Genomic DNA, 57,671 nt, shown 5'->3' with positions numbered 1-57,671 from the left:
AACATCTGGTTTTATGATAAATCTCCTAACAGATTAAGAATCAGATTTTTTGAAGGGATTATTAAAAATTTCCTGGGCAAGAATGTTTCGTCGGATGATTTCGGGACAAAAAAATGTGAAGCGCTTGTAATAGAGACAGACGGCAGTATTGAAGCGGTTGATGCTTTAAAAGTCTGCGGAAATGGCTTTACTAAAGCCGGAGCCACACTTTTTACACATGATTTTGATGAAGCTTTACAAACGCCTTTGGCTAATTTGTATCACCTGAGTCATTTTAAACTTCCTCAAAAGTGTATGGCCTGTCCGGTAAGAGAGGTTTGCGGCGGCGGATATCTGCCTCATCGTTACGGAAATAACAAAGGATTTAATAACCCCTCAATCTATTGCGAAGACCTGCTCAAAATAATTACGCATATTCAAAACCACTTGTTTAATAATATGTCGGAAGAGTTTTTAAATCAGGCGAATGTAAGTCAGCTTGATTATCTGAAAATCAAGCGGAATTTTGCCGATTTCAATGAAGCCGAAAGCGAGGAAACACTTGAGTTAGAACACTTCTAAAGGGAAGAGCTATGGATATTACAACCCGTACGAAGCAGCCATATAATTATGCTGTACTTGACAATATTTTTCCACTGGAAAGGCTTTCTGAGTTACGTTCATTCCTGACCGGCTTTTCAGGCTGGTTTTTTCATAAACAGAGTTTTTTTGAAGTTTATGAGCTGAATCTGGATGAATATGAAAAATCTGACGGGGTTTTACTGAAAAGGACAGTTCCCGAAGAGGAAAACATTTCTTTTTCAATTCCCTCAGATTGTTCCTGGGTAAAAGACGATTCTGTTATAAATGAATTACGTTCTTTTCTGGAGCAGGAATTTCTGGTTCCCCTTGATTCCACATGCAGTATTTGTATAAATTGCCTTGTGGAAGGACAATCAATCGGTATGCATAATGATGCACCGAGGATTGGTTTTGCCACACATCGTTTTGTCGTAAATCTTAACCCTGATTATGTGGATAGTGACGGGGGACATTTCTATGTATTGAAAAAAGACGGTGAAAAACCTGAAATTGAGAAGATGATCCGTCCGATTATCAATACCGGATTTGCCTTTGAATCTAGTCCTGCCTCTTTTCATGCTGTTGGAAAAGTGAAAGAAGGCAGCCGTTTCAGTTTGATTTTTACCTATTGGCATGTAGGAAATAAAGTGATTTTAAAGCAAGAACTCGCAGAAAAAATAACTGTTTTAAAAGAAGAGGTTCTCAGAAATCCGACAGGTTTGCTTCCGCTTATTTTAGAAGAAAGCAAAAAGCTTCAACTTAAAGAAGCTCTTTATGAAAACGGAAATCTTTTTGATTATGCCCTTGAGCTTTACGCACTTTTGAAAAGCTGGGGTTGCAAGGAAAATCTTTGTTTTGCAGGTTTTGCCTTTGCCTGCTGGAATAAAATTAATGCTGAAAAGATCTCTGATATAAAGATCGGATTGGGTTCAGATACCTTGTTTATCGCTGAGTATTTCTACGGGCTTGCAGGAAATAATTCTCCCGATTTATCAGATCAGCCTTCTTCTATACAGATACTTTATTTTGCTCACATATTGGTGCGAAAAAGAATTACTTTCTTCTCTCACGAAAATTGGCTGACAGAAAAAGAGCAGCTGAGAGGAATTGAAGGAAACCTTCCCGACGAGGCCGGATATTTGTATAATTTAATTTATAAATGAGAGCATAATATGAAAAGTATTTATGAATTGTCTGTAAAAGATATTAAAGGTAAAACCGTAAGCCTTGAGGAATTTTCCGGTAAAAAACTCGTCATTTTGAACGTTGCCTCAAAATGCGCATTCACTTCTCAATATGCAGATTGGGAGGATTTTTACAGAAAAAACAATGATTCAGTGGTAGTTCTTGGTTTTCCTTCCAATGAGTTTGGTAACCAGGAACCTGGCTCGAATGATGAAATTGAGGAATTTTGCTCACTCAATTATGAAGTGACATTCCCTATGTTTTCAAAAATATCTGTAAAAGGCGGGGAAAAAGACCAATTGTATAAATGGCTTTCTGATGCTAGTCTTAACGGATGGAATAACCAGGAGCCTGTCTGGAATTTTTGCAAGTATCTGGTAAATGAAAACGGAGAGCTGATTAAATTTTTCGGCCCCGATGTAAAACCTGATAATCCTGAATTTGTAAGTACAGTTAACTTATCATTGGCATCATGAAGCTTCTGACAATCGTTTTTCTTTTAAGTAGTAATCTGTTTTACGGACAGACTTTAAAGAAGCCTAAACTGGTGGTTGGGATAGTGGTTGATCAAATGAGATATGATTACTTATACCGGTATCTGGATAAGTATTCAGACAAAGGTTTTAAAAAGCTTATAAATGAAGGGTTTAACTGTAAGAACACACAATACCATTATGCAGTTACCTTTACAGGCCCGGGCCATGCACACATATTTAACGGGTCTGTTCCGGCACTAAGCGGCATCATCGGAAATAACTGGTTTGACCGCAATAAAAACCAAAGTATCTATGTTTCCTCAGACCCTGATGTGGTAACAGTAGGAGAGGGGGGAGTGAAGTCCGGGCAGATGTCGCCAAGAAATATGCTGGTTACAAGTATCGGAGATCAGTTACGGCTTTCAAATCAATTTAAGTCGAAAGTAATCGGAATAGCGCTCAAAGACAGAGGGGCTATTTTCCCGGCAGGCCATACCGGAATGGCATACTGGTTTGATACCGCAACCGGAAACTGGATTACAAGCTCATATTATCTTCAGAACCTTCCTAAGTGGGTTCAGGAATTTAATGACAGGCATTTACCTGACGCCTACCTGAAAAATAAGTGGGAAACAATGCTCAGCGTAAATCAGTATGTTGAAAGTGAGGAAGATGATCAGCCATATGAGAATGCTGTTCTTGTGAAAAACAAAGTAACGTTTCCTTATGAACTTTCCGACTATTCAAAAATTATGTCGGCACCTGCCGGGAATACGCTTACGAAAGATTTTGCCCTTAGTGCCATCAGGAATGAAGAGCTTGGACAGCATGCATTTACAGACTTTTTATCAATAAGTTTCTCAGCGACAGACTATGTGGGTCATGCTTCCGGAACACATTCAGTAGAAATAGAAGATACCTATTTAAGATTGGATAAAGATATCGGAGAGATTATTTCTGTACTGGAGCAATCCCTGGGGAAAGAAAACATCCTGATTTTTTTGACAGCCGATCATGGTGTAGCAGATATTCCGGCTTTTTCGAAGAAAAATAAAATTAATGCCGGTGTCTATTGGGGAGGGGAAAGTATCAGTCTTACAGAGAAGGTAATAAAAAATCATTTTAATGCTTCAAAATGGATAAAGACAATGGAGAATCAGCAAATCTATTTTGATTTGGATTCTGTCTCTAAATATCCTGAGGCATTAGATAAAATTTTCCGGGGACTGAAAGACTCACTGAATACCAGAGAAGGGGTTTACACAACAATTAATTTAAAAGATTTTTCAGGGAATACCATACCTACAAATTTTGCTGAGATGATCAGAAATTCATATCATCCCGGCAGAAGCGGAGATGTTATGATTCTGCTGGAACCGGGTTGGCTGGAAGGATATACAAAGGGAACAACTCATGGAACGATGTATGCTTATGATACGCATGTTCCGCTTTTATGGTATGGATATAACATTAAAAAAAAGAATTTATATCGGAAAATCCTGATAGCAGATATTGCCCCTACCCTGGCTCAGATTTTAGATATTCTTGAACCAAGCGGAAATGTTGGTGTTCCGATTGTCGAGTTACTGAATAATTAAATATAGAAATACAATTACTTTTCACTAAAACATTTAAGACTATGTTACAGGAAGGAATAAAAATATATTTTGACTTTCAGGAGCCATTAGAGCATAGAATCTGGCTTAGCGGTGGAACGGAATCGGTAAAAGGAAGGTCGACAGCTGATTATCCTTACAGTGAATTAGCGATAAAACCGATGAAGCCCTGGAGAGCACCTTCAGAAAAGGAAATAAAGATGCTGGTGGCAAATGATGTTCCGAAAAATGAGGACTTTTCGTCAAATATTGCTGTAACTAAAATACCGGAAGAATTGATAAAACAATTGCAGGAACTCGGAGTATCAGATTTAAAATCAAAGGAGTCTGTCCTGAGTTTTTATAAAACACAGGCCTATGAAAAATCTTTTGAGCTGATTGATGAGTTTGTATGTAAGTATCAGTTTTCAGCAGAGAAAAAAGCATACTATAATTATTTCGTGGATCAGCCTGATCTCGATGTTGTTACATTGAATTACAACAAGGAAAGGGTCGGACTTCATATCGATAACAGAGATCAGCTTTCGGTTTATGACTCACAAAACGGGACCAGTATTTTCCTGTTGAACTTAAGTTCTGAAGATCGGTATTTCCTTTTTGTAAATCAGTCAGCCTCTAATATAATCGACTGGATTCAGGATAAAAAAGGAGAAAAATTACCAGGCAATTATACCGTAGAATATATCAATAAAGATTTTTCCGATTGCTTTCCTGAGTATAATGTCGTTAAACTGCGGATCAAACCATATGAAGCGTACATCGCTCCGGCGGAAAATATTATTCATGATGGCTCAACGGAAGGCTCGTCTTTACCCGGACTTAAATTTATGGCCGGAGGGTATTTCTGGTTACTGAATAACTAAACCCAAACGGTGGTAATACCGATCTGACTGTGAGAAATGTTTTATAACAAAACAACGAAGTCCGGAATGAGTGAAAGCTTCTCCTGAAACGTAAAATTCGAATTTGTATAAAACATTTCTCTTCATATTTCCTGTCTTGTTCCTGTAGGAACTTAAATTTCTGCAAAGAGGGTTAAATCGTGGATAATTTGAACCTCAAAGCCCTGTTTTCTGAATAATTGTATTTATTTTAGATGTATTAAACCATAAAATAAATACAATGCCATCTGACAAACTAACCGAAAAATTATCCCTTTTAATAATTCTTCTGCTCTTCAGCATTCCTGCTTTTACTCAGAAATTGTCCTTTACCGTTTCGATGGATAATCCCGACTCCCATCTTTTTCACGTAGAATTCAGATATGAGAGTGTTCCGGGGAAAAAACCTGTCGATTTTAAACTGCCTGTATGGAGTCCCGGATATTATCAAAAAATGAATTATCCGAAAAATATTGAAAACTTCATGGTTTTCGACAAAGGAGGAAAAGAGGTAAAATGGACTAAGAAAAATAACAATACCTGGTCTGTTGAAAATACCGGAAACGGATCTCTGATAATAACCTATGATGTACTCGCTGATCGTAAATTCGTGGCAAATAGTTACCTTGACAAGGATCGTGGTTATATCATTCCGACAAGTGTTTTCCTGCATCCTGCCGGGAAAATCAATTCTCAGGTTACTGTCACGATCAAACCTTATCCATCCTGGAAAAATGTGGCAACCGGACTAGATCTTACCGGGAAAGAGCCATTTACCTATACTGCTCCGGATTATGATGTGCTTTATGACAGCCCCATACTGATTGGAAATCTTGAAGAATTACCTTCTTTTTCTGTCAAAGGAATCCCTCATTATTTCATCGGATTCCGGCCAGGTGAATTCAATAAGGTACAGTTTGTCAATGATTTACAGAAAATTGTGGAACAGGCTTCTGGCCTGATCGGGGATATTCCTTATAAACATTATACTTTTATCGCAATCGGACCCGGACAAGGAGGAATTGAACATTTAAACTCAACGACTATCAGTTTTGACGGAGCATCTCTTAATACACCGGAAGGAAGAATCAGGGTTTTGAATTTCATTGCACATGAATATTTCCACCATTATAATGTAAAACGTATTCGCCCTATCGAATTAGGCCCTTTTAATTATGATAATGGAAATCGTACAAAAATGCTTTGGGTTTCCGAAGGGCTGACCGTTTATTATGAATACCTTATTTTAAAGAGAGCCGGTATAACTACCGATGAAGAGTTTCTGAATTCTTTTCATGCAAATATCATGGCTTTTGAAAACAAACCCGGCCGTCATTATCAGTCTCTTGCTCAGGCAAGCTATGAAACCTGGTCTGACGGGCCTTTCGGCAGAACCGGAGATGATGTAAATAAAACAATTTCGTACTACGATAAAGGTCCTGTTGTAGGGATGCTTCTGGATTTTAAGATCAGAAATGCTACACAAAACCAGAAATCTCTGGATGATGTGATGAGATCCTTATATCAGAAATATTATCAGAAAGAGAAAAGAGGTTTCACAGAAGCTGAATTCAGAAAAACGGCTGAAGGAATTGCCAAAACCCCGCTTTCAGATATTTTCGAATATATTTCAACCACAAAAGAGCTGGATTATAAAAAATATTTCAGATATGCCGGACTTGATGTTGATACTACAACTAAAGTTATTCAGGAATCATGGCTGGGACTTTCTGTTCGGGTGCGTAATGATTCCGCCTTTGTGGCAGAGGTTGACTGGGATTCTCCTGCCTGGAAATCAGGGTTGAGAAGACAGGATCAGATTTTGGAAATAAATGGACAAAAAGTGCCGATTTTGATTATTTCTGAAATAAGGGATTTACAAAAAACAGGCGGCATGGCGAAGGTTACGTTTATGCATGGTGGTGTAAGACAGGAAAAGGAAATTGTCCTGACAAAAAGATTTGGCCGGGATTTCAAAATCAGCCTGATTCCGGAAGCGACAACGCTTCAGAAGAAGATCTTTGCAGATTGGGCCAGAAAGAATAAATAATATCTGCCGGAAAAGAAGAAGGTCGCCTCTCAAAAGCGACCTTCTTCTTTTCCGGAAAATTACTTTTCTATGGATATATATTTTTGAGGCAGATTCCAGCCTTCTATTGAAATAACAGTTTTTTGATTGTCTGGTTTATATTCCAGAATAACACGTTTCTCAGTACCCGGAGAGACAGAAATATAATTGTCATCATAAAATGTCGGCAAGACTCTTTCCCTGGTTTGTTCATTTACCAGAGAAATTCTGTTGAAGAAAGCTACCGGATTATTTGAAGGATTTGTCAGTGTTACTTCTATTTTTCCCTCACTTTGTTTTCGTGCTGTAACCTTCAGGTTGTCAGCTTTCTGCATATTATTCAAGCCGGAATAATTGCCTTTGGCATCCGGATACCAATAGAAATTGTCACTGAGAACTTTCTTGTTTTCATCCAAAAGCTGGAGAGATAAGAAAACACCGCTATCTTTCCCCATGTCATCTATTGTCTTTTTTACAGAGAAGTATTTTTTAAATGAAGCAGGCTCGATATTTGAAAAAACCTGTGTAACGAGTTTTTCTTTTCCGGAAATATCATAAGTTTTGACAACAAGCATCAGATTTCTGTATGGCTTGAAGTCATTGTTCACAATCATGACCATCCCGTCCACCGGGTTGCACATAACGTGCAAAAGCTCGCTACCGGATTTCAGACCATATAAGCAGGCATTTGGATCAAGGTAATAATCATACATTTGTCCGCGCATAGCTGTCCAGGGATTCTGTGTTTTCCAGATAATTACTCCGGTGTACCATTCCCACATATGTGCGCTGAAACCTTCTATGAGTCCACGGTATTGATCATAATTAACCAGCTGAGCTTTTAAGGCAAAATCCTTTATGTCTTTAGAAGGCCCGTATGGTTCAATGTATTGATTGTATCCCACACCCGTATAAGTATGATACGTCCATACGGAGTCAGGCTTGTCGGAAGTACCGAATTTAGGAACATTTAAATTTTCTTTCGGAATAAACCTTTTCAGGGACTCATAATCGCCGATTCCCACTGAACCAACTTCAGAATTGAACGGAAAGGTCCGGTTTTCCCAGAAAGTACTGATTGGCTGAATGCCGTATGGTCCGTCTCCGTTTCCTCCCAGCGAATTATAAGACATGCTGTCTGAGTTAGAATATTCTACAAACCAACGTGTTCCGTCCAGTTTTGGCAGGATTGAATCTCGTAGCGGAACGAGAATATCTTCCGGAGGTGTAATTTCATTGCCGCCACACCAAATGGCAAGAGAAGGATGGTTTCTTACCATTTTAATCATATCTTCTGCTGATTTCAGGAATAAAGTATGATTATCAGGGTATTTTCTCCGGGTCCATTGATCTTCTTTTTTCTGAGGATCAACCCAACGTCCGTTACAGTCGCCGGAAATCCAGAAATCCTGAAAGACAAGCATCCCGTATTTGTCGCAGGCCTGATAGAATTCAGGTCTTTCTACCAAAGCTCCGCCCCAGATTCTGATCAGATTCAGGTTCATGTCCCGGTGAAAACGAACTTCTGCATCATAACGCTCTTCCGAAAAGCGAAGCATAGCATCTGAAATAATCCAGTTACCTCCTTTGATAAAAATTTTCTGCCCGTTTACATAAATCTGACGGCTTCCGGTTGTTGCATTCCAATCAGTCTGAATTTCTCTTACACCGAAAGTAACCGTTTCGCTATCACTCTGAATATTTCCTTTTTCAAGAAATTGCAATTGCGCCTTATATAAATATTGTTTCCCATAACCTGCCGGCCACCACAATTTTGGGTTTTTCAGCGTAAAATCATCCAATGTTATGGTTTTGGTTGTATGTGGTGCTAATGAAACTTTTTTCGAAACCTTATTTCCCTCAATTACATATTGCAGAAGACCTTCAACAGGCTTATTACCAGGGTTTTCAAGATCAGCTGTGACTTTGATAACGGCCGGTTGCTGATTTCCCTCCGGTGTTCTTCTACCCGGAACAAGCGTAATGATATGTGGGTCTTTCAGGTTAACAGACCGGGTTTTTTCAATATAAACTTTGTCCCAGATTCCTGTATTACGATCTCTGATAGGTCTGATCCAGTCCCAGCCGGCTGTGTACTGAATGGAGACATTTTTAGCAATCATGCCATCTCCGCCTTGTCCGCCATTGGCTTTACCAACCGGATCAGGAGGATGAACAATAACGGCAATACGATTATTCCCGTCTTTGGAGAGAAAAGGTGTAATATTAAAAGATTGTCTGAGAAACATTCCTTCATAAGCAGTGGTATTTATTTTTGAACCATTCAGGAAGATTTCGCAACTATAGTTTATTCCTCTGAATTTCAGCCAGACCTGATCGTCGTTTGCCGGGAAAGGTTCTTTAAATTCCTTTACAAACCAATACGTATAAAATTCCCTTCCGGTATCATAAATATCCGGAATTTTCTCATTGTTCAAACCGTAAAAAGGATCCGGAATTTCCTTGTTTGCCAACAGGGTTGTCAGCACAGTTCCCGGAACTACGGCAGGTTTCCAGCCAGCCAGAGAAAAGCCGGTTTTTGAAATCGTTTTGCCATCATCTTTTACTGTTTTAATCGGGGCACATTTCCAGCCTTCATTTAATTCATACTGGTTTTGGGCGAAAGTAACATGACCGGAAAATTGCAGCATAATTCCCGACATTAAAAAAAATAATATTGCGGGCAGTTTGATATTGAAGTCTTTTCGCATGATAAGTAGAGCAATTACAAAGAATGTAATTGCAGAAACATTAATAATTTTTTTTCGAAAAATAACGACCCGGCTTTTCGGTAAAAACGGAATTGAGCATTAACTACTTTTTTATGAGAGATTCTTAAGTAGTAATTACTAAAAAGTTCTTCCAAAGGCTTAAATCGTATCTTTTTTATTTGTTAAGCGAACAATTTAAGTCTATATCAGGACTTGCAATGACCTGTCTTATCATGCAGGAGACGTTTCCGAACCCCTTCTACAGTAATATTCCTTTTATATTTGCAGACACTGAAACTTTCCGTAAAGAAAAATATATAAAGCCTTTGTAAGTATATTTTTATAAATTAACACGAAGCATTCCGACATTATTTTACTATCTGTTCCTATATGATCTCTCAAAAAAAGAGTTTTTGTCTCCTTCTGATTTTTTGTTTATTCCTCCAGGAAATCATAGCAAAAGCGGAAGTTCCCTGTCAGCCGATAGCTTTGAAATGTGAACACCTTGTCAATCCCATAGGAGTGGATGCTGTGCAGCCACGATTATCATGGCAATTGAATGATTCCCGTTCCGGCGCAAAGCAAACGGCCTATCAGATTTTTGTGGGAACCGATTCGCTGAAATTGCTTAAAGGACAGGCGGATGTCTGGAACTCCGGAAAAGTATTATCTTCTTCTACGCTCGAAAGCTATAAAGGTTCAGACTTAAAAGCATTTACAAAATACTACTGGAAGGTTGAAGTCTGGGATAAAGACGGCATAAGGGCAAAAACATCGTTCATCACCGGTTTTGAAACTGGGATGAAAGGTATGAAAAACTGGAAAGGCTCCTGGATCAGCGATTCACATGATGTGACAACTAAACCGGCTCCTTATTTCAGAAAGACCTTTTCTGCTTCAAAAAAGATTCTTTCGGCCCGGGCATATATAGCAGTTGCAGGTTTGTATGAATTGTATCTGAACGGAAAGAAAATTGGCAATCACAGGCTCGATCCGATGTACACACGTTTCGACCGGAGGACGCTTTATGTCACACATGATGTGACTTCAGCCATGCAGGATGGCATAAATGCTGTGGGCGTTTTACTGGGAAATGGCTGGTATAATCATCAGTCTACGGCGGTCTGGTATTTTGATAAAGCACCCTGGAGGGGAAGACCTGCATTTTGTATGGATATCAGGATTGTTTATGAAGACGGTTCTGTAGAAACGATTAGCTCAGGCAAAGGTTGGAAAACATCATTGAGTCCGGTGGTATTTAACAGTATTTATACGGCAGAACATTATGATGCCCGCCTGGAACAACCAGGTTGGAATACTCCGAAATTCGAAGATTCTTCCTGGAAAGATGTTATTTTCCGCTCAGCTCCTTCAGAAAATATTGTAGCACAATTGTTACATCCGATCAGGGATGTGGAAGAAATTCCGGTTCAAAAGTTCAATAAAATCACGGAAAGCAATTATGTGTTTGATTTGGGAAGAAATATCTCCGGAGTCAGCAGAATTAAGGTTAAAGGACTTCCCGGAACAACTATTCGATTGAAACATGCTGAAAGGCTTATGGAAAACGGACATGTTGATTTGTCAAATATTGATGTTCATTACAGACCTACGGATGATTCAGACCCTTTTCAGACAGATATATTTATTCTCAAAGGAAATTCGGAAGAAACGTTTACGCCAAAGTTCAATTATAAAGGTTTTCAATATGTAGAAATTACAGCTGATCAACCTGTGGAATTATCTAAAGAAAGTCTGACAGGGATTTTTATGCATAGCGATGTTCCGGCAGCGGGAGAAATAAAATCCTCTAATCAGGTGGTAGATAAAATCTGGAAAGCGACAAATAATTCATACCTGTCAAATCTCTTCGGTTATCCGACTGACTGCCCTCAAAGGGAGAAGAATGGATGGACAGGAGATGCCCAGATTGCCATAGAAACAGGTTTATATAATTTTGACGGCATCACAATTTATGAGAAATGGCTTGCGGATCACCGTGACGAGCAACAGCCTAACGGGGTTCTTCCTTCTATTATCCCAACAGGAGGCTGGGGGTATGAATGGGGAAATGGTCCCGACTGGACCAGTACAATTGCCATAATTCCCTGGAATATTTACCTTTTTTACGGGGATAAGAAATTGCTGGCAGATTCCTATGATAATATAAAAAGGTATGTAGATCATATTACTGAAATCAGTCCTTCAGGACTGACAACCTGGGGTTTGGGCGATTGGGTTCCGGTTAAATCCAAATCTCCGGTGGAGCTGACATCCACAGCATATTATTATGCCGATGCAGGTATTCTGGCAAAAGCGGCAAAACTTCTTGGAAAAGAAGCAGATTTTGTAAAATATAATAAACTGGCACTTAAGATTAAAGATGCTTTTAACGCTAAATATTTTAATAAAGAAACAGGCTTATACGGAAATGGAATTCAGACAGAACTGAGTGTTGCGTTGTTCTGGGGACTTGTTCCGGATTTGTATAAAAATAAAGTAGCTGAGAATCTGGCCAAAAGAGTTGAGGCAGATAATAACCATCTTGATGTAGGATTGCTGGGAACCAAAGCTATTTTGAATGCTTTGAGTGAAAACGGATATGCTGATGCGGCGTATAAAGTTGCTTCTCAGGAAACATATCCGTCCTGGGGCTGGTGGATTGTGAACGGAGCGACAACATTGTATGAAAACTGGCCGATTGATGCCAAATCTGATATTTCCAGAAACCATATTATGTTCGGGGAAATAGGAGCATGGTTTTATAAATCTCTGGGAGGTATTAAGCCCGATCCTGATCAGCCCGGATTTAGAAATATTCTGCTTGAACCTCATTTTGTCCAAAATCTGAATCATTTTGAGGCATCTCATGATGGCCCTGAAGGAAAGATCGTTTCTTCCTGGACAAGAGAAAACAATGTAATTCAGTACAAGGTAGTTATTCCTCCGAACTCTACAGCAAAGCTTCGTCTTATACTTGAAAAAGGCCGGAATGTGTTTGAAAATCAGAAAACAATAAGTACAGAAAATACGCTTATGAAAATTCAGGGTACTGATAATCAGGTCTTTACCAAAACGTTATCTGCCGGGACGTATTTGTTTGAATTGAAGTTTTAAGATTAAATAAAGAGAAGCAGGGTAAAAATAAAATCCTGCTTCTCCATTCTCATATCCCCTCCTGAAAAGATTTTTCCCGTCTGTAATTCCAATTTGCCAATATAATTTTATAAATTTCCAATATGAATTTTATTATCATCTGTTAAGAGTGAGGGTTGGGAATCTGTAATTTAACCCCCGCTTACAGGTAATAATGATTCCCGGTACTCTGAAATTTGAGCTTTCTTGCGGAAAAACCTTTGGCCTTCCATGAAATAAATACCTGTAAATGAGGGAGTATTTTATCATATTTAAGGGATTTATCTTTCGAAAAGGATACCTTATACCTGAACTTTATGAGTCAATCAACAAATGAGCACGATGAAGAAAAGCTATGGCGAAATTTTCGTGATGGTGATGAGAAGGCTTTCTCTCTAATATATACCCGGTTTTTCCCTGTTTTATACCAATATAGCTATCATATCGTACGGGAAGAAAATATTGTAAAAGATTGTATTCAAAACCTCTTTGTTGAGCTTTGGCGAAGCCGGAGTAATCTGGCTGATACGGATTCTGTAAAGTATTATCTGCTGAAGGCCATCCGGCGGAAAGTGTACAGGGCGATTCAGAAAGAAAGCGTTTATGTGGAATTTATGGAAGGAAGAGATGAAAAGGATGTGTTTTTTTCTCCGGAATTAGAATTGATTATCAGTCAGACCGAAGCGCATCATCAGGAAATATTGAAACAGGCTATCAACCAGTTATCTAACCGGCAGAAAGAAGCGATCACCTTGTTATATATTGAGGGACTTTCTTATCCTCAAATCTCTGATATTATGTCACTTAAGGTTCGGAGTGTTTATAACCTGATTCATACTGCCCTCGAAAGTTTAAGAAAAGATTTAAATCAACCCGGAATCTGGTTTCTGCTGACAGCACTTCTGAGTGTTTAGAAAAGTCTGATTACCAGAAAGGTACATGCTGAAATACTTCAGCATGTACCTTTCTTTGTTTTTAGGATCAGACAGCAGCAAGGGTTGAAAAGGCCTTATTTTTATCGATAATCTGATAAACAGTTTCTACTGAGGTACTCGAACGAAAGCCATCTGCCGGAGTATTCACAACATAGTCGATCAATTGATCCAAGGTTGATGTGGCCACATGCATACGGGTATCTGATGAGGCATAATAGATAAAAACGTTGCCATTATCATCCGGAATCCAGCCATTTGCGAAAGTTACATTGGAAACATCACCAACCCTTTCAATGCCTTCCGGTGCGATAAAATAACCACCGGGTTTATAAATTACCCTGGTAAGATCATTCAGGTCAGTCATGAATACATACAAAACATAGCGTAATCCTGCTGCGGTATTTCTTACCCCATGTGCAAGATGCAGCCAGCCTAAATGTGTTTTGATAGGAGCGGGGCCTTGTCCGTTCTTGACTTCATAAACAGTATGATAACGTTTTTCGTCAACAATAAACTCTTTTTCAACTACTGCGTTTTCCATAGTGTCAGCAAAACCAAAGCCGATTCCGCCACCTGTTCCGGCCTCGATAAATCCATCCTGAGGACGAGTATAAAAAGCATATTTACCATTTACAAATTCCGGGTGAAGCACCACATTTCTTTGTTGCGGGGAAGGACTCTTTAAATCAGGAAGGCGTTCCCAGTTGATTAAATCCTTTGTTCTTGCAAGACCGCATTGTGCTACGGCAGAAGACTCATCGCCGGGTTTAGCATTCGGATCTTTTCTTTCCGTACAGAATAATCCATATACCCAGCCATCCTCATGTTTTACCAAACGCATGTCATAAACGTTGCCATCCGGCTCTTCAGTTTCAGGCATATTTACAGGATATTCCCAAAAACGAAAATTGTCAATCCCGTTCGGACTCTCTGCAATGGCAAAGAAAGATTTTCTGTCCAGACCTTCAACTCTTACAACCAGAATATATTTCCCCTGCCATTTTATAGCACCTGCATTGAAAGTCGCATTGATACCAAAGCGTTCCATCAGGAAAGGATTTGTTTCAGGATTGAAATCGTATCTCCATGAAAGCGGGGAATGCTGGGCGGTCAGAACCGGATTTTCATACCGGTCATACACGCCGTTTCCTAAAGTTTGTTTTTTGTTCTTTTGCGTTACTAAAGCCTCGTGATTGTCTTTTAATTGCTGCAAACGCTCTTCAAAAATTTTCATATGTACATATTTGATTATAAAAAAGTATTGAAGGACGGTCGTGTTCTTTGCAGAAATTTCCGGGCAATAAATCCTCAAAACTGGGAATGCAATGCATCAACCCTTGCAGATACTTTTTAAATATTTAAGAGATAGGAAGTTTTTTATACCATGTTTTCCAAAGGATCACTACACAAACAGCCAGCACCGCTGCAGTGATACCAATTTGAGCCGGCATCATCAGCACCACAAAAACGGGCAGAGCGGTTATAGAAGTCTGGGCGATTGTACCAATCAGCACGTTAAACATATCCGCTTTAAAGTCCTTATTAGCTTCAAAATCAGGGTTCTCAGCCAAGACCAATTGCTCAATAGGCTTCCAGAAACCCCAGGGACGAATATTCTGATAAAACTTTTTCAGCACGTCCACATCTGTAGGCGGGGTCATTAAAGAGCCGATTACAGAACCCAATCCCGATAAAAAAAGAATAACCGGAAAATAATACAATGGAAGTGCATGCGGGAAAATCGTCGGTAAAATCATGGAAGAAGTGATTCCCATAAGCATTCCCCAGAAAAATCCGTAACTGTTGAATCTCCACCAATGCCATTTCAAAACGTTTGCTGCAATATATCCGCCGTATAAAGCAGATACAATCCATTGTAAAATACTGTTGACATCTTTGGCAAAAAAGCCAAGCAATATGCTGATTACCACCACAGTGAGTCCTGTGAGATAATTCATGCTGCTGATTTGTTTGTTACTCGCATTAGGATTAATTGATTTCAGGTAAATGTCGTTTACCAGATAAGCCTGAGCTGCATTGAATGTTCCGGCAAAGGTTCCCATAAATGCGCCCATCAAACCAACTAAAATAAGACCCAGCAAACCAGAGGGAATAAATGTATTTAATACTGAAGGTAAAATACGCTCGAAATCCAGTCCGTTTGCGGTGCTGATATTGATGTCTTTGTAAAATAATAAAGCTAAAACCGCTATCCCGATAATCAACAAATACCTGGTAGGAAGTAAAACCACATTGACAATCATACTCATCAGAGCGGCCTCTCTCGGGGATTTGGTTGAGAGTATTTTTTGCATATCATAATTTGGGGCGGGGCCAGCCAGACTCGATAAAATACCTTTGGCTGTCATTAAAGCAAAGAAATAACCAAAAGGAGAAAACCCGTCATCGTGAATTTTTTCATTAACTCCTTCTACGTACCCTGACCAATCCATATTTAATTCTTTTCCGAAAAACAGATCTGACCAACCCTGAGGAACAGCTAAAACATGTGTTGACAGTGCATTCATGGCAATAATTGCTATTGCAATCGAAACAAAAACCATGATGATATAATGAATCAGATCAGCCCAGACGATACTTTTCATACCGCCCAGCAGAGAATAGAAAACCGTAAATAAAGTAAAAATAATACCATAAAGGTGTGCCACATATTCGGGAGCGACGTTGATTGGAGCGTAAGGTTTTACAATTTCCCAGGGAATAAAAATCTCAATGAATTTCCCCAGTCCTATAAAACCATAAGCCATAAAACCAAGGCAGCAGAGTAATGCAAAAGCAATAATAATTTTATGGGAAAGCTGTGCATCGGCTTTGGTTCCAAACCGGGTCAGCATCCATTCTGCTCCGGTAGAAACATTTGACCTTCTCAGCCAGACGGACAGATAAACCATCATGAATATCTGGTTAAATACTGGCCATAACCAGGGCAGCCAGATGCTTTTTACGCCATAAACAAACATAATTGCCACCATCCAGGCAGTACCTGAAATATCAAACATTCCGGAAGCATTTGAAACGCCAAGCATCCAGAATGGCATAGAGTTTCCTCCTAATAAATAATCATTTTTACTTCTTTTGGCCTGTTTTTGTAATACAATTCCTATGACCGAAACAAGTGCTAAATATGCAATAATGACAATGACGTCAAGCAGTTGAATTTTCATTAATCTTCAGGATAAAACATTCTAAAGTAAGGTGGACAAATTGTCATTTTCTAATAATTCCCGAGGGTTTTTCCAATGTTTTTAACAGCCGGAAAACCCTCGGGAATAACCTTAGATTGTATGATACAAATTTGATTGTTTTTTTAATTCAATGAATAATACTTTTTTATCAATTCATTATATAAATACTACTATTTTTTGATTTTCTGGCTTTTTCTACCCCAATCAAAAGATTTATATAACTATTAATTAAAAAGATTGACATAATCTCAGGGTAAAAAATAGTACTTTTTTGAATTAAGATAAATACTATTTTATCCTAAAAAGACAATGATTCTTTTATTCAAATTTAGAAGAAACTGTTATTCCTGTCCAGGAATCTGTTCTGAAAGGACTTGCCGGAAATCCTTCTGAGTTGAATAAATTTGCTTCTTCCGGAGCATCAGCCCAGCCATATCTGACCGCTGCAGGTTTGGGTACTTTCGGACTTGAAACGATTACTTTATTATTGACAATTTCTGCTTTGGCATAATAGAATACCTTATCTTCTCCGGCAATTTCAAAACCCTTCAGGTAATTGTATTTGTCTTTTGCCAGTAATCCTTTTGCCGTAAATCTGAAGGAAATTTCTGCTTTTCCATCTTCAAATTTTGCCGAGTCGAACATTGGAGAACTATATTCGATATTCTGACCGTAATTTTGCTTTAAAGCCTGAACAGCTAATCTGTGTGCTACATCCTGTTTATTGGTCGGGTGAATATCTGCCGGATTACCAACATCGGTAGTAACAGCCATTCCTGTGTTTGGTAAAGCTAAAGTCATCGTTTGTGCTTCTCTTAATTCAGCCCAGTTGCTTCCCTGATTACTGTTTTGATTTGCGCCAAAACTTGAAAGCTGTACAAAATAAAAGGAGAAATTATCATCCCATTTTTTACGCCAGTCGTTAATCAGCAAAGGGAAACTACTTCTGTATTGAAAAGCTCTTCCGGCATTGGCTTCACCCTGATACCATAATGTTCCGCGAATAGAAAAAGGTAATAACGGAGCGATCATAGCATTGTAAATTGTCGTACCGATATTATTACTGGAATGTACATATTCATGTTTTTCTGCGAAAGAAGGCATCAGTTTCCAATTCCCTGAAAGACTGATTTTTTGAGTACCCATGCTCACATTAAGATCTTCAGCTGAGCCTTGTAAACCCAGTCCATACCAGGGCAGACTGATCAGGCTTCCGAATTTGACAACAAGCTGATTTTTACCTTCTTTCCAGGTGTTTGCAGGAATAGTGATTTTTCTTACCCCTTTGATGATACCTGCAGAGACCAATTTCCCATTTATATAAATTTCATTAAAACTGTCATTTTCAGCCAGGCTTAATACACTTTGCAGGTTGACAAATTCAGATGGAATTTCTACCGATCTGGCCATATAACCTTTCCCGCGGAATGCCCAGATGCCTTTCCAGTCCCATTGTCCTAAAGGACTACCTCCATTCTGCCATTTTGAGAAATCATATCCTTCTTCCAGGTATTTCTTTTCGTCCTGTACATCAGGATTAATTTCCCCGTTTCCCAAAAGCTGTTTTCTCAGCTTTTTATCGTGATAAGCATCGGCTTCATTCCAATTTTTGGGAAAATTCTGAACATATGATTTCAACTCAGGATCACTGAGCATTCCTTCTTTACTGATCCATCCTTCTACCTGAGAGCCACCCCATGAAGAATGCAGAATACCTACGGGAATATTTAATTTCTGATAAAGTTCACGGGCGAAAAAGAAGCCAATGGCTGTAAATTCACCAACCGTTTCAGCACTGGCAATTTTCCATTCTCCGTTTTTAAGGTCAGTTTGTTCGTTAATAGTTACCTCATGTTCCACTTTGAAGTGGCGAATTTGAGGGAAATCAGCATGTTTCTTTTCAGTCTGGAAATTATTAGCCTGAGAAACCATCCATTCCATATTCGACTGGCCTGAACATAACCATACCTCTCCGATAAGTACATCATTTACAGAAAGACTCCCGGATTTAGCAGTTACAGCTATTTTATAGGGTCCTCCCGCTTCGAGTGGAGAGAATTTTACAAGCCATTTTCCACCCGCATCACTCAGGACTGTTTTTGTTTGTCCGGCAAGTGTAATACTTACCTTTTCGTTCGGATTGGCCCATCCCCAGACAGGAATAGGTTTTTGTCGCTGGAGCACTACGTGATCAGAGAAAAGACGAGCCAGTTTTAGTTGGGCAAAGCTCTCGCTTCCTGCAAGAAGTAAGATAATAAAAAGTAAACGTTGCATAATCGCTTGTTAAGTGTGTGATAGATTGTTGCCTAAATTAATCTAAAATACTTATGTTTTTGTCATGGATCCAGGCGATTTGTATGATATGTGCTTTCAAAAGAAATGGCTTATGCAGAACACAAGCCATTTTGAAAAATTAACCACTTTTAATCTAAATGTATTTAGGGAATATGAAATATGGCTATTATTGTATGTGTTAGTGCACTTTCGAAATACCGGTAATTCTCCTTTATTTTACCAGTAATAAATTGTCAATATAAAATGTTTCATTCTGAGTATCAGGGCCTTTTATTCTAAATCCAAGCTGATTGAATTTGTTGCCATTAGCCCATAATTTCAAAGTCGAAACAGGAATTTTGTAATAAGTCCAGACATTGGCAGGAACATTGATTTTATTGCTTTCATTGAAACTTCCAAAACCGTCAATTCCCTGATCGGAAGAAATGTAGAGAGAGTAATCGGCTGATGCTCCTTTTACCCAGAATGTCAGGAATTTATAATCCGCAGAATAAGTTACTCCTGTATTCCAGTTGGCAAAACCGAAAACATGCCAGTTCCCGCTTGCATAGGTTTTTCCGATAGATTTTTTACCGTATTTGTAAATCGTTGAAGAAATTACACCGGCATCACCCCATGAACCGTCAGCGAAACCATCGCCGTAACCATCTGTGAAAATCTGGAAAGCTTTGTCCACATTTACAAATTCCTGAGTAGTTTTCAGGAGTCCTGAAGAATTGACTATATCAAGGGAAGTTCTTCCGTCGGAAGTAACCGGCATTTTGATTACCAGTTGTTTTTTGCTTTTTGAAAGGACTGTTGCAGCAGTGGTTGTTCCGGACAATCTTACAGAGGAAACATCCGCCAGGTTATTTCCTGTTAACGTAATTTCATCACCTCCTGTAAAATCATTGGAAGTCACTGAAGAAACGGAAGGAAGAGCAATTACTTTGAATGGGATAGAAACAGATTTTCCGTCCACATTTGTGAAAGTAATTTTTTGCAAACCTCCGTTTGCTGTATCAGGTACGCGGAAAACGATTGCGTTTTCAGTATTAAACGAAGGATTCAGACCAGTAGGAACGTTTCCGTTTTCGAATACAATCGAGCGCATCTGGCCTAAGCCGGAACCTGTTAAGGTTAATACCGAACCTCCGGCTGCGGAATCGGGGGCAATTCTGTCTGCTTTGGGAGTGCCCGGTTTAATAGTGTCCCCGTCACTGCAGGCTGTCAGTAGTGCGAAGCCCGACATAAAAGTGAGTAAGACTATTTTTGAGAAAATGCTTTTCATCTGAAGATCTTTTTATGTTTTCTTATGCTGACAAGGGGGGCTGGCTGCTTATCAGTCAACCCCGCTGTGTGCTGATGTCTATTTATAATAAGGAATGGCTGGCTCGTTCAACTTAGGATTTGAGACTGTTTCCGCCTGAGGAATCGGTAAATAAAGCTGTGAAGCAGATGTGATTACAGGAGCATTATGGTTAATTGAGCCATCTCCGTTGTAGGTTCCTCTTTCCTGTGCCGCAATCATCTGTTTGGCTTTATCAAATCCTTGTCTCTGGATATCAAACCAATAGTCTCCTTCGAAAGCGAATTCAACTCTGCGTTCTTTCAGGATAACATCTTTTGTCAGACTGGTTACTTCTCCAAGTCCTGCTCTTTTATGAACCTTATTAAAGGCTGTCAGCGCAGATGCTTCTGAAGTGGAAGGATTCGTTCCTAAAGTTGCTTCGGCATAGATTAATAAAACATCTGCATAACGAAGAATATAAGTGCATATATCTGTAGAGGTACCATTGATATTTTCACCGTTTGAACCGGGTCCGACAATATATTTCAAAGCATTTGAACGGGTTGGCGTTTTGATTTTCAACGCATCATCATTACTGCTTGTCCAGGTTGTATCGTACATATAACCATTCGGGAAATTGACATTTTTCCAGTCAGAACGGGTAAAACCATGTTCCATTACAGATCCTTTGCGTCTTTTATCACCAAACTGATAAGATTTTAACACGTCGATAGAAGGAATAACTGCAGACCAGCCGGCACCGGTTGTTGGTTTCAGCAAAGGTCCAGGTCCTACATAAGCCTGAATCGGGTTACCGATTGAATATCCTCCGGAAGCAAGCCATTGTAAAGAAAACAAAGATTCTGCGTTATTATTAACTTTTGAACTGGTGAACATCTGGGCATAGTCGTCCATCAGGGTATATTTTCCCGAGGCAATTACTTCATTTGCTTTTGCTTTTGCATTAGCATAATCAGCCTGATACAAATAAACTTTGGCCATCATTCCTTTTGCGGAATATTTGGTTACACGACCAGGCTGATATGAATTTTCGGGTAAATTTTCTTCTGCATATTTCAAATCTTCCAAAGCAAAACGCAAAACATCTTTTTGAAGATACTTTGGCACTCTGTAATCCCCGGAGTTGGCAAGGGCAACAGGATCTGAAACAATTGGTACATCACCGAAAATTCTGGCGAGGTAAAAATACGCTACACCTCTCATGAATCTGGCTTCGGCAATACCCTGGGTAAGAAAAGCAGGATTACTCACCTGACTTTTCTTTTGTTCGAAAGTCTGGACAAGAACCGTTGCATTTCCGGCTACTTTATAGAATGCATACCATGAACGGGATACCTGCTCATCGGTACTTTGCACGGTGAAATTCAGGAAGGAGTTGTATTTAGGATCTCCGGTGTACATGTTACCGCTCAGCACTTCCCCGATGGCATGGAACGCTTTATCCTGATATTCATACCAGATTGTATTATATAAAAGTCCGGTTGCGCCGTTCACCTGTTCCGCTGTGGTATAATAGTTGTCAAGTGTAGGGCCATTCTGGGAGGGCCTGTCAAGGAAGCTTTCTTTGCAGGAAGTCATTAATCCTGCGCAGGCCATGAGTAAAAATATGATCTTCTTTTTCATAAGATGATAATTCAATATTGTTTAGTATTGTACCAGCTGTGCCAAATCTGCCTTTTCCGCTGCTTTTTTGCTGATACTCCTTTTTTCTTAATTAGCTGTTAAAACTCGAAATTACCTCCGATGGTGAACGTACGAGGGTTAGGATAGTGGCCATCATCTACGTTCATGTACTTAATACTGTTGTTGAACGAACCTAATTCCGGATCATACCCACTGTATTTTGTAAATGTATAAGCATTTTGTACCGAGAGATAAAGACGGGCATTGGTAAGTTTGGCCTTACTAATCAAGGATTTAGGCAGATTGTATCCTAAAGAGATATTTTGTATTCTCAGATATGAACCATCCTCTACGAAGCGGTCAGATACTCTGAAGTTGTTATTATGCCATTGATTGTAGCGTGGAAGAGATCCGTTCGGATTGCTTTCGGTATATCTGTCCAAAACGGCTGTTGATTGATTCCAGTAAGCATTCTGCATTCCTTCTGTCAGACGACGTGTGTAATTCAGAATCTGTCCGCCCTGGCTTCCGCTTAAGAAAACCGATAAGTCAAAACCTTTGTAATTGAATGTATTTGTGATACCATAAGTGAAATCAGGATTTGGATTACCGATTACAGTAACATCTTTTGAATCAATAACTCCATCGCCGTTAAGGTCTTTGTAACGTACATCACCTAACCAGGTTCCTGTAGGTTTTACATCAAGTCCCTGAGAAGCGCCTGATTTATTTAATTCTTCACGGGTTCTGAACAAACCATCTGTTACATATCCGTAAAATGTACCTACCGGCTGTCCGACCGCACTCCTGGTAACAAGTACCGCATCACCATATTCTTTGTATCCTCTGATCGAAGCACTCGGGTCATTGAGTTCATTCAGGATATTTTTGTAATGTGAGAAAATAAAATTGGTTTTCCAGGAGAAACCCTTACTCTGAATGTTATACGTGGTCAGACTGATATCAATACCCGTGTTGGTCATTTTTCCGGCATTGGTCCATGGAGAGTTGATATCATTCCAGGAAGTTCCTAAACCGGAAGATACCGGCAATTGCGTTTGCAAAAGCATATTGGTTGAGACTTTTTTGTAAACATCTAAAGTCAGGTCAACCTTACGGTTAAATAAGGTCGCATCAATACCACTGTTGTAAGTAACAACCGATTCCCAGGCAAGATTAGGGTTACCCACGTTCTGAGGAACACCACCTGCTCCATATGGAGCGGTACTGAACAAACGGATGTTAGTGGTATAAACGTTATTTCCGCCTACACCTGAGTTACCAACGGCACCGATTCCTGCTCTGAGTTTAAGAAAGTTTACCTTTTCCCAGTTTTTGGCAAAGTTTTCACCGGAGATTGTCCAGCCGGCAGAAACAGCCGGGAAGTAACCAATTCTTTTGTTTGGCCCGAAACTAGCCGATCCGTCTCTTCTCAATGAAGCACTTAATGAATACTTGCTGTTGTAAGAATAATTTACACGTGCAAAATATGACTCCATAGCCCAGGGATACTTTCCTCCTGAAATAGATTGTGTTGTACCTCCTTCTCCTGCATTTAAGGAAGGAAGGTTCAGAGTAAGATTCTGACGTGAAGCAGTTACCTGATCGTAATTAGATTCTGATACTTCATGACCAACTACTGCATTTACCCAGTGATTTCCGAAACCTTTGTTGAAAGTCAGGTAATTTTTTAAAGCCCAGTACAAACTTGTTCCGCGGTCTTCTACCAGTTTACTTGGAGAAAGGATAATCAATCCGCTTGCATCATTACGTACATAAGGTTGAAATGCTGTGTTTTGAGAAAGGTTGAAATCATAGTTTAACTCATTTCTCAAAGTCAGCCATTTGGTAAATTCAAGTTCAGCAAAAATATTCCCGAAAGCTTTGGTCTGAATTGCTCTTACATCTCTTAATTCTGCTAAAGCAACCGGGTTATTGGGATTTCCGAAAGTAGAACCACCGATGGATGTTACTGAAGAATAACTTCCGTCAAAACCTTTCACCGGAGAAGCCGGACTATTGTACAAACCCACACTGATTACGGCATCAGAGCCATCTGTAAGTGTAATTTTTTGATTAGCTCTTGAAACGTTCACACTGACTCCGGCTTTCAGCCAGCTTTTTACCTGATGGTCAACACTGGCTCTTAAAGCATATCTTTCAAACTGTGAACCAATTACGGTACCTTTCTGATCGAAATAATTCATCGAAAAGTAGTAAGTAGTTTTATCTTTACCTCCCGAGAAGGCTAACTGATGGTTTTGAATATATCCGGTCTGGAAGATCGCATCCTGCCAGTTAGTACCATTGCCCAGAACGGCCGGATTTTTGAATTCTCCCAACGTATCTAAAGTGCCAGCTCCGCTTGCTCTCACTTCAGGAACAAGGGAATTAAAATAACCGGCATACTGCTGAAGATTCAGAAGAGGTAACTTCTTAGGAATTCTTTGTACCCCGTAATATACATCATAACTCACTTTCCCTTCCCCGCTTTTTCCTTTTTTTGTCGTAATTAAAACTACTCCGTTGGCAGCTAACGCTCCGTAAATAGCCTGTGCAGAAGCATCTTTTAATATATCGATTGATGCAATATCATTAGGGTTCATCGCCGCCAGAGGACTTTGCACTGATTGTCCTGCCATACCGCCTAACTGATCCTGTGCAATACTGCTGCGACCACTTAATATCGGAACACCGTCGATTACATATAGAGGTTCGTTTCCGTTTACACTGGTAATACCACGAACTTTGACTGAAACACCACCCCCGGGCTGACCGCCATTGCTTGTTACAGTTACTCCGGCAACTTTACCCTGGAGAGCCTGATCTGCTCCCGGCACGGGTAAATTCTTAATATCTTTTTCACTTACAGAAGAAATTGAGGAAGTAATATCTGCTTTCCTGGCTGTACCATAACCAATTACTACAACTTCTGCCAGATCTTTCACGTCATTCTCTAAGGTAACATTGAGAACGGATTTGTTACCTATCGCCTGAACACTCGATACCATTCCGACGAATGAGAAAATAATAGACTTGCTGCCTTGCGGAATACTGATTTTGTAGTTCCCGTTTACGTCTGATGTAGTACCTGTTTTTGTATCTTTTACCAGAATTGATACGCCGGGAAGACCTGCTCCGGTGACATCGGTTACTTTACCAGTCATGGTTCGCTGCTGCGCCCGGGATACGGTTCCCCACAGCATTAAGGAGCATAGGAGAATGATTTTAGTTGTAAAATTCTTCATAAATTATCTTAAATGAAATTTTGTATTGATGGTACAAAATTGATTTATTCCAGAATAAAATGTATAGTACTATTTTAACTAATGATTGAACATTAACTACTATTTTTTATTTTATCGATATTTTATAGTACTATTTGGATTTAAAAATCAAATTATATAACCAAATGATGTTTTATTGTGATTTTAACTAATGGTACTTTTTCGACAAAATTTCACAAAAATTTGTACTTTTTTTAGCCATAAAATTGACAGTTTCAGGGAGTCTTTCAGAAAAAAGATTTTATCCTGAAAGAGAAAGGATTTAAATAGGCAGCAAGAATAAGCAGGGTAGAGGTGTTTATCCTGAACAAATGCTGTAATTTTAGAAGACAATTCTTTCATTTTTAAAAATCCGTATTATGACTAAGTTTTTAGTTTTCAATTGTCTGACCGCTTTACTTTTTATCCGGAGTGTCAGCTTTGCACAAACAGAATCTTTTGAGGAACAGGTAAAAAATCTGGCTAAAAACATTAAGGGAACAGTCGGAGTAACAGTAATGAAAGTGGAAGAGAAACAACATTTTTCCTGGAATGGAGATAAGCATTTCCCGATGCAGAGTGTTTTTAAATTTCCGATTGCCATGGCCGTTCTTCATGAGATAGACTCAGGTAATTGCAGTCTGGATAAAATGATCCATGTGGCGAAGGAAGATATGTATAAGACTTACAGTCCTTTAAGAGATAAATATCCTGAGGGGAATATAGATGTTTCCATTAGAGATTTACTTGTATATATGGTGTCTCTGAGTGATAATAATGCCTGTGATATTTTACTGGAAAAGGTGGTGAGTGTTTCAAAAACGGAGACATTTTTACGAAAACTGGGCATTAAAGGAATCCAGATAAAAGCGTCGGAAAAGGAAATGGGGAAAGACTGGAATGTACAATATACTAACTGGACTCAGCCCGTTGAAATGGGCAGATTGCTGGAGATTGTTTTCAGAGAAAAAGCATTGTCCAAATCGTCCAATACCTTTTTACTCAAAATAATGACAGAAACGCCTACCGGACTCAAAAGGATAAAGGGTTTATTGCCGGAAGGAACCTCGTTAGCTCATAAAACAGGAACATCTTCTACCAATTCTGAAGGTATAACCGCCGCTGTAAATGATGTAGGAATCGTTACACTCCCCAATGGAAAGCACCTGATAATCTGTATCTTTATCATGAATGCAAATGAGCGGGCTGAAGGAATAGAACCGACTATTGCTGCAATTGCAAAGGCTGCTTTCGATTGGGGCATGAAATAAATAAAGGCCACCGGAGCTTAAGGCAATACTTTTATCGCATCATACAGTAATTGAATATATTGTTCCCGGTCTATGTCATAGACTACCTCAGCATTGGGTTCTTTTTTGAGGACGTTATAAAAATCAACAACAGTAGTGCCGGTAGTAAGTTTTCCCTGCAATTCCACGTCAACATAACAAGGTTTTGACTTGAAAATCGAAGGGGCAATTAAGCAGGCAATTGAGCATGGGTCGTGGAGTGCTGCGCCGCCTTCCAGTTCCGGAAGTTCCTGGCGATAGAAAATGGAGAAGAAATCCATTAACTCTGCTACCACTTTCCCGGATTGATTACCTATGTTACGGAAAAGCTCGATATCTTCCTGAAAAACGAGCGCTTTATGTGTAACATCAAGCCCGCACATGGTAATCGGGACGCCTGAATTGAACACTATCGAGGCCGCTTCAGGATCAACATAAATATTAAATTCAGCCTTTGGTGTTATATTTCCTCTGAAAATTCCGCCACCCATTAATGAAATCCGTTCGATTTTATGTTTCAGATGAGGATATGCGAGCAGAAATGTTGCAATATTGGTGAGAGGGCCTGTCGGAACGATTGTTATTTTCTCTTCACTTTCTTCCAGAATTTTAGCGATCGCTTCTACGGCTGAAAGTTTTTCAGATATTTTATTAGGCTCCGGTAAAATAGGGCCGTCCATTCCCATTTCCCCATGTACATGATCTGCGATGATAAGATTTCTGAAAAGCGGTTTTTCACAACCTTTATAAACATCAACTTTTGCCCCGATTAATGTTACGATTTTTAAGGCATTTTTTAAGGTTTTTGACTGCGTCTGATTTCCGGCGGAAGTGGTAATGGCTTTCACATCAAATAAACCGCTTCCGAAAGCGAGCATAATCATTACAGCATCGTCATGTCCGGGATCACAATCAATAATAACGGGAATCTTTTTCATATATTTATAAGTACTTTGATCAGTTTTGAGATTTTGGTGAAGTTCAGCGACCGCTTTTAATCAATTGCTACTTCATTTTTGTAAGGGGCTGAAGATTGTGCTCCCATTCTGGTTACTGAAATACTGGCAGCCTTACAGGCAAATTTGCAGGCCTTAAGCCAATCGGTATTTTCCACCAGAGCAGTTAGTAATGCACCATTAAAAACATCTCCGGCAGCTGTAGTATCAACCGGAGTAACTTTATTGGCCGGAATAATTTCTGTATAATTTTCATTCATCAGAAAAACCCCTTTACTGCCCAGGGTAATAATTACATTCTGAACACCTTTTTCCCTGAAATAATTTCCGGCTTTGTGAAGACTTTCTTCATCTTCGGGCAAAATTCCGGTAATCAGGTGGGTTTCAGTTTCATTGGGAGTAATCAGATAAAGCCCATCCAGAAATTCATCTTCCAGTTTACTGGCAGGGGCAGGATTAAGGATTACCTTTTTTCCGGATTTTTTGCCTTTCTGGATAAGGTATTTTACGGTATCCAATGGTATTTCCAGTTGCAGGAGAATAATTTCTGCAGAATCAAAAACTTCGTTTTCAATATCAGCAGGTTGCAGATCCATATTCGCTCCGGAAGCAACAACAATGCTGTTTTCGCCATGACCATTTACCGTAATAAGAGCCACTCCTGAAGCGAAATCTTCTGTTTTTCTGATATGATTAATGTCTATTCCTTCCTTACTGAAACCTTCCAGCGCAGAATTTCCGAAAAGGTCTTTTCCTACCTTTGTGATAAAAACCACTTTTGCTCCCAGCCTGGCCGCAGCGACGGCCTGATTGGCACCTTTTCCACCAGGATTCATTAAAAATACACCGCCAAGAACGGTTTCTCCCGGAACCGGGAACTGCTCGGTTTTCACAACCATATCGGTATTAGAGCTACCGATTACCAAAACTGTTTTCTGACTCATCAGGAATTAATGACTGTTTAAGGGAAGGCCTTTGTTTACAAATTCTTTCCAGTTGATTTTTTCTTCAGCATGGCGTTTTTCAACCATTGTGATACAGTCTTCAACAGGACAAACCAATTTACAAAGATTACAGCCTACACACTCTTCTTCGATAATAGAATAATTGTTATAAGGAAATCCCTTACTAAGATTAATGGATTGATGCGAGGTGTCCTCACAAGCAATGTAACATAAACCGCAATGTACACATTTATCCGGATTGATGTTTGCGACAATGTGAAAATTGAGATCTAATTGTTCCCAATCGGTCATTTTTGGCACGGATTTACCAATGAAATCGGTAGTTCTGGCAAAGCCTTTTTCATCCATCCAGTTATTAAGACCGCTGCATAAATCTTCTATAATCCTGAAACCATATTTCATAACAGCAGTGCAGACTTGTACATTTGTTGCACCCAAAAGCATAAATTCCACGGCATCCTGCCAGGTGGAAACACCTCCGATGCCTGAAACAGGGACTTTATTGGTTATATTATCCTGACTGATTGTAGTCAGCATTTTTAATGCAATCGGTTTTACAGCCGGTCCGCAATAACCACCAAAAACAGATTGTCCTCCAACATTAGGATTGGGAATCAGCGTATCAAGATCAATCCCGGTTACAGATTGAATGGTATTTATCAGAGAGAGGGCATTTGTACCCCCTTCTACGGCTGCTTTTCCGGAAGGTACAACCGAATGGACATTGGGAGTAAGTTTGGTAATGACCGGAATCTCGGCGACTTCCATCACCCATTCTACAATCATCCTGGCAATTTCAGGATCTTGTCCGACGGCCGCTCCCATTCCTCTTTCCGTCATGCCGTGTGGACAACCGAAATTAAGTTCAATCCCATGCGCTCCGGTGTCCTGAACCTGTTTTACCATTTCATGCCATTTTTCTCTGGAATTATCAGCCATGAGAGAAACAACCATTGCCCGATCCGGAAATTCTTTTAAAACCTCTTTAATTTCCCGAAGGTTGATATCAAGCGGGCGATCAGAAATGAGTTCTATATTGTTAAAACCCATTACCCGCTGACCATTATAACCAACTGCAGAATAACGGGAAGAAACGTTTTTGACCTGAGAACCAAGGGTTTTCCAGACAACACCACCCCAGCCAGCTTCCAGTGCTCTGATTACATTGATTTTTTTATCAGTAGGAGGCGCTGAAGCCAGCCAATATGGATTGGGTGATTTTATACCTAAAAAGTCACTAGAAATATCTGCCATCTTTTTAAATTTTAGGCAATGCTGTTTTCTGATTTTTCAAAACAACAACATCATTATTAAATTCAGATTAAACAAATGATATTAACTACACGCCAGTAAATAACTCTATGTGCCCTATATGTCTATGTGGTTGCATAATCTATTCCTATGTGGTTACATAAAACGAGTCTATGTGTCCTATATGCCTATGCGGTTACATAAAATGGATCTATGTGCCCTATATGTCTATGTGGTTGCATAAAACGAGTCTATGTGTCCTATATGCCTATGTGGTTGCAATGAATCTATGCGTTTACACCAAGATAACGAAGAATAGCAGTGGCAGCATCTTTTCCATCCTGAACAGCATTTACGACCTCTTTCCCGCCATTTATACAATCACCCCCGGCAAAAACCGTGGAAAGATTTGTGGCTAAAGAATCGTCGGTAAGAATTTTACCATTTTTATGCAGAATATTGGAAGACTTAATTAATGATTCAAAGGGTGTTTGTCCTGCGGCCTTGATTACCATATCTACTTCCAGCTCAAAGGTTTCCCCAAGACTAACCGGACTTCTTCTTCCCGACTCATCAGGCTCTCCCAGTGTCATTTTATCACAGATTAAACCTGAAACTTTGCCATTTTGGCCTACGACTTGTTTGGGTGAAGCCAGGTATTCAAACTTACAGCCATCCAGTTTGGCAATGTTAAGTTCCTCCTGTGTACAGGGTTTTTCGTTTTCTGTTCTGCGGTAAACAATGGTAACCTCTTTAGCCCCAAGCCGTTTTGCCTGAGTAGCTGCGTCAATGGCTGTCATGCCAAGTCCGATAACGGCAACTTTGTCGCCGACTGCTACCTCGGCATAATCTTTTGTTCTGAGATTATAAATGAAAGAAATCGCATCTACCACGCCAACCAGATCTTCTCCTTCTATATCAAGTTGTCTGGCTACCCCAACTCCGATTCCAATGAAAACAGCATCAAAAGCTGATCGCAATTCAGTCAGGGAAATATCTTTACCAAGCGCCTGATTATATCTGATGTCAATGCCTCCGACAGAGGTAATAAAACTGACTTCATTCTCACAAAATTCTGGGGTAACTTTATAAGCGGCAATGCCATAAGTCATCAATCCGCCTCCTTTGGACTCTTTCTCAAACACTGTCACGTCGACGCCTTCAAGAGAAAGAGCATGTGCACATGCCAGACCAGCCGGCCCGGCGCCTACAACAGCTACTTTTTTGTTTACAGAGGTTTTTCGTTCAAATAAATGCCATTTGTGTTCGATTGCCGGTTCGGTGGCATATCGCTGGAGCCGGGCAATTGAAATAGGCTTTTCTTCCATCAGATTATACACACATGCCCCTTCGCATAATTTCTCAACCGGACAGACTTTTGAGCACCCGCCTCCGAAAATATTGGAAGAAAAGATAGTTTGCGCGGATCCTTTTAAATTCTGTGAAGCAATCTGTTTGATAAACCCGGGAATATTAATGCTGGTCGGACAGAGTTTTGTACAGGGGGCATCATAGCAAAACAAGCATCGGTTTGCTTCAATAACAGCTCCCTCTTTTGTCTCAAATCCGGGATGAATATCATCAAAGTTTGCCAGGTATTGTTCTGTATTTAATCGGTTGCCTGATATTGACATAAACGTGAGTGTTTATTTGCAATTGGTTTTATAAGACTTTTCCGCTTCAGCATTTTTGAAAAGTTTTCCTAAATAGAAATTTTCACAGGCCTCAGCTTTTTTGTTTTTCTTTAAATAAAGTAAACCTCTTTGGTGATAAGCGTGACCATTTTGATTACTAAGCTCAATGGCTTTGCTATAATCATCGATACCTTTATCATAGTTCTGAATTTTCTCAAAATAGCTGGCCCTTGTCTCATATAGACTTACAATCTGAGGATCAGTTTCAATGGATTTATCAAACATTTCAAATGCCTTCTTTGATTCTTTCTTTTCGTATAGGATTTTACCCTTTAAAGAGTAATAAATACCCCAGTCTGATGCGATCGTAATAGCAGAATCCAGGTATTTTTCCGATTGTGCATAATGCTTTTCATCATAGAGTAACTGAGCATAATTAAAGTAAGCCGGATTATAACTTTTATTTTTTTCAATTGCCTTCAAAAAATCGGCTTTGGCTTTTGAAAGATTTTCCTTATCCCAATAATAAAGCCCTCTTACGTTCAGATAAAGTCCATTGTCAGGAGCTAATTCAATAGCCCTATTCAAATAGGTTTCGACTTCAACGGTGTTTCCATCTTTTGACTGTTTATTTAATGCTAAATAGTAATGTTCTGCAGAAACTGTTTTGTCTCCCTCTTTGCGCAATTTCAGGGCTTTTTTCAGGTCTTTTTCAGCATCATCGTAAACATCATTCTCGTAATATAAAATACCTCTGTTGGAATAAAAGTTAGCATTTGTTGAGTCAAGAGAAATCGCTTTATTATAATCATTAAGTGCATCCTGGGCTCTGCCAAGCTTAAATTTTGTCAAAGCAATGTTGTTATAAGCTGCAGCATTCAAACTATCAGTTAAAATGGCAAACTGGTAATCGGCCAATGCTCCGTAATAATCACCTTGCTGGTATTTACAATGTCCTCGGTTGTTAAAAACATTAGTGTTTAAATCTATATTAGATGCAATGGCTAGATTATATTCTATTAAAGCTTCTTCATATTTATTACTGCTATATAATTCATCAGCTTTTTCCCGATGCTTTTTGGTTTGATTAAGTTTAAAAAATGCAGTATTAGTACTTTTGCAGTCTTTCAATAATGCTAAACCTACATCTTTTCCAAGCTGATTCATATCTTCCTGACCATCTCCTGCGGTAAGGATATCAAAGCCGAACATTTCGGAGTAGGATTCAGTATTTTGTGTTATTGTTTCGACGAAACAAGCCTCAATATTACTTTTTTCAGCTGTTTTTTTCTTTGAAAGGCAATCACAAATATCAGATGATAGTTTTTTAACAGCTTCCGGGTTAAACTTAGTTTGTGCGAACGTTGAAAATGAAAATAAAAGGAAGAACAGTACTATAAATTTCATCATGATTGAAAAAATATTAAGTGTTAAAAGTGTTAAAAAGATGTTTAAATTTCTGTCAGCTTTCCATAAGTTTCAGGTCGGCGGTCGCGGAAAAACTGCCAGGTACTTCTCACTTCATCGATCAGACTGAGATCAAATTCTGCAATTAATAATTCATCTTTATCTTCCGAAGCAGAGGCTATGATTTGTCCACGGGGATCTACGAAATAAGATGAACCATAAAATTTACCGAGATTCCAGGGTTTTTCAATGCCTACCCGGTTAATACAACCCATGAAATATCCGTTTGCCGCAGCATGAGCAGGCTGTTCCAGTTTCCATAGGTATTTTGATAAGCCTTCCACTGTTGCTGAAGGATTGTAAACAATCTCTGCTCCGTTCAGTCCCAAAACCCTTGCTCCATCCGGGAAATGACGGTCGTAGCAAATATAAACCCCGACTTTAGCATATTTTGTCTGGAAAACCGGATAACCCAGATTCCCTGGTTTAAAGAAAAATTTCTCCCAGAAACCATTGGTTTGAGGGATATGGTTTTTGCGGTATTTCCCCAGATATGTACCGTCGGCATCAATTACCGCAGCAGTATTATACAATACCCCCTGCATTTCTTTTTCATAAACCGGAACAATAATTACCATGTTATATTTTCTGGCATATTCCTGCATCATTTCAGTAGTCGGTCCGGGAACGGTTTCCGCAGATTCATACCACTTTGCATCCTGGCCGGGGCAGAAATAAGGTGTTGTGAAGATTTCCTGAAAACATAAAATCTGAACTCCCTGACGTCCTGCTTCTTCAATGTAAGGAATATGTTTTTTTATCATGGAATCTTTAATTTCCTGAATACTTCCTTCCCCTTCAGTCATAGAGAGGCTGACTTGTATAAGTCCTGATTTGATGATTCTTGACATATTTTATTGCTTTTATTTGGTTTGAAGAAAGTTGAATATGAGTGTATCTTTTATATTTTGCCGGAAACTTTGTTCCTTTTGATGAATTTACCATTCCCTTTTTCGACCAGACAGAGATTGTCGTCAATAACTACTTTTCCTCTGAGCAGGACTTTTTCACATTTTCCGGTTAATTCCCAGCCTTCATAAGCTGAATAATCGCAATTCATGTGATGCGTTTTTGCGGAAATACTGTGTTTTTTTAAAGGGTCAAAAATGACGATATCTGCATCTGATCCCGGCGAGAGCGTTCCTTTCTGAGGGAACATGCCAAATATTTTAGCGGCATTGCCGGAAGTCAGTTCCACGAATTTATTCAGGGAAATTTTCCCTTTGGCCACACCCTCAGAATAAAGCAATTCTATCCGGTGTTCTATGGCAGGGTGTCCGTTCGGAATTTTTGAAAAATCCTCCGAGCCCATTTCCTTTTGTTTCCAGAAAAAAGGACAATGATCTGTCGCAACAACCTGTACCAGTCCCTGATTTAGTCCGGCCCAGAGTGTTTGCTGATCTTTTTTCTCTCTCAATGGTGGACTCATGACCCATTTTGCAGATTCAAACCCTTTGTCATACAAAGAGGCATCAAGTGTTAGATATTGAATACAGGTTTCTACAAACACATTCTGATTTCTTCTGGTCGCATTTCGTACCGCATTCAAGGCTCCTTCGCAGGTCATGTGAACAATATAAGCAGGGCATCCGGTATAGTTGGCAATGTCAGCAAAACGTCCGGAAGCTTCAGCTTCGGTAACTTCCGGTTGCGACAAGTAATGATAAAGCGGAGATAATTTGCCTTCTTCTTTGAACTTTGCTACCAGAAAATCAATCATTTCTCCATTGGTTGCATGAGCCGTTACCATACCGCCCTGTTTTTTCACCTCAGTCATCAGTCCGGTCAGCTGACGGTCATCTATCATCAAAGCACCTTTATAAGCCATAAACATTTTGAAAGAAGTGATTCCTTCCTGATTAACCAGAGCTTCTATCTCTTTCCGGGTATCCTCATTGAAATCAGTTACCGCCATGTGAAAAGAATAATCACCTACTGCATTTCCGGTAGCTCTTCCACTCCATTCATTAAAGGCTTCATACAGAGAATGCCCTTGTTTTTGTAAAATAAAATCTATTACAGAGGTTGTTCCGCCAAAAAGAGCCGCCCGGGTTCCTGTTTCATAGGTATCACTGGAAAAAGTGCCCATAAAAGGCATTTCCAGGTGCACATGCGGGTCTATTCCACCCGGAAAGACCAGCTTCCCGGAAGCATCAATTTCCTGATCAGCTTTTACAGAAAGATTTTTTCCCAGGGCTGAAATTTTCTCTCCTTCAATAAAAAGATCTCCCTCGAAGTCGAGCGTAGAAGTGATAATGCGACCGTTTTTAATGAGTATTGACATATGCTGTAAAAGATTTTTTAATACAGAATTAAGAAAGCGGAGAAGTCTCAAACTGGAAGTTAATATTCCTGGTTGAAAACTACTCTCAAACGAACTTAGAACAGAAATAATGTTACCTTTTGCCGGAAATATAATAGCACAAACCTGAAAGGATAAATCCTACAAACCAGGCATAATGATACAAGCCTGTAAGCCAGGGCCAGAATGCAGAGGCATTTACTGCATTTATGGTAATCAGAAAACCCGGAATATTTGGTAAAATCCCGACAATGAGAGAGAATACCGCAATCCGGTTAAGTCCTGAGCTATACCAGTACATTCCCTTTTCCTTAAAGAGGTCAGGTACTTTTAGGGTTTGTTTTTTAATGAAATAATAATCGGCAATCATAATTCCGCCAATGGGCCCCAGCAAGCTGGAATAAGCAATCAGCCAGGTAAAAATGTATCCACTTGGGTCAGCAATGAGTTTCCAGGGAAACATCAGGATTCCGATTACCCCGGTAATAAATCCTCCTGTTCGGAAATTGATCTTATTCGGGGATAAATTGGCAAAATCATAAGCCGGACTGACAATATTCGCGGCAATATTTGTGGCCAGGGTAGAAATAGCAACAGCGAGCATGGAAAAGCTGATAATCAACTTGTTGTCAAATTTACTGATTAATACTACCGGATCCCAGATTGTTGTTCCGAAAATAATAGTGGTAGAAGATGTAACGACCACACCAATAAATGAAAAGACAGTCATTGAAGTGGGTAAGCCCACAACCTGCCCGACAACCTGTGCTTTCTGACTTTTAGCAAAGCGGGTAAAATCGGGAATGTTCAAAGAAATGGTTGCCCAGAAACCAACCATTCCGGTAAGTGCCGGAAAAAAATAATTCCAGAAATCTGCATTATGCTGAAATTTTGAAGGACGATCCAGAATCGGCCCTAATCCATCTGTAGAAGCAATAGCCCAGATTAACAGGGCAAGTGCAGCAAACGGAAGAAAGAATGCTTTAAAAATCAACAGCTTCCGGATGCTTTCTACGCCGAGATATACCACATACATATTGATTGCCCAGAAGAAAAGAAAGCAAATGGCCGGTCCGGTTTTTAGTCCCCATGAAACAGGAAAGATGTCCGGCAAAGTCCCGAAAGCGGGAAACCAGATAACCATTGTCTGGTAAATGGCATAACCTCCGATCCAGGTTTGGATTCCAAACCAGCCGCATGCTACAATTGCACGAAGAATTGCCGGAATATTCGCTCCTTTCAGCCCGAAACTTGCTCTGGCAAATACCGGGAAGGGGATACCATATTTTGCTCCGGCATGTCCATTGAGAATCATGGGGATTAAAACGATGGAATTTCCCAGTAAAATGGTCAGAATAGCCTGCCACCAATTCATTCCGCCTTCGATGAGAGAACTCGCAAGCATATACGTTGGAATACACATGCTCATGCTTATCCAGAGTGAAATATAATTCCAGGTATCCCATTTTCTTTTGGAGAGAGGTACCGGAGCCATATCTTCACTGTAATAAACAGAATTTTCCAGCTCTTGCGTAATTTCTACTTCATGATGTGCTGACATATCGGGGCATTTGTTAGTTTACATATTGATCTGCGATGGCGATAGCCTGAGAAATAATATCCAGACCCTCATCAATTTCATCTGTTGTAACACAAAGCGGCGGGGCAACAAAAATATAATTCCATCGTACAAAGGTGTACATGCCTAATTCCTTGATTTTGGCTGCTACCTGATTCATGACTGCCATTTCTGCCGGTCTGGCATTAAAAGGAGCCATTGGTTCTTTTGTTTCCCTGTTTTTTACTAACTCTATACATCCCAGTAAACCTGTATTCCTGAATTCTCCGATAGAAGGATGCTTTTTCTGCATTTCTGATACCTTAAGTTCAACATATTTTCCCATTTTTACTGCATTTTCAATCAAATTTTCGTCTTCGTAAATCTGAAGAACTTCCAATGCGGCAGCACAGGCAACCGGATGAGCAGAATAGGTGAGTCCGAGGGGTAAAACAACATCGTCATATTTCGCAGCAATTTCTTCGGTCACCATCAGACAACCAAAAGGAATATATCCGGAAGTAAGCCCTTTTGCCATACCAATCATATCCGGAACAATGTCATGATGCTGAAAGCCAAACCATTTTCCGGTACGGCCAAAACCGCTCATCACTTCATCAATAATCAGAAGAATCCCATGTTTATCACATATTTCCCGGACTTTTTTCAGATACCCGACAGGATATTTAAGGCAGCCTGATGAACCGGATTCTCCTTCCAGTAAGATTCCTGCGATATTTTCCGGCCCTTCAAATGCAATAACTCTTTCTAAATGCAAAACCGCTTCTTTTAATAAAGCTTCTTCCCCATACGGCCAGCGATAAGCAGTCGGAATATCAAAATGTACAAAATTCGGGGCTTGCTGTGAGTCGGCAGATAACTTACGGGGATCTCCGCCTGCCGACATGACTCCGTAAGTAGAACCATGATACGATTGGTATCTACCCAGAATTTTATGACGGCCTGTATGCAATCTGGCAACTTTTATGGCATTTTCTATAGTGGTTGACCCGCAAAGGGTAAAGAATGCTTTATTTAATTTTCCCGGACAGATTTCAGCCAGTTTCTTACCAAGATCTCCCCTGACTTTGGTCATACAGCTTGGTGTGATATAGCTGACTTTCTGCATTTGCCGCATAACTGCCTCCGTAACGCGCTGATTTCCATGGCCAATGTTAACATTCATAAGGCCTGATGAAAAATCTATATGTCTTTTCCCGTCGTAGTCATAAAGATATACCCCTTTTGCATAATCAATATTCAGGGGATTGATGCCTTTTTGTTTGAGCCAGGAAAAAAGGACATACTCCATATTGTTATGAATCATTTCATCTTTTTCTTCTCTGGTATAATGTTCAACCTCAATTGTTTCCATGTTGTTGTTGGTTTTGAATGTTGAGTAAATCCAATGTTTTCACTGAGCAGTTTCCGGAATTAGCTCATCCAGTTCACACCAGCCTCCGGATTCCATTTTACGGTAGTTTTCTTAAGTTTTGTCCAGAATTCAATCGAACTCTTCCCGGTTATATCACCAACACCGAATCTTGACTCGTTCCATCCACCGAAAGAAAAAGGCTCTCTGGGTACTGGCACGCCGATATTTACACCAATCATTCCAGCATTCGCATGCTCTGCAACATATCTGGCTGCCCCGCCGCTTTGTGTGAAAACAGATGCTGCATTACCATAAGGATTATCATTTTCAATTTTTAAGGCATCTTCCAGGCTTTTTGACCTGATAATTGCCAGAACCGGACCGAATATTTCCTCTCTTGTTACTGCCATATCGGGTGTAGCATAGTCAATAATGGTTGGTCCGACGTAATATCCTTCTTCTTTTCCTTTCACAACAGGACTTCTGCCATCAACCAATATGCTGGCACCCTGACTTTCAGCCTCTGTGATGTATCTTTCAATACGCTCTTTCGCCTGTTTGGAAATAACAGCACCAATGTGTTGCCCGACAACAGCCTTTTGCGCTTCTTCGCACAATTGTTTGATAATATGATCCGTTTCGCCAACTGCTACCATAGCGGAAGCAGCCATACAACGCTGTCCGGCACAACCAGACATCGAGGCGAATACATTGGAAGCTGTCATTCCGGGATTTGCATCCGGAAGAACAAGTAAATGATTTTTCGCTCCGCCTAATGCCAGACAACGTTTCAAATGTGAAGTACTCCTCTGGTAAACCAGTTTGGCCACTTTTGTAGAGCCCACAAAGGAAACGGCATCGATTCCGGGATGATCGCAGATGGCTTCCACAATTTCGCGGTCTCCGTTAACAATATTAAAAACGCCTTTGGGTAAACCCGCTTCTTTCAAAAGTTCTGCAATTTTTGTAACACTCAGCGGTACTACCTCCGAAGGCTTGATAATCATCGTGTTTCCAAGTGCCAGGGCATTAGGAATGGTCCAGTTTGGCACCATACTTGGAAAATTAAAAGGGACAATAGAGGCCACAACTCCCACAGGCACCCGCTCAGTACGGCATTCAACACCTCTGCTTACTTCCATTACTTCACCCTGAACCAGTTGTGGCAGAGAACAGGCAAATTCTGTCAGTTCAATGCTTTTCTCAATTTCTGCTCTTGCTTCATCAATGGTTTTTCCGTTTTCTTCATGAACCAGAGCCGATAACTCAGCGATATTAGCTTCCAATAAGGTTTTATATTTGAAGAAAATCTGAACTCTTTCCTTAATTGGTACCTTTGACCAGGTTTTCAGGGCGTTTTTAGCACTGATAACGGCGGCATCCAAATCCTCATAAGAAGACAAGGCCACCTGGGAGATTATCTTGCCGTCCAGCGGAGAGTAAACGTCCAGCCATCGATTTGTGTCAGAGTTGACCCATGCACCATCGATATAGTTTTTTACATTGGAATATTTGAGTTCTGAACTCATGAGTAAACATTGTTTAAGAGATGTGAGATAAAAGTTTTTGGAAAAAACGCTTGTTTCGATTCAAAATAACAAATGCTCCCTGCTCTGAGGGTTTCTACTCATAAAAAATGTGGTTTTGTAAAAATAATTTTAAAATTCATCTATTTTTGCAAAATTTAATTCAAATTAGTTTTTAAATATAAAATTTGCAAATATAGATCTTAAAAAAGTAAAATTTGTTTTATGGATGCTGTGAATCTAGACGAGCTTGACTTTTCAATTCTGAAAGAACTTCAGAAGGATGGGAGAGCTTCTTTTACCGAAGTGGCGGAGAAACTGAATGTTTCTATCAGTAATGTCAGAACGAGGGTTACCAAATTACTTGATGATAAAACCATTCAGATTGTAGGCAGGGTAAATCCGCAGAAAGTCGGTTTTAATGCTTATGCAAATATTTCAGTTTCTGTCCGGCCGGCACATATGATTCCCGGAATTGCCCAGCAATTAATGGAAATGCGGGAAGTAAGTTTTCTGGCGATTACCTCCGGAGATTTTGATATCGAGGTTGATGTGATGTGCAAGGATAATGAGCAGCTGCACCAGTTTGTCAATCAGCAGATTGCTAAAATAGAAGGAGTGTACCAGACTAAGACTACCATGTACATGAAAGTGTATAAATACGCCCAGCCTGATCTGGATTTAATTAAATAAAAGCCTTTTCTGAAAGATCTGTAAAATGAAAGTTCACACGACTAATTACCGGTAATTTTCTCATGACAAAAATCTGAAAGTCGTAAAAGCCATGCGTTCCAAAAAGACGGGATTTTAGTGTTACATAAAGAAGGCTCCTTCACAAGGAGCCTTCTTTATGTTAATTGTTGCTTAGTCTGTAAGCCAGCTGCTTGAGTGTAATCTCAGCAGATTTAGCTGTATAATTGAGATTTATTAATCGGTAACCTGAATTTTCATAAGTCTGCTGTGCCAGTTTTACGTCCACAACCGTAGCTTGTCCAAGTTCAAAACGCTGTGTCATTAATTGAAGAAGTTTTCCGGAAAGATCATAATTCTTTTGCTCTGCTTCTACCAATTGAAGGGTATTTGTATAGGCCTGCCAGGCTTTCGCAGCATTGGCCAGGTAATTCTGGGTAATAATTTCTTTTTGTAAACGAGCAGTTTGTGTATTTACTCCTGCAATCTGCACCTGACGTAATACTGTAGTTCCGGCATAAATCGGTACAGAAAGGTTTATTCCGACGGTTGGCCCGTAAGTTTGGTTCAATAAAGTAAAACCCGCAGCACTCTGGCTTCTTCCGTAGTTAAAACCTGCGATAGCGCTAAGAGATGGATATCTTCTGGCATTTGCTTCTTTTTCCAGAAGTTTATTCACATTGATTTGCTGATCTGCCGCAAGAACGTCCGGGTTTTTGTAAAGGCTGCCCTTAATATCCTCCCAAAGAACAGCTTTATCAACCAGAATCGTATCCGAAACTTCCACCGCTGAATCAGGATTAATGGTCAACGTCCTTAAAAGATCAGTTTTTGCCTGTGCAATAATAATCTTTTGGGTTTGAAGTGCCTGAATCTGTGCATTCAGGTCGAGCTGAGCCTGAAAAAGATCAGCATCATTAGACATACCAACACTTCGTCTGGTTTCAATTACCTGTAATTTTTCCTTAGAAACATCAATGGAACGGTTCAGGGTAGTAAGAACACTCTGCTGCTGCACCACGGCGTAATATTTCAGCATTACATTCGCAATAACTGTTTGTACAGAAGAATTAAGCTGTTGTTCATTTAGTTTCTGTAATTCCTCTAACCTTTTCTTGGTAGTTACAACCCGGTAGCCATTATACAGCAGATATGTTCCGGTGACACTCATATTCAGGTTATTGGCGGCAACTCCGGTTTTATCGGTTGAGGTACCATTACTCAATTCCTGATTAAGTGTGGTAATTTGTTCTGTATTTGATCCGGAACCTACTACCGTTGGTAATCCTCCTGCCACACCAATGTGATTATTGATTGCACTTACAGAAAGATTGTTTTTGGAAATCTGTATATCCAAACTGTTTTTTAAGGCAGTTTCAATCGCTTCATTGAGTGTCAGACGTTGCTGTCCGAATGATAAAGACGGAACCAGCGTCAATAGGTAAAATGCGTACTTTCGGTATGCTAAAAGAGTTCTCATATATAATTTCAATTTCTCAAGGCAGAGCTGTCAAACTCTTGTTGCTGTTCTTCTTCTTCTTCAACCTCAAGCGATTCCGCTTTGTGGTGATGACTGGAAATAAATGTATAAACTGCAGGAATAACCAAAAGTGTCAGAATCAGGGAGAACATAATTCCACCTACAACCACAATACCAAGCGGAATACGGCTGGTAGATGCAGCTCCAAGACTTAATGCAATCGGCAATGCTCCCAGAGCCGTGGCAAGGCTGGTCATCAGAATAGGACGAAGACGCTGGGTTGCAGCTTCAACCACTGCCTGCATTTTAGGCATTCCTTCCTCTCGTTTCTGGTTTGCAAATTCTACAATTAAAATACCGTTTTTGGTCACCAGACCAATCAGCATAATCATACCAATCTGTGAGAAAATATTAAGTGTCTGTCCGAAAAGCCATAAACTGCCCAAAGCTCCTGCCAATGCCAATGGCACAGTAACCATGATGATAAACGGATCTTTAAAGCTTTCAAACTGAGCCGCCAGCAACAGATAAATCAAAGCAAGTGCCAGTCCAAATGCAAAAGAAGTATTTGAGGAGCTTTCTGCATAATCTCTTGAAGGACCGTTTAATGAAGTCTGGAAAGAATTATCCAGTACTTTCGAAGCAATTGCCTGCATCGCTTTTACCCCATCACCAATGGTTTTGCCTTCAGCAAGTGAGGCAGAAATCGTTGCTGATTTTAAGCGGTTGAAGTGATAAAGGGTTGAAGGGTTACTGCTTTCTTCAATTTTTACCACAGCACTTAAAGGAATTCTCTCCCCGCGTGAATTGGTGACAAAGAGGTTTTCTATGTCATTGGGTTCACTTCTGTCTTTCCGTTCAACCTGTGCAATTACCTGATACTGGCGTCCATTCATGGTGAAATAAGCTAATCTTCTACCACTGAATGCACCCTGAACCGCACTTACTACGTCTTGCGTACTTAACCCTAAATCCTTGATTTTGATCCTGTCGAAAGTCATCAGGATTTCAGGTTTATTGAATTTCAGGTTTACATCGACGTTTTGGAAAGTTTTCTCATTTCTGGCTGCTTCCAGGAATTTAGGAACAGCATCTTTGATTTTTGCCAGGTCAATATTCTGGATAACAAACTGAACCGGTAAACTACCTCTGGAACCCAAACCTACTGAAATGGTTTGTTCCTGAATACCGAAAATCCGGGCATTGTTGAATTTGCTTACTTTTTTGTTCAGCATTTTTGCAATATCATCCTGACTTCTGGTACGCTTATCAGGATCTACCAGACCGATGCGTGCAATAGAAGTATTCGCTCCTCCATTACCTCCAAAACCAGGTACGGCATTAAAAACGAACTCTCTTTCTGGGATAGAATCATTCAGAAAGTTGGTTAATCTATCCGAAACATCCTGCATATATGTATAACTGGAGCCTTCAGGGGCGGTCATAGAGAAACGCACACTGCTTTTATCTTCCATCGGAGCAATTTCACTCTGGAGGTTTTTTCCTGAGAAATAAATCAGACCACCACAGATTGCCACAACAACCCAGGCCATCCAGCGAACTTTCATAAAGCTTTTCAGGAAACCTTTATAACCACTTTCCATTCCTGTAAAGAATGGTTCTGTTTTATTATAAAGCCAGCCATGTCCCGCATCTTTTCTGTTAAGATAAACATTCAGAACGGGGGTAATCGTCAGTGATACAAAGGCAGATATCAATACAGCTCCGGCGACTACGATACCAAATTCCCTAAACAAACTGCCCACAAAGCCCTGCAAGAAAATAACCGGAAGAAACACAACGGCCAAAGTGAGTGAGGTAGAAATAACGGCAAAGAAAATCTCCTTACTTCCTTCCAATGCAGCTTTCCGGATCGGGAAGCCCTGTTCGAGTTTCCGGAAAATATTTTCGGTGACAACAATCCCGTCATCCACTACGAGACCTGTTGCCAGAACTATGGCTAAAAGTGTAAGTACGTTGATCGTAAAACCAGCAAGATACATCACGAAGAATGTCGCAATCAGGGAAATAGGAATATCAATTAACGGACGAATAGCAATGAGCCAGTTTCTAAAGAAGAAGAAGATAACCAATACCACCAATCCGAATGAAATGATAAGCGTTTCTTCAACTTCCTCCAGTGAACGGCGAACGTTTTTCGTATTGTCAATCAATAATTTAAATTGAATGTCAGATTTATTTTCCTTTTCAATTTCCTGTAATCTTTTGTTGAACTCATCTGCAATTTTAATGTAATTCGCTCCAGGCTGTGGTACTACCGCCAGACCCACTGCATACACGCCATTGTATTTCCAGCTTTGTTCCAGGTTTTCCGGGCCAAGTTCTATAGAGGCGATATCACCCAGACGAATAATTCCCTGATCGGTTTCCTGAATAATCAGATCACGAAACTGCTGTTCCGTAGTTAATCTTCCCAGGGCACGGATGGTCATTTCGGTGTTATTTCCGTAAATTTTTCCGGCAGGGATTTCTACGTTTTCTTTAGCTAAAGCTGTTTGAATATCTGTAAATGATAAACCGAAAGCGTTCATTTTATCCGGTTTCAACCAGATACGCATGGCATAACGTTTTTGACCAAGAATGTTTACACCACTTACGTCATTGATGGTTTGGAAACGCTGCTGTAAAACATTTTCTGCATAATCACTTAATTCCAGTAAACCTTTTGTCCGGCTTTGAATAGCCAGCAGGAGGATAAAATCACTGTTGGCATCTGCTTTGGAAACAACCGGAGGAGCATCAATATCCTGCGGAAGGTTTCTGACAGCCTGGCCGACTTTGTCCCGTACGTCACTGGCAGCTGCTTCCAGCTGAACATCAAGGTTAAATTCAACGGTAATAAAACTGCTTCCCAAAGAACTTGAAGAAGTAATGGAACGAATCCCTGGAATACCATTGATTTGTTTCTCAAGGGGTTCTGTAATCTGATTTTCTATAATATCGGCATTCGCACCAGTATAAGATGTATTAACCGTAACAATCGGAGGGTCAATAGCCGGGTAATCCCGAACGGCGAGAAACGTAAATCCCACGACACCGAACAGAATAATCAGGATATTCATGACGGTTGCCAGTACGGGTCTTTTTAATGATAATTCTGAAATATTCATGGAAAAGATCTTCTGTTTATTGACAAAGTTTCGGGACTAAAACCTGGGAATTTTATCGGATTCCGAGTGAAATGATGTCTTTGTCCCGGGCCTACAAATCTTATTTTACACTTCTGATTTTAACAGGCTTGTCTGGTCTGGCGAAAAGGACTCCTTCTACAACTACTGTATCTCCTTCAGTCAGACCGCTGGTTATTTCAACAACTCCTGCTTTTCTTACACCGGTTTCTACGTTTGTATATTGTGATTTTCCACCATGAATTACCACCAGTTTCTTATTTTTATCATCCGGAATAATGGCATTGGTCGGAACCATGATGCTGTTTTTATCTGATCCGGTATTGATATAAACTTTCACAAAAGTACCCGGATTTACATCACATGCAGGTAAAAGAGCTCTTACTTTCAGGTTTCTGGTGGTAAGGTTTATCTGAGGCTCCTTTGCCACTACAACTGCCTGACAACGGGAATGTTTGATGACATCTGTCTCAATCTCTACGGATGAGCCTTTTCTGATTGAATTTGAATATTCTTCAGGAAGTGTAAAATCAACCTTTAATTTATTGACCTGTTGAATCGTAGCTATAATATTGGCTGATGTAACGTAGGCTCCCGGGCTTACCTGACGCAGACCTAGCACGCCTGAGAAAGGTGCTTTAATAACTGTTTTATCAATAAGAACCTGCGTGTAAGCAAGATCAGCTTTTAAGGAATTTACCTGATTGAGAGCTGTATCATAATCACTCTGGTTTACACCGTTTATAGAGATTAATTTGGCAAGACGCTGTTCTGTTTTTACGGCTAAATCAAGAAGCACTTTCGTTTTGGCATACTGAGCCTGTAAATCGGCATCATTTACACGTGCTAAAACCGTTCCTTCTTTAACGATCGTTCCTTCCTGAATATTTAAATATATGATTCTTCCGCTGACTTCCGGATGCAGTTCAACAAATTCACTGGCAATGATAGAACCGTTTGTTTCAACAATATTATTTACATTTTGGGCTTTCGCCACAAGCACATCCACTATGATAGGTTGATCATCTTTTTTATCTGACGGTGTCTGTGGTTTTTTACTGTGGCAGCTAGCCATAAGAAAACACATTGAAGCCCCAATTTTTAGCATTGGGAGAACTCTTACTTTCCTCATTGTTGGTTTATTTTTTCGGATGCTAATGAAAAATCTTGCGAATTTAATCTTTTTAAAAATGCCTCTTGTCCCGTATTAGTTTGAAATAGTAAACTATTGAGACTAAGTCGTATTTTTTGTCGATGAACCCATATTAAGTGCCAACCATTCTTTTACAAAGGCTTTTTTTACTTCGTTAATTATACTGCTTATAAGGAGACCTTTAAAGAGTAATCTGTTAATAAGATAGACCTCAACAATTCATAGTACTTAAAGGTAAAGACAATGCTCAAATGTACTAATGAAATGAATGATCTATGTCATGGTTAATCAGTAATCGATTACTTATTTTTCAGGAACTGATGAGCAGCTGGCTTCACAGGTTCAGAAATATAAATTCAGGAAAGGTTATTCCGGTCTATAAATTCTTTAAATGATTTTCTGTAAGTATCACTGATTGGTAAGAACTCTTTCCCGATCTGCACTTTTTCTTTATGAATCGCATCAATCCATTCAAGTGCAACTATATAAGAGTTGTGTATTCTTACAAACTGACTGTCAGGCAATTGACTTTCAAGAGATTTCATGGTTTGCAGTGTGACAATTTTCTGCTGAATGGTGTGTATCGACACATAATCTTTCAGCCCTTCTACAAACATGATTTCATTCAGTCGAATCTTAACCAATTTCGTGCCATCTTTTACAAATATAAAAGGCTGTGTTCCTTCGGAGCTAAGGGAAATTTCTTTTACAATTTTTTCCTGAACAATTACCGGGCTTACAGACTGACTCAATCTTTGAGAAGCTTTTTCAACAGCTTTCAGGAACCTTTCGAAAGTGATGGGTTTCAGCAGATAATCCAGTACATCCAGTTCATAACCTTCCAGTGCATATTCCGAATAAGCGGTTGTGAGAATAACCAATGGTTTTTTTTGCAGAATCTTGAGCACAGTAATCCCTGTAATTTCCGGCATTTGTACATCCAGGAACAGAATATCGACCGTATTGTTTCTTAGAAATTCTATGCCTTCAAGTGGATTGGAACAGGCCTTAACCAATTGAAGATAAGGTACTTTCTGAACATATTGTTCCAGCAGGCTTCTGGCCAGAGGTTCGTCTTCTACTATCAGACAGGTTAGATTCATTATAATTGTAGTTTTAACGTCACGGCATAATAAAGAGGCTGATCCCGGATCTCCAGCTCATATTTATCAGGATAACTAAGTTCAAGTCTTCTTTGCAGGTTTTGCAAACCAATTCCCGATTTTTCCGGAAGCGTTGAGGTATTGGGAGGCAGTTTACTGTTTTCTACAGAATAAATACAGTTTTTATGATCCAGCGTAAGATTTACTTTCACATATGCATCTGACACGTTATTGCTTACACCGTGTTTAAAGGCATTTTCCAGAAAAGTTATCAGAATTAAAGGTACAATCAAAACTTCATTGGTATGACCTTTTACTTCAAATTCTATCGGAATCTGATCATTGAGACGTAATTTTTCAAGACTGATATAATTCTCCATATATTCCAGTTCTTTGCTTAAAAGTACTTTGGGATGGTTGGAATCATAAATCATATAACGCATCATTTGTGATAATTTTGCAATTACTTCTGTTGTATTCGGGGATTGTGTAAAAGCAAGATAGTATAGGTTATTAAGGGTATTGAACAGAAAATGAGGGTTAATCTGCGCTTTGAGAAAACGTAATTCTGCCATGAGTTTTTCATTTTCCACTTCTTTTTTCTTGGCTTCAAGTTCAAACCAGTCTTCCGCAAACCTGAGCATTCCAATGAAAATTACGATAAACAGGGTTCCCATTGTTACCTGTACCACGAACATCTGACTTGAAAAATACCCCATGCGCATAAACTGTGCATAGAACAATTGAATCACATATCTCTTAGTCCAGATAAAGCAAATCATTAAAATTATAAAAAAGACTGAAAATTGTACAAGATAATTCAACCAGTTTTTGTCTTTCAGAAAACGGGGCAGAAAAAAGAAATAATTGGTATAAGCTGCCAGCATTACGAATCCTACCTGAACAAAAGAATCTATAAATGCCTTAAAAAAGGATATTTCTTCGCCATGTTTCGGGGAACTCACCTGATAATAGAAGAATGAGAAATACAGCCCCCAGAAGGAGACGTGAAGCAAAAGGATTCTGTTTCTTTGGATGAATGATTGCATAACCTTTAGTGGAGCCGGAAATTTGCCCGCTATTTTATAAAACGGATCAAATATCATTAAAAAGCATAATAAATCTTCTTTTCAAACCCGCTTTATCAGGACATCCCTTATTTATTATATAATCCGGCCATTTTATCCGACAGACTGCCTTTTTCAATCTGCCTTTCTGCCGGGTCGGGTATTTCGCCGGATGGTAGAGTACTTTCCCTGGAACGTCTATTAGCAAAATGTAAGTCGGAGATTTGATTTTCATTTGTATCGAAATCAAAAACGAACCGGGAACATTTCTGAGAGTCAGTAAGCGATTTCTTCTTTAATCGTCAAACTCCATCGCATTATGAAACGTTTATCTTTTTTACTCATACTTTTAAGTATTTCTTTCGCAGGCTTTTCACAAATGCCTGTTGGTGAAGGTGCTGGCCGCCCGGGAGGCACTGCTCCCCGTCCTGTTATGAATGAAACCGCTCCGAAAGGTAATTCAAAAATTACAGGATATGCCGTAGATTCCTCTGTGACAAAAGCTGTTGAATTTGCCAATGTGGTACTTTATAATAAGGCGACCAACAAAGTTGTTGACGGAACGGCTGCGGATGATAAAGGAAAATTCACTTTCAGTAAACTGGCAGTAGGGGAGTATAAAATCGTGATTTCTTTCATCGGTTTTTCCAATGCTACCATTGATAACATTCAACTGGCGAAAGGCCAGGATTTGGATTTAGGCGTTGTAAAGCTGAAACCGGATGTTAAACTGCTTGATGAAGTAACCGTTACCGGTCAGAAATCGATTATTGAGGAGAAAGTTGACAGACTGGTTTATAATGCTGAGCAGGACATTGCTGCAAAGGGAGGAGATGCAGCAGATGTGCTGAGAAAAGTACCGATGCTTACGGTTGATCTGGATGGAAATATCTCTTTAAGAGGAAGTTCGAATATCAGAGTGCTCATCAACAATAAACCTTCTACGATCGTGGCAAGCAGTGTGTCAGATGCCTTGAAACAAATTCCGGCAGATATGATTAAATCTGTAGAGGTAATTACTTCACCATCAGCTAAGTATGATGCAGAGGGTTCCGGTGGAATTATCAATATTATTACAAAGAAAACAACAGTACAGGGTTTAACGTTAAATGTTGATTCAGGAATCGGAAACAGGGGTTCTAACTTAGGTTTAAACGGGAGTTATCGCAATGGCAAACTGGGCATTAACCTGGGAGGTTTCGGCAGAGCATTTTATAACAAAGCCACTACGGATTTACAGCAGTTAACCAATCAGAATGGCAAAGACGTCCGGACGAACCAGACAGCGGATGCGTTTGATAACGGTCTTTTCGGACAATATACACTTGGTCTGGACTATGATTTAGGACCAAAACAATCTCTGACAGCAGGTGTAAGATATGGTGTGAGAAATTTCAAACGGGATCAGGACCAGACGACCAATATTTTTACGGATAACCTGCTTACTTCTTCAGCACTTCGTCAGGTGAACAGCCAGGACAATTCAGGAACAATTGATGTAAATGTAGATTACCTGCGTACATTCAAACCGCAGCAGGAATGGAGTGTTTCAGGACAATTCAGCCGTAATAACCTGACTAATAACTTTGTTTCGAATTTGATGGATAAAGATGGCGCTTTGGCCAGCAGTCAGAAAAACGTTAACCTGAATACCAATCAGGAAATCACTTTTCAGACAGATTATCAAACACCTTTGGCTAAGAATCAACTTCTGGAATTTGGAGTGAAAGGGATTTTCAGACAAGTCAACAGTGACTATCAGTATCTGTTTTCCAGGAGCTCAAATGCCAGTTACATTACAGATGTAACCCGTCCTTCCGGTTTTCTGAATTATGACCAGAATATTGCCGGAACGTACTTTTCATATACCCTGACTACTCCGAGTAAATATACTTTTAAGATCGGTTCCAGGTATGAATACACTTCCATAAATGCGAAAAGCCAGCAGGGAGATATTACAATTCCTACTTATGGTACTCTTGTTCCAAGTATTAATATTTCTAAAAGTCTTGGGGAAAGTACGACTTTGAAACTTTCCTACAACAGAAGAATCCAAAGACCGGGATTACAGCAGCTGAATCCGAATTTCAATGCTTCCAACCCTCAGAATATCACGGTAGGAAATCCTAACCTGAAACCTGAACTTACTAATAATATTGAATTAGGCTTCAGTACAAACATTAACAAAACCTATTTCAATGTTTCATTATTTGGCCGTCAGACGGATAATTCTATTACGCAAATCCGTACGCCATCAGATACACTCGCAGGAGCAGTTATTACTACTTTCCAGAATATTGGGAGAGAGCAGGTTTATGGTACAAACGTTTTTGCCAATGTATCTATTACCCCGAAATGGAGCATAAACGGAGGATTTGACCTTTATCATACTTATCTGGAAGGACAAACGCCTGATTTAACCGGAAAATCGGTAGCGGTCAGCAATTCAGGTTTTGTCATCGGAGGAAGAATAATGACACAGATTCAATTGCCAAAAGGCTGGGGCATTCAGGGTTTTGGAGGAATGAGAGGAAATCAGGTACAATTGCAAGGTATACAGGGAAGTTTTTACATGTACTCTTTAGGGGTTAAGAAAGATTTCAACAACAAAAAAGGGAGCATAGGTATAGCCGGAGAAAATTTCTTCGGAGGAGTTCAGGTAAATTCAGAATTCAATTCAGCGCAGTTTACACAGCTGAGCAGTATGCACCTGATGAACCAGGGAATCAAACTGACATTTAGCTATAAAATTGGTAAAATGACTTTTACCGCTCCCAAAAAGACAAAATCAATTAAAAATGATGATGTAAAAGCCGGAGAGGGCGGAAACGGAGGACAGCAATAGCAATAGAAAGAGAAAAGAAGCAGTATGTAATTGTTTAATAAAAACAGGCGGAGAAAATTGTGCTGGAACACGTTTTCAAACTTGTTTTGGGTAAAGTTGGAAATGCTTGTCGAAATTTGATAAGCATTTTTTTTGCCCTTAAAATATCTCATCTGACGCACAACTCTTTTTCATATATGTGATTGATTAATAATTATTTATGCATGATTTTTTAAAACTAAACAATATTCTTATTACGAGTTTTATAGGGTAAGAGCCATGGTTTTGAAGTTTGGATATGCAAAGAAAGGAACAGCCATTTTAGCTGAGTAATACATGGTTTTCCAGGGATTCTTCGGATAGAAAAACTGAAAATCAGGAGAATATAATATATAAGATTACGTATATTGAGCGACTGAGAACGGTTACAAATAACGGGCTAATTTAAGACTCTGATTCATATCTTTTCCAAAGAAAAGAAGATAAACAACGATTTTCCTGTAAGAGCGCATTAATTTTGATTGAATATATGGTAATTTGCGAACAGGATTTTCACATTCTTATATTGAATTTTCCTAAGTTGTACTATCTTAGGGTTTTGAAAAATCCGAATAATAATATTGCATAGACAGTATTGTGTTTTTCTTGCTTATTTAACTCCTAACTGACAATAAAGATGAGTCAATTCCTAAAATGTATCATCGTTGAAGACGAAGAACCGGCTCAGGATATCCTTAAAATCTACATTGAAAAAATCCCGTATTTAGTATTGGAAGCAGTTTGCGATAATGCCTTTAGCGCATTGGATTATATCGCACAGAATGAAGTTGATATTATATTTACCGATATTCATATGCCCCGTATTTCGGGGATTGACATGATTAAATCGCTTAGCAAGCGTCCTTTTATCATTATTACCACCGCTTTTTCAGATTATGCCGTAGAAGGTTTCGATCTTGATGTTACAGACTTTTTGGTAAAACCGATTTCTTTTGATCGTTTTCTGAGGGCTGTAACGAAAGTCAGAGAGAAAACGCAGAAAAGTACAGCTCCGGCAACCATTTCAGTTCCTGCCGGCAGCAGCATTGTAATGAAAGCAGAACCAGAGGTGAATGTTTCACTTTTGAGTATGTATGTGAAAGAAAACGGTAAATTGCTCAGAGTTGATTTTGACGATATTTTGTTTGTGGAAGGATTGAGAGATTACGTTAAAATTATCACAGACGGGAAGGTTATCATTACACACATGACAATGAAAAAAATGGAGGAAACGCTGCCTTCGGAGCAGTTTGTAAGAGTCCATAAATCTCATATTGTCAGAATTGATGCCATTAAAGCCATAGATGGCAATATGATTGAAATAAATAACAATGCTAAAATTCAGATTGGCCTGCAATTCCGTGATAATGTTTTCAAGTATATAAAACCTATAAATTAATTTTGAAAAGACCCGGGAGAATGTGATTTTAACAAAAATGTCTATCTTGTTGAAATTAATAATTTTCTGCCCTTCTGATTTATTAACACGATTTACGGATGAGAAAAATCCAGGAAAAAGTACTAAGTTATTATCAAAACTCAGAAAAGGAGGCCAGAGTAGTTATTCATGTGGTATTCTGGGTTTTAATGTATCTTTTGGAGTTTTTGAAGGTTCGTTCCGATATGTCTTTTATGTATCGGACGCTGGTGGCGTCTTTATATTTTCTCCTGAGTATTACTTTTTTTTACACACTGGCTTATTGGGGTTTTCCCAGATTGTTGCTCAAGGGCCGTTACCTGAGTTTTTTACTGCTTCTTCTGGTTTTGTATATCTGGTACGGCGTCCTGAATTATTACTCTACCTGGGCAATGATTCACTTTCAGCTTCTGCCGACAAAATATACCCTTCATTCCTTTAAAATGGATATGCTTAATAAAGGTTTGTGGGGAAGTACTTTTGATTTATCGAACCTGTTTTTTAACTTTTTTGAAGCTTTTTTGCCTGCCTTGCTTCCTTTGATGATAAAGTTAGGAAAGTCCTTTTCCGAATTATCCAATAAAACACTTAAACTCGAAAGAGATAATCTGGTGCTTGAGCTGAATTATTTGCGTTCTCAGTTAAACCCTCATTTTCTTTTCAATAGTCTCAATAACGTTTATAGCCTTATTCTCAAAAAAGATGATAAAAGTGCAAGCGTCATTTTGAAACTGGCCGGATTGATGCGTTATACCTTGTATGAAGCAAATGCCGAAAAAATAGCTTTGTCGAAGGAAGTAAACTTTATTCTGGATTATCTGGATTTGGCAAAATTGAGATATGGTAAAAAAGTAAGGGTGGAATTTGAAACTTCCGGTGAAATAGAGGGTTTTATGATTCCTTCACTTTTGCTGATCTCTTTTGTAGAAAATGCTTTTAAACATGGAGTAAACGACATTACGCTGGATATACAATCATGGGTTAAAATTTCCCTTGATGTACAGGACGGCATAATGACCTTCATTATTTCAAACAACAAGCCATCTCAGGCTTCAAATAAGCTGGCCATTAATTCTAATCTTGGGGGAATCGGGATAGAAAATACCCGTAAAAGACTTGATCTTTTATATCCTGACTGCCATAAACTGCATATCGAAAATGCCAGAAATACTTATACCGTAAACCTGTCTTTGAAATTATAATCCTTTTCGGATCTCTTCATTTTGCACCATCAGATACTACTTTCGGGTTTATAATTCTGTTCCCCGATATTATGAATTTGTTCAGACACATCCTTTTTTGAATAATTTCGTCGAAGCCAACCTCTGTAAATCCATATTAATCGACAAAATAATCACTTTGGTCGAACTAGTTTTTTATTGGTCCGAATATTTGGTCACTTTGATTCAACAATTTAGCAGATGACTTAAATAACTAAACATTATCTCACATGAAAAAATCTGTTTACCCTCGCCTTGACCTAAGAAAACAAACTATTGCCTTATTTACATATGAAGGTTCATCAAAAAGTAAAAACCAGAAATATACAAGCAATGGTTCGAGTTGTTGTACATTGAGTTGCGTCACATTATTTTAGTATTGATTAAGAATTACAATTGTTGCTTTATTCCTTACATCAGAATTTTCTGCACACTAGAGATTAAATAGTCTCATATAAAAACCTGTTAGCGTGAATATTACCTGTATCATAGTTGATGACGAACCGCTTGCTCAGGATATTCTGGAGCATTATATTTCTCAGACTCAAGGATTGGAGTTGCTGGGGAAGTATGAGAATGTCATTGAAGCAATGGAGGCTTTACAAGAAATTCATAAACCTATTGACATTGTTTTTCTTGACGTTCAGATGCAGCGTTATTCAGGAATAGACCTGATGAACAGATTGAAAGATAAGCATTACTTTTTTATTCTGACAACCGCATATCCGGAGTCATTTCTTAAAAAGTATAATTTATCTGTACTCGATTACCTGGCGAAACCAATTCCTTATGAAAGATTTCTGGAAGCGGTCGGCAAAGTAAAGAATATGAAAAGTACCCGGACTTAAATTGCAATAGCTGTAAAGTCTTACCTCTGAACAAAAAGTATCCTAAAAATCAATTTCGTCGAAGCCGGAAGCGATTTCGTCGAAAAACATTGGTAAAATCTGTATAAACAGCCTCCTTTGAATTGTAAATTATTTTTAAAGTTCCAGGCTGTGTGAAAACAAAGAGCTTTTGATTATGAAAAAATGTTTAGCCTCCGTATTGAGCAAAGTTGCCGGATTTTCAGAAGGACAAACCTTCCGTAAAGGCAGCGCAATAGAGATTCTTAGTCATGATATGATCGAAACCCTGCGGGGTGGTGACAAGGAATATACTCCGATCTATGACAGTTCTCAGGATTCGAGCTGGAGCAGTCCGATTATTCTGTTGGATTGTCTGAAATAGTTTACCTCTAACAAATTAAAAGATCATGGCAAAGAAAAAGTATTTCCTATCCTCAAATGATAAAGATGCCAAGAAGAAGATTCTGAAGCATTTCGATAATGAGGAGCATAAAATTTCAGAAGATGAGATTTTAGGAGGAGCATGGCTGGATGTAAATTCAAGCTGGCTTGAAGTATCAGGAAAAGATTCCGAATAATTAAGAATAATAATGAAGGAGCGTCTAAAGTGTCAGGCTGCCATACTCAAAGTAGCAAGTCGTTGCAATCTCAATTGCGATTATTGCTACATGTACAATCTGGCTGATAAAAGTTATCTGGGTCAGCCTAAATTTATGAGCGGAAAGATCGTTGAAGCGCTGATCAATGAAGTTAAAAATCATTGCCTGTTGCATGGAATCAAGCATTTTGAGTTTATTTTTCATGGAGGAGAGCCTTTATTGTTATCACCGGACTTTTATATTGATTTCGTAGAAACGGCCGGAAAAGTACTGGATTCAGTTGTTACTCCGGGCTTTTCTTTACAGACGAACGGAGTTCTTCTTACAGATAAATGGTGTGAGGTTTTTGCCTCATTGGGGATCAGGGTTGGTATTAGCCTGGACGGACTGCCTGCAATACATGATGCGCACAGAGTAGATCATCAGGGGCGGGGCTCTTATCAGGCAACCGTAAAAGGTCTGAAAATTGCACAGGAATCGGCCTATTTAAAAGGTGTACCGGGAGTTCTGACTGTAATTGATGTAGATTCTGATCCGGTTGAAACCTATCACCACCTGAAGTCTTTGGGAATCAGACATGTGAATTTCCTGTTTCCGGACGGGAATTTCGATTATCTCCCGAAGGGAATTGATTTTTCCGGGGAGAAAACTTTATATGCCGACTGGCTTATCTCTCTTTTTGACACCTGGCTGAATGATGCCAGTCCAAAACCTGAGATCAGGTTATTCAGACAAGTAATGCAATTGGTGTTGGGCATAGACAATGGATTTGAATATTGGGGAAAGCGTAGAAATGAGTTTATTGTTATAGAAACAGACGGAAGTATAGAGGCGATAGGAGCATTGAAATCCTGTGGTGAAAACTTTACCAAGGCCGGAGTCAACATTCTTTCTGCTTCTCTGGACGAAGCTTTACAGACAGACCTGGCGCAGATTTACCACCTGAGCCATGAAAAACTTTGCAGTCAATGTCTGAATTGTCCGGTAGGAGAAGTTTGCGGGGGAGGTTATCTGCCTCATAGATTTGGCAGAAACCGGGGTTTTAATAATCCGTCCGTGTATTGTCAGGATTTATTAAAACTGATTTGCCATATACAACACTCGGTATTGGATGATTTACCGGAAGAATTACTCGAATCAATCCAGTTAGAGAAAATAGATTACCTGGAACTCCGGAATGATTTGCACCTGAGCGGGATTACGGATGAGAATCCGGTTCTCGAAAGTTTCGGTATTAAAAAATGATAACGTATAAAATATATCGTTAGGGTTATGAAGCGCAAATTTAAATTTTACAGACAGCTCGACTACATGGATTGTGGTCCGACTTGCCTACGGATGATTTCAGCTTACTATGGCAAAAATTATTCGATGGATTTCCTTCGCTCAAATGCCCACATCACTCGTCAGGGTGTAAGTATGCTGGGAATAAGTGAGGCAGCTGAAAAAATTGGATTTAAGACCCTTGCCGTAAAATTATCGTACGAGCAATTGATTGAAGAAGCGCCGCTTCCCTGTATCCTTCACTGGAATCAGGAACATTTTGTAGTGTTATATGATATCAGAAAGAGCTTCTGGAGTTTTTTTTCAAAAAAACCTAAAGAACAGTTTGTGCTGGCTGATCCCGGACATGCCCTGGTTAATATCGACAAAGAAACTTTATTGAAATGCTGGGAGGGAAGCCCTGGAAAAAGAGGTGTTGTTCTCCTGCTGGAACCGACTCAGGAATTTCAGAAAAATGCAGAAGAGCAGAAAGAAGAAAAAATGGGGTTCAGCTTTCTGGTCGATTATCTGAAACCTTTCAGGAAATATCTTTTTCAGATACTTTTCGGGATGGTTTTCAGCAGCCTTCTGGCACTGGTTTTTCCCTTTTTAACCCAGAGTTTAATAGACTACGGGATTCACAGACAGGACTATAACTTTATCCACCTCATCCTGTTTTCCCAGTTGATTCTGTTTTTGGGAAGTATGGGAATTGACCTGATAAGAAACTGGATTTTACTGCATATCAATACCAGAATAAGTGTATCAATTATTTCGAATTTTCTCGTAAAACTGATGAAATTACCCATTAGTTTTTTCGAATCGAAAAACATAGGAGATATTTCACAGCGTATAAATGACCATCACCGGATAGAAGCATTTCTTACCGGATCTACACTTCAGACATTTTTTTCTATAATTAATTTATTTACTTTTTCCCTTGTTCTGGGGCTCTACAACCTGAAACTGCTGTTGATATTTTTTATCGGAAGTGCCATCTCAATTACCTGGATATTGATTTTTTTAAAACAGAGAAAAAGCCTTGACTACAGGCGTTTTCAGCAAATGAGAGAAAATCAGAACAGCATTTATGAACTGATTACCGGAATGCAGGAAATCAAGTTAAATAACTGTGAAAGAGCCAGACGCTGGGAATGGGAAAGAATTCAGGCAAAACTTTTCAAGATTAATATTAAAAATCTTGCGCTTGAGCAATACCAGGAAGTAGGATCAACGTTTGTTACTCA

40 protein-coding genes (2 of these 40 cut by a window edge) are annotated in these 57,671 nt (G+C 39.4%); 18 read left to right on the top strand and 22 right to left on the bottom strand.

Annotation, left to right across the window (positions count from 1 at the left end):
* The 6 genes from BM179_RS12315 to BM179_RS12290 form a co-directional block, all read left to right on the top strand.
* Nucleotides 1–561, top strand: partial view of a radical SAM protein gene (locus tag BM179_RS12315; protein WP_092017226.1) — the 3' portion only. It extends 723 nt beyond the left edge of the window; 561 of the gene's 1,284 nt are visible here — the last part of the coding sequence; its start codon lies off the left edge, out of view; the stop codon is at nt 559–561.
* Between the two features lie 11 nt (nt 562–572).
* Nucleotides 573–1,724, top strand: a complete 1,152-nt coding sequence (locus tag BM179_RS12310) for a 2OG-Fe(II) oxygenase family protein (protein WP_092017224.1) — start codon at nt 573–575, stop codon at nt 1,722–1,724.
* Nucleotides 1,725–1,733: 9 nt separating this feature from the next.
* Nucleotides 1,734–2,222 carry a glutathione peroxidase gene (locus tag BM179_RS12305; RefSeq protein WP_092017222.1) on the top strand — a complete coding sequence of 163 codons (489 nt, stop codon included), beginning with the start codon at nt 1,734–1,736 and terminating at the stop codon, nt 2,220–2,222.
* A complete protein-coding gene (gene pafA / locus BM179_RS12300; protein WP_092017220.1) occupies nt 2,219–3,820 on the top strand; it encodes an alkaline phosphatase PafA in 1,602 nt (533 codons plus the stop codon). Before BM179_RS12305 ends, pafA begins: the two co-directional genes overlap by 4 nt.
* A gap of 41 nt (nt 3,821–3,861) precedes the next feature.
* Complete coding sequence (locus BM179_RS12295; protein WP_092017218.1) at nt 3,862–4,701, top strand: hypothetical protein; 840 nt, start codon at nt 3,862–3,864, stop codon at nt 4,699–4,701.
* 259 nt (nt 4,702–4,960) lie between these two features.
* Nucleotides 4,961–6,769, top strand: a complete 1,809-nt coding sequence (locus BM179_RS12290; RefSeq protein WP_092017216.1) for a M61 family metallopeptidase — start codon at nt 4,961–4,963, stop codon at nt 6,767–6,769.
* 59 nt (nt 6,770–6,828) lie between these two features.
* Here the strand turns inward: BM179_RS12290 and BM179_RS12285 are convergent, their stop codons facing one another.
* Nucleotides 6,829–9,438 carry a glycoside hydrolase family 2 protein gene (locus BM179_RS12285; RefSeq protein WP_229632942.1) on the bottom strand — a complete coding sequence of 870 codons (2,610 nt, stop codon included), beginning with the start codon at nt 9,436–9,438 and terminating at the stop codon, nt 6,829–6,831.
* A gap of 450 nt (nt 9,439–9,888) precedes the next feature.
* Here BM179_RS12285 and BM179_RS12280 point away from each other — a divergent pair, with 450 nt between their 5' ends.
* A complete protein-coding gene (locus BM179_RS12280; RefSeq protein WP_092017212.1) occupies nt 9,889–12,615 on the top strand; it encodes an alpha-L-rhamnosidase in 2,727 nt (908 codons plus the stop codon).
* 335 nt (nt 12,616–12,950) lie between these two features.
* The gene (locus tag BM179_RS12275; RefSeq protein ID WP_092017210.1) at nt 12,951–13,547 is read left to right on the top strand and encodes an RNA polymerase sigma factor; all 597 of its coding nucleotides are present in this window, start codon (nt 12,951–12,953) and stop codon (nt 13,545–13,547) included.
* A 67-nt stretch (nt 13,548–13,614) separates the two neighbouring features.
* On the opposite strand, the gene BM179_RS12270 is transcribed toward BM179_RS12275, so the two are convergent.
* From BM179_RS12270 to BM179_RS12245, 6 genes are all read right to left on the bottom strand, one after another.
* The gene (locus tag BM179_RS12270; RefSeq protein ID WP_092017208.1) at nt 13,615–14,802 is read right to left on the bottom strand and encodes a glycoside hydrolase family 130 protein; all 1,188 of its coding nucleotides are present in this window, start codon (nt 14,800–14,802) and stop codon (nt 13,615–13,617) included.
* A gap of 124 nt (nt 14,803–14,926) precedes the next feature.
* A complete protein-coding gene (locus BM179_RS12265) occupies nt 14,927–16,753 on the bottom strand; it encodes a sodium:solute symporter family protein (protein WP_092017206.1) in 1,827 nt (608 codons plus the stop codon).
* 339 nt (nt 16,754–17,092) lie between these two features.
* Nucleotides 17,093–19,048, bottom strand: coding sequence for a sialate O-acetylesterase (locus BM179_RS12260; RefSeq protein ID WP_092017205.1), 1,956 nt, complete (start codon nt 19,046–19,048; stop codon nt 17,093–17,095).
* A 232-nt stretch (nt 19,049–19,280) separates the two neighbouring features.
* Nucleotides 19,281–20,339, bottom strand: a complete 1,059-nt coding sequence (locus BM179_RS12255; protein ID WP_092017203.1) for an IPT/TIG domain-containing protein — start codon at nt 20,337–20,339, stop codon at nt 19,281–19,283.
* 78 nt (nt 20,340–20,417) lie between these two features.
* Nucleotides 20,418–21,983 carry a RagB/SusD family nutrient uptake outer membrane protein gene (locus tag BM179_RS12250; protein WP_092017201.1) on the bottom strand — a complete coding sequence of 522 codons (1,566 nt, stop codon included), beginning with the start codon at nt 21,981–21,983 and terminating at the stop codon, nt 20,418–20,420.
* Nucleotides 21,984–22,081: 98 nt separating this feature from the next.
* Complete coding sequence (locus BM179_RS12245) at nt 22,082–25,231, bottom strand: SusC/RagA family TonB-linked outer membrane protein (RefSeq protein ID WP_218159212.1); 3,150 nt, start codon at nt 25,229–25,231, stop codon at nt 22,082–22,084.
* 398 nt (nt 25,232–25,629) lie between these two features.
* On the opposite strand from BM179_RS12245, the gene bla reads away from it, so the two are divergent.
* Entirely contained in the window at nt 25,630–26,520 is an 891-nt protein-coding gene (bla, locus tag BM179_RS12235) for a class A beta-lactamase, subclass A2 (protein WP_092017198.1), read from the top strand.
* A 17-nt stretch (nt 26,521–26,537) separates the two neighbouring features.
* Here bla and BM179_RS12230 read toward each other — a convergent pair whose 3' ends face one another.
* The 10 genes from BM179_RS12230 to BM179_RS12185 form a co-directional block, all read right to left on the bottom strand.
* A complete protein-coding gene (locus BM179_RS12230) occupies nt 26,538–27,476 on the bottom strand; it encodes a nucleoside hydrolase (protein ID WP_092017196.1) in 939 nt (312 codons plus the stop codon).
* A 56-nt stretch (nt 27,477–27,532) separates the two neighbouring features.
* Nucleotides 27,533–28,438, bottom strand: a complete 906-nt coding sequence (gene rbsK / locus BM179_RS12225; protein WP_092017194.1) for a ribokinase — start codon at nt 28,436–28,438, stop codon at nt 27,533–27,535.
* A 6-nt stretch (nt 28,439–28,444) separates the two neighbouring features.
* Complete coding sequence (gene preA / locus BM179_RS12220; RefSeq protein WP_092017192.1) at nt 28,445–29,713, bottom strand: NAD-dependent dihydropyrimidine dehydrogenase subunit PreA; 1,269 nt, start codon at nt 29,711–29,713, stop codon at nt 28,445–28,447.
* Between the two features lie 284 nt (nt 29,714–29,997).
* Nucleotides 29,998–31,344 carry an NAD(P)-dependent oxidoreductase gene (locus BM179_RS12215; protein WP_092017190.1) on the bottom strand — a complete coding sequence of 449 codons (1,347 nt, stop codon included), beginning with the start codon at nt 31,342–31,344 and terminating at the stop codon, nt 29,998–30,000.
* A gap of 12 nt (nt 31,345–31,356) precedes the next feature.
* Nucleotides 31,357–32,556 carry a tetratricopeptide repeat protein gene (locus BM179_RS12210; RefSeq protein WP_177219379.1) on the bottom strand — a complete coding sequence of 400 codons (1,200 nt, stop codon included), beginning with the start codon at nt 32,554–32,556 and terminating at the stop codon, nt 31,357–31,359.
* A 239-nt stretch (nt 32,557–32,795) separates the two neighbouring features.
* Nucleotides 32,796–33,662: a nitrilase-related carbon-nitrogen hydrolase gene (locus BM179_RS12205; protein ID WP_092017186.1), complete on the bottom strand. Its 867-nt coding sequence runs from the start codon at nt 33,660–33,662 to the stop codon at nt 32,796–32,798.
* Nucleotides 33,663–33,712: 50 nt separating this feature from the next.
* Nucleotides 33,713–35,095, bottom strand: a complete 1,383-nt coding sequence (gene hydA / locus BM179_RS12200; RefSeq protein WP_092017184.1) for a dihydropyrimidinase — start codon at nt 35,093–35,095, stop codon at nt 33,713–33,715.
* Between the two features lie 112 nt (nt 35,096–35,207).
* Nucleotides 35,208–36,674 carry an NCS1 family nucleobase:cation symporter-1 gene (locus tag BM179_RS12195; RefSeq protein WP_092017182.1) on the bottom strand — a complete coding sequence of 489 codons (1,467 nt, stop codon included), beginning with the start codon at nt 36,672–36,674 and terminating at the stop codon, nt 35,208–35,210.
* Nucleotides 36,675–36,687: 13 nt separating this feature from the next.
* Complete coding sequence (locus BM179_RS12190) at nt 36,688–38,046, bottom strand: aminotransferase class III-fold pyridoxal phosphate-dependent enzyme (protein WP_092017180.1); 1,359 nt, start codon at nt 38,044–38,046, stop codon at nt 36,688–36,690.
* Between the two features lie 59 nt (nt 38,047–38,105).
* Nucleotides 38,106–39,575, bottom strand: coding sequence for a CoA-acylating methylmalonate-semialdehyde dehydrogenase (locus BM179_RS12185; RefSeq protein WP_092017178.1), 1,470 nt, complete (start codon nt 39,573–39,575; stop codon nt 38,106–38,108).
* Between the two features lie 222 nt (nt 39,576–39,797).
* On the opposite strand from BM179_RS12185, the gene BM179_RS12180 reads away from it, so the two are divergent.
* A complete protein-coding gene (locus tag BM179_RS12180) occupies nt 39,798–40,265 on the top strand; it encodes an Lrp/AsnC family transcriptional regulator (protein ID WP_092017174.1) in 468 nt (155 codons plus the stop codon).
* A gap of 160 nt (nt 40,266–40,425) precedes the next feature.
* Here the strand turns inward: BM179_RS12180 and BM179_RS12175 are convergent, their stop codons facing one another.
* The 5 genes from BM179_RS12175 to BM179_RS12155 form a co-directional block, all read right to left on the bottom strand.
* Nucleotides 40,426–41,742 (bottom strand): TolC family protein, encoded by a 1,317-nt coding sequence (locus BM179_RS12175; RefSeq protein WP_092017168.1) that lies wholly within the window; start codon nt 41,740–41,742, stop codon nt 40,426–40,428.
* Nucleotides 41,743–41,750: 8 nt separating this feature from the next.
* Nucleotides 41,751–44,873, bottom strand: a complete 3,123-nt coding sequence (locus BM179_RS12170; protein WP_092017166.1) for an efflux RND transporter permease subunit — start codon at nt 44,871–44,873, stop codon at nt 41,751–41,753.
* 100 nt (nt 44,874–44,973) lie between these two features.
* Entirely contained in the window at nt 44,974–45,966 is a 993-nt protein-coding gene (locus BM179_RS12165; RefSeq protein ID WP_218159211.1) for an efflux RND transporter periplasmic adaptor subunit, read from the bottom strand.
* A 434-nt stretch (nt 45,967–46,400) separates the two neighbouring features.
* Nucleotides 46,401–47,147, bottom strand: a complete 747-nt coding sequence (locus BM179_RS12160; protein ID WP_092017164.1) for a LytR/AlgR family response regulator transcription factor — start codon at nt 47,145–47,147, stop codon at nt 46,401–46,403.
* Nucleotides 47,147–48,196, bottom strand: coding sequence for a sensor histidine kinase (locus tag BM179_RS12155; protein WP_092017594.1), 1,050 nt, complete (start codon nt 48,194–48,196; stop codon nt 47,147–47,149). Before BM179_RS12155 ends, BM179_RS12160 begins: the two co-directional genes overlap by 1 nt.
* 337 nt (nt 48,197–48,533) lie before the next feature.
* Here BM179_RS12155 and BM179_RS12145 point away from each other — a divergent pair, with 337 nt between their 5' ends.
* The 8 genes from BM179_RS12145 to BM179_RS12115 all read left to right on the top strand — a co-directional run.
* Nucleotides 48,534–51,059 carry a TonB-dependent receptor gene (locus BM179_RS12145; RefSeq protein WP_092017160.1) on the top strand — a complete coding sequence of 842 codons (2,526 nt, stop codon included), beginning with the start codon at nt 48,534–48,536 and terminating at the stop codon, nt 51,057–51,059.
* A 655-nt stretch (nt 51,060–51,714) separates the two neighbouring features.
* Nucleotides 51,715–52,476 carry a LytR/AlgR family response regulator transcription factor gene (locus BM179_RS12140; protein ID WP_092017158.1) on the top strand — a complete coding sequence of 254 codons (762 nt, stop codon included), beginning with the start codon at nt 51,715–51,717 and terminating at the stop codon, nt 52,474–52,476.
* A 98-nt stretch (nt 52,477–52,574) separates the two neighbouring features.
* Complete coding sequence (locus tag BM179_RS12135) at nt 52,575–53,696, top strand: sensor histidine kinase (protein WP_092017156.1); 1,122 nt, start codon at nt 52,575–52,577, stop codon at nt 53,694–53,696.
* A gap of 488 nt (nt 53,697–54,184) precedes the next feature.
* Nucleotides 54,185–54,562 (top strand): LytR/AlgR family response regulator transcription factor, encoded by a 378-nt coding sequence (locus BM179_RS12130; RefSeq protein ID WP_092017154.1) that lies wholly within the window; start codon nt 54,185–54,187, stop codon nt 54,560–54,562.
* A gap of 175 nt (nt 54,563–54,737) precedes the next feature.
* Entirely contained in the window at nt 54,738–54,944 is a 207-nt protein-coding gene (locus tag BM179_RS12125; RefSeq protein ID WP_092017152.1) for a hypothetical protein, read from the top strand.
* A 25-nt stretch (nt 54,945–54,969) separates the two neighbouring features.
* A complete protein-coding gene (locus BM179_RS25315) occupies nt 54,970–55,140 on the top strand; it encodes a hypothetical protein (protein ID WP_177219378.1) in 171 nt (56 codons plus the stop codon).
* Between the two features lie 12 nt (nt 55,141–55,152).
* Nucleotides 55,153–56,406, top strand: coding sequence for a radical SAM protein (locus BM179_RS12120; protein WP_092017151.1), 1,254 nt, complete (start codon nt 55,153–55,155; stop codon nt 56,404–56,406).
* A gap of 27 nt (nt 56,407–56,433) precedes the next feature.
* On the top strand, nt 56,434–57,671 hold the 5' portion of the coding sequence (locus BM179_RS12115) for a peptidase domain-containing ABC transporter (protein ID WP_092017148.1). It continues 1,057 nt past the right edge of the window; 1,238 of the gene's 2,295 nt are visible here — the first part of the coding sequence; it begins with the start codon at nt 56,434–56,436; its stop codon lies off the right edge, out of view.

The organism is Pseudarcicella hirudinis (assembly GCF_900115665.1).
Lineage (GTDB): Bacteria > Bacteroidota > Bacteroidia > Cytophagales > Spirosomataceae > Pseudarcicella > Pseudarcicella hirudinis.
This window is presented reverse-complemented; position numbering and strand designations above follow the sequence as displayed.

Excerpts from the sequence above, each read along its gene's own strand:
- BM179_RS12310 (WP_092017224.1), top strand. The coding sequence starts at position 573 with ATGGATATTACAACCCGTACGAAGCAGCCATATAATTATGCTGTACTT.
- BM179_RS12305 (WP_092017222.1), top strand. The coding sequence starts at position 1,734 with ATGAAAAGTATTTATGAATTGTCTGTAAAAGATATTAAAGGTAAAACC.
- pafA (WP_092017220.1), top strand. The coding sequence starts at position 2,219 with ATGAAGCTTCTGACAATCGTTTTTCTTTTAAGTAGTAATCTGTTTTAC.
- BM179_RS12295 (WP_092017218.1), top strand. The coding sequence starts at position 3,862 with ATGTTACAGGAAGGAATAAAAATATATTTTGACTTTCAGGAGCCATTA.
- BM179_RS12290 (WP_092017216.1), top strand. The coding sequence starts at position 4,961 with ATGCCATCTGACAAACTAACCGAAAAATTATCCCTTTTAATAATTCTT.
- BM179_RS12285 (WP_229632942.1), bottom strand. The coding sequence starts at position 9,438 with ATGCTGCAATTTTCCGGTCATGTTACTTTCGCCCAAAACCAGTATGAA.
- BM179_RS12280 (WP_092017212.1), top strand. The coding sequence starts at position 9,889 with ATGATCTCTCAAAAAAAGAGTTTTTGTCTCCTTCTGATTTTTTGTTTA.
- BM179_RS12275 (WP_092017210.1), top strand. The coding sequence starts at position 12,951 with ATGAGTCAATCAACAAATGAGCACGATGAAGAAAAGCTATGGCGAAAT.
- BM179_RS12270 (WP_092017208.1), bottom strand. The coding sequence starts at position 14,802 with ATGAAAATTTTTGAAGAGCGTTTGCAGCAATTAAAAGACAATCACGAG.
- BM179_RS12265 (WP_092017206.1), bottom strand. The coding sequence starts at position 16,753 with ATGAAAATTCAACTGCTTGACGTCATTGTCATTATTGCATATTTAGCA.
- BM179_RS12260 (WP_092017205.1), bottom strand. The coding sequence starts at position 19,048 with ATGCAACGTTTACTTTTTATTATCTTACTTCTTGCAGGAAGCGAGAGC.
- BM179_RS12255 (WP_092017203.1), bottom strand. The coding sequence starts at position 20,339 with ATGAAAAGCATTTTCTCAAAAATAGTCTTACTCACTTTTATGTCGGGC.
- BM179_RS12250 (WP_092017201.1), bottom strand. The coding sequence starts at position 21,983 with ATGAAAAAGAAGATCATATTTTTACTCATGGCCTGCGCAGGATTAATG.
- BM179_RS12245 (WP_218159212.1), bottom strand. The coding sequence starts at position 25,231 with ATGAAGAATTTTACAACTAAAATCATTCTCCTATGCTCCTTAATGCTG.
- bla (WP_092017198.1), top strand. The coding sequence starts at position 25,630 with ATGACTAAGTTTTTAGTTTTCAATTGTCTGACCGCTTTACTTTTTATC.
- BM179_RS12230 (WP_092017196.1), bottom strand. The coding sequence starts at position 27,476 with ATGAAAAAGATTCCCGTTATTATTGATTGTGATCCCGGACATGACGAT.
- rbsK (WP_092017194.1), bottom strand. The coding sequence starts at position 28,438 with ATGAGTCAGAAAACAGTTTTGGTAATCGGTAGCTCTAATACCGATATG.
- preA (WP_092017192.1), bottom strand. The coding sequence starts at position 29,713 with ATGGCAGATATTTCTAGTGACTTTTTAGGTATAAAATCACCCAATCCA.
- BM179_RS12215 (WP_092017190.1), bottom strand. The coding sequence starts at position 31,344 with ATGTCAATATCAGGCAACCGATTAAATACAGAACAATACCTGGCAAAC.
- BM179_RS12210 (WP_177219379.1), bottom strand. The coding sequence starts at position 32,556 with ATGTTCGGCTTTGATATCCTTACCGCAGGAGATGGTCAGGAAGATATG.
- BM179_RS12205 (WP_092017186.1), bottom strand. The coding sequence starts at position 33,662 with ATGTCAAGAATCATCAAATCAGGACTTATACAAGTCAGCCTCTCTATG.
- hydA (WP_092017184.1), bottom strand. The coding sequence starts at position 35,095 with ATGTCAATACTCATTAAAAACGGTCGCATTATCACTTCTACGCTCGAC.
- BM179_RS12195 (WP_092017182.1), bottom strand. The coding sequence starts at position 36,674 with ATGTCAGCACATCATGAAGTAGAAATTACGCAAGAGCTGGAAAATTCT.
- BM179_RS12190 (WP_092017180.1), bottom strand. The coding sequence starts at position 38,046 with ATGGAAACAATTGAGGTTGAACATTATACCAGAGAAGAAAAAGATGAA.
- BM179_RS12185 (WP_092017178.1), bottom strand. The coding sequence starts at position 39,575 with ATGAGTTCAGAACTCAAATATTCCAATGTAAAAAACTATATCGATGGT.
- BM179_RS12180 (WP_092017174.1), top strand. The coding sequence starts at position 39,798 with ATGGATGCTGTGAATCTAGACGAGCTTGACTTTTCAATTCTGAAAGAA.
- BM179_RS12175 (WP_092017168.1), bottom strand. The coding sequence starts at position 41,742 with ATGAGAACTCTTTTAGCATACCGAAAGTACGCATTTTACCTATTGACG.
- BM179_RS12170 (WP_092017166.1), bottom strand. The coding sequence starts at position 44,873 with ATGAATATTTCAGAATTATCATTAAAAAGACCCGTACTGGCAACCGTC.
- BM179_RS12165 (WP_218159211.1), bottom strand. The coding sequence starts at position 45,966 with ATGGCTAGCTGCCACAGTAAAAAACCACAGACACCGTCAGATAAAAAA.
- BM179_RS12160 (WP_092017164.1), bottom strand. The coding sequence starts at position 47,147 with ATGAATCTAACCTGTCTGATAGTAGAAGACGAACCTCTGGCCAGAAGC.
- BM179_RS12155 (WP_092017594.1), bottom strand. The coding sequence starts at position 48,196 with ATGCAATCATTCATCCAAAGAAACAGAATCCTTTTGCTTCACGTCTCC.
- BM179_RS12145 (WP_092017160.1), top strand. The coding sequence starts at position 48,534 with ATGAAACGTTTATCTTTTTTACTCATACTTTTAAGTATTTCTTTCGCA.
- BM179_RS12140 (WP_092017158.1), top strand. The coding sequence starts at position 51,715 with ATGAGTCAATTCCTAAAATGTATCATCGTTGAAGACGAAGAACCGGCT.
- BM179_RS12135 (WP_092017156.1), top strand. The coding sequence starts at position 52,575 with ATGAGAAAAATCCAGGAAAAAGTACTAAGTTATTATCAAAACTCAGAA.
- BM179_RS12125 (WP_092017152.1), top strand. The coding sequence starts at position 54,738 with ATGAAAAAATGTTTAGCCTCCGTATTGAGCAAAGTTGCCGGATTTTCA.
- BM179_RS25315 (WP_177219378.1), top strand. The coding sequence starts at position 54,970 with ATGGCAAAGAAAAAGTATTTCCTATCCTCAAATGATAAAGATGCCAAG.
- BM179_RS12120 (WP_092017151.1), top strand. The coding sequence starts at position 55,153 with ATGAAGGAGCGTCTAAAGTGTCAGGCTGCCATACTCAAAGTAGCAAGT.